The following is a 57,671-nucleotide window of genomic DNA, read 5'->3' as shown; positions in this document are numbered from 1 at the left end:
TCTCCAGTTTTAAGAGCACATTTACCAAAACCAGAGATGTTGGGGATGATTATTTTTAGTATAATATTTTTTATTGAAATTGTTATATTATCAAAATTATTTGGAAAGAAATTCAATATTGAAATGGAACTTTTAAAAAATACTACAGAAAAAATAGAACAACAGGATTTAGATTTTGTTGTAGAATCTAGTAAAATTTATGAAATTAATAATGTTCTTTTTTCTATGGATAAAATGAAGTTGGCATTAAAAGATTCTTTAGAAAAACAGTGGATGTTGGAAGAAAATAGAAAGGAACAGATATCTGCATTGGCACATGATATAAAAACACCATTAACAATTATACATGGAAATACTGACCTATTAATTGAAATAAATGAAAATCCTGAGTTATTAGAGTACATGGAATATATCTCAAAGGGTGTCACCCAAATAGAAAAATATATTAATACTCTAATAGACATATCAAAAACAGAGAGTGGCTATATATTAAATAAAGAAGTAATTAATGTCAGTGAGTTTATAAAAGATGTTTTAGTTCAAATAGAAGCATTAGCTAGTACCAAAAACTTAGATGTGGAGTTTTCTAAACAAGATAATTTGCCTAAAAACATAACTATAGATAGAGAATTATTATTCAGAGCTATTATGAATATAATTTCAAATGCTATAGATTATTCACCAAGTCAGAGTAAACTATACATAAGTATATCAGCAAGTAATAAATACTTAAAATTTGTAATTACAGATTGTGGGGGTGGTTTTTCTAAAGTAGATTTGTCAAAAGCTACAGAACAGTTTTACACAGGAGATTTGAGTAGAAATTCTAAATCTCATTATGGAATGGGTCTTTATATTGTAAATAATATTGTACAAAAACATAATGGGACTTTATATATTGAAAATTCTGTAAAAACTGGTGGTGCTATGGTAACAATTGAAGTACCAATGGTTTAATAAATAATATCCATTTTGTAAATACCTAAATTTTATGATTCATAGGTATTTATAAAATGGATAATTTTTTTTGATTTTATATATTAGTTAAATCTGATAAAAAGTTTTCAAACATAACTCCATCATTTCTATCAGTATCAAATTGAGATGTGTAATTTATAGTTTTATATATAAAATCTGTTGCAGTATTAACAGCTACTCCCAAATCATGTTTGTTTACTAACATACCACAAAGTATAGATGTGAATATATCTCCAGTTCCACTATAAGAACAATTATTGTATTTAACCGATGTAAAGAATACATGGTCATTTTCTCTATCATAAGCTAAATTTAGTATATTATCATCTTCTAATATACCAGTAATAACGACCTTGCTAGGTCCTAAATCAGATACAGATTTTGCAATATATATAAGCTCATCTCTATTGTAATCGCTTTTAGTATAATCATTTCCAGTTAAGAAACAAGCTTCTGTTAAATTAGGTGTAGTTAAATCTGAATGTTTAACTAATTCTTTAATTTCTTGTCTCATTTCTTCTGTGAATATTGGATACATGACTCCATTATCACCCATAACAGGGTCAACTACGATAAAAGCATTGGGATAATAATTTATAAAATTAGCCACTATTTCGATTTGGTGTTTTGAACCTAAAAAACCACTATATATACTATCAAAGTTGACTTTTAAATTTTTCCAAACATTTGAATATTTTACCATTTCATCAGTAAAGTCTAAAAAAGTAAATTCAGGATAACCAGTTTGACTTGAAAGTATAGCTGTTGGAAATGGACAACATTGAACCTTTAATGCTGAAAGTATAGGTATAGCAACCGATAATGAACATTTTCCTATTCCAGATAAGTCATTAATTGCTGCGACTTTTTTTTGCATAAAAAACCCTCCATTAGTATGTATTAATTATAATGATACCAAAATATTTATATACATATATATTACTATAAAAAAAAGAAAAAAGTAGATTATAAAATAAAAAATTGTAAAAAAAACAGTGTATCAATACAATTAATTTTTAATATTGGACATAATAAAATAGAGGAATATTAAAAATAAAAATTATTATATGTGACAGAATATTCTTTGTAATTTCATTTGTAAGGTGTACTGTTTGGGAGGTGTAGCTTTGAAAATACTGAAAAATAAAAATAAGTACATCAAAGGTATAATGGCGTTTGTATTTTTATCTTTAGCTACTACAGCAGGTGTATTTTTAATTAATGATTTAAGCATGAAAAATATGGAAGAAAAAGTCATGGAGTCTGCAAATGTTGAAGGTGATGATGTAAAAGACCAATATAAGCTATTGCTTGAAAACTTATTTGACTACAGAAATAAGGCAATATTAGAGAAAAATGAAAATATTTTAAAAGGTCTTTATGAGACGGATAAAAAATTTGGTCTTTGGGCTTATGAAAATGAAGTAAGAAAGATGAAGTATTTAGAAAACTGGTCTAGTAAACAAGGTGTAAAATTTAAGGACATAAAGACAAGAGTTAAGATTAAAAAAATAAAGGAAAAAGAAAAAGATCTTTATGGTATAATCTGTTCAGTATCGACTGAGTATAAGTATTCATATGAAAATCAAAAAGACAAAGAAAATGCCTTTAGAATAGGTACATATCATTATCTAAATGTAAAAATTATAGATAATCAATATGTCATAACTAAAGAGTGGTATACAGACCCTTTTGCAGACTCTTTAAATTTAGAAAACATAAAGTCTGATGATATAAGAAACTATATTGGTCAACAAAATGGTGTAGAATTACAGCTTACAGATGAACAAAAGAAGGCTATAGATTATGCACATAAATACTGTGGAGCAGCAACTGATGAAGAACATGGTATGAAATTTAATCCAAACTATAGGGATTATAACCCAGAAGGTGGAGATTGTGCAAACTTTGCATCACAGATAATGTTTGAAAGTGGAAGATTCAAAAAGAACTCAATCTGGAATTATAGTGAAAGAGCAGGTACAAAAGCATGGGTAAATGCACAAGCTTTCAAAAATTATGCACTGTATAGTGGAAGAGGTTCATTAATTGCTAAAGGTTCTTATGAGGAAGTATACAAACAAGCTTATAATCTACGTCCAGGAGATTTTGTTGGTTATGAGAAAAAGGGTAGAATAACACATGTTTCGACAGTAACAGGATTAGACTCAAGAGGCTATCCTTTGGTAACTTGCCATAATACTGACAGAATGCTGGTTCCTTGGGATTTAGGCTGGAGTGATAAATCCATAAGATTTCATATAATAAAAATAAATTATTGAAAAAATATAAAGAAAAATAAAGTATAAAAGAGAATAGTGATTTAAAATTATAAAGTAAAAAAATTGATTATTAATGTATAAAAATAATAATAATTGACAAACATAGCTATATATGATAGAGTAGTACTAAAGTTACAGAAAAGAGTAGCTAAATAATTGTGTTTTTTTAGGAGGATTTATTAATGAAAACTGGTGTAGTTAAATGGTTTAACAATGAAAAAGGATTTGGATTCATATCTGTAGAAGGTGAAGGAGATGTTTTCGTACATTTCTCAGCTATAACTGGAGATGGATACAAAACATTAGAAGAAGGACAAAGTGTTGAATTTGAAGTAGTAGATGGAGCTAAAGGTCCTCAAGCTGCTAACGTAGTTAGATTATAATTAAAAATTCATATATATTAGTGTTCTAGTAATATGAGAGATAAACCGCTAATCGTTTAGCGGTTTTTTCATTTTTTGTAAATAAAATTAATAGCAAAATAAATTAAATTTATTAAAATAAAATCATTAATAATAAGATAAATATGTTAAAATTAATAGTGTAGAGTAAAATTATTATGGCTAAGTTTAAGTCAATTAATTTTTAGTTGATTTTTCTAAAAAGAGAATAAGTGATACTGATAGACCATATAAGAATCTTAATAAAGCATAATGATATTAAAATGACCAAAAGAAAAGCGCTTGTTACAGCGTATAGTATTTGAGAATACTTAGAAAATAAGAAAGGAGAAAGTTACTGCAAAAAAGTAACATTATAAGTATTGAATAATATTTATAAGTTTTCAGTAACGGTGGGTAGTGTAATGAACATATTATTCTTTCTAACACCAAAAAGTGAAGTAGCATATATATATGAAGACTACACTATAAGGCAATCACTAGAAAAAATGGAATATCACAAATACTCTGCAATTCCAATAATAAGTAAGGATGGTAAATATATTGGAACTATAACAGAAGGTGATTTTTTATGGACATTAAAAAACGACTTAAATCTGGACTTAAAAGGATTGGAAGATGTTCCAGTGACAGATATCAATAGAAAAATGGATAATTCTCCTGTTTCCATCAATGCAGATATTGAAGATTTAGTTATAAAATCTTTAAATCAAAATTTTATTCCTGTTATAGATGACCAAGATACATTTATTGGGATAATAAAAAGAAGAGATGTAATAGGTTACTGCTATGAGATAATACGTGGATATAAAAATTTAGCTAACGATAATTAAAAATTTTCTTTAAACTTTTCAAATTTTTAACCAGAGTTCTTTGTAATAAAAGAATAATAATATGAAATTAAATATTTAAACTTTAATATAAGAAGCTGTCTTTTCCAAGAAATATTATGAAAAGACAGCTTTTTTTATACATTACTTTATGATTAATCGTTATATTTTACAAGGTTTCCGTATTTAGCATTAAGAGCGTTTATTTTCTTGCCATAAACTTCATTTTGTTTTTGATATAATAAACTTTTTTCAACTTCAGCTTTAACTTCATCAAATGTAGATTCTGTGCTTTCTTGAAGGTCTTCTAATTTTATTATATGGTATCCAAATTGAGTTTTAACTGGTTCACTTATTTCACCTTTAGCCATAGAGAATACAGCTTCTTCAAATTCAGGAACCATTTGTCCTCTACCAAATGTTCCTAAATCACCACCCATGTCTTTAGATGGACAAGAAGAATGTTTAAGAGCTGCGTCTTCAAAAGATATTTCTTCTGATTTTATTTGAGCAAGTATTTCTTTAGCTTTTTCATCACTATCCACTAATATATGCTTAGCAGTTGCACTTTCTGGTTTAGAGAAAGAGCTTTTGTTAGCTTCAAAGAATTTTACTTTTTCATCTTCTGTCACATCAACACTAGATAAAACTTTATTTATAGCAAATTGCTTTAATACATTTTCTTCTATCTTTTTCATTTCTAACTTAAATATTTTTTCTTCATCTAATTTTTCTTCTTTAGCATCTAAGAAGAATAATTCTTGATTCACCAAATCATTTAATAAGTGTTTTTTTCCTTCTTCAGTTTTGAATTGCATAGCTTGATAAGGGTCTAATGATTTTAATGCATTTTCAATATCAATATTAGTTATCTCTTTTTCTCCAACTGTTACTAAAACTTTTTTTTCCATAATAGTTAACTCCTTCATAGTGTATTTCATTATTAATATAAAAACTACCATCTTAAATAATATCAGAAAACAATGTAGATGTCTAACATTTAAGGTCATATTAAGTCAAATAGAATTAAATTTAGTAGAACAAAGTTATTATAATCAATAAAAGTGAGCTCATAATACCCACTACACCTTCGTCATGCTTAAATTTAAGGGTTTTTACTATTGAATAATAAAAGCATACTCCAGTAAAAATAATCTTTAAATACAAGAAAAATAAACTCTTTGGATATATTAAAAAGCTAAAAAGTGTAAATATAAAAGCAAGTAGAGTACTTATCCTGTAAAAGAAATCTATTTGTGTAATGTCTTTATATTTTATCATAGATGCTGAATATAAAATGATGAAAACAATTGCAATAATTGCATATGTGGTAAATAACATATTTTCAAGAGTACCATTTGAAATTACTATCCACTTATACCACATTATTGGCCAAAAAAATAGTGCTAAGAACTTAAAATAATTATCAAACAACTTTTCTTTATACATTCATCAAACAACCTTTCTTAACAAAAGCATGTATTTGTTTTTAGAATTTTAAATAGTATGATATCATTATTATATATTAATATTGAATTTATAGAAACCAAAATTTGTTAAAATAAATATATAGATTTTATTGTTAAATCAATTAAAACTACTACCATTTTTATTATGAAATTGGATCAAATATGTAGAAATATGGCAAATTGGTTAATATTAGATGTTTATTATTTCCAAGTGATAAAGAGTGTTTTTTTAATGATAAGAATTCCAATCTTTTTTGAAAGAAATTAATATCTACATTAAGTATATCTGCCATTTCATAAACGCAAGTGACGCCAGAATTAATTATGCTTATTATATCCTCTTCAGTAATTAAGAATTCACAAGCCCATTTTAAGGCCTTATTTTCGCACTTATCTATAATGATTTTTGTATAATAATCATTATAAGAGGATACGTAGTATCCAAGACTAGTAAAATGATGCCCAAGTTCTTCAGCCAAGATGGATGTAAGTTTTCTGGTATTTTGTTTTAAATTACTGAGTAATGATATGATTTTCATACCGTGTTTATTTATATATAGTCCTTCTAAATCACCTGCAATATAAGTGGTATAATGAATTATTATCTCTTCTTGAGAAGCTAATTCAAAAAGCTTATCCAAATTATTCATAAAAATCCCCCTAAAATAGAATGTATGTTTGCTTTAAAATTATATTAAAAGAGCAGGAAAATAGACTGCTCATTATATGGTTTATTTTTTTTTATATTTATTTAGTAAAAATTCTATATAATCATTAAGTTGTTCTTGTGCTTCTTCAGGTAATTCTTCATGTGGATTTTTTCTATGTGCAGCTACTGTATCAATATTTTCCTTAACTAAGGTTCTTCCAAGAAGGTAATCAACTGATACATTAAATACATCAGCTAACTTATTTAAAATGTGTTCATCAGGAAATCTGTTTTCTGTTTCATAGTACCCTAAGACTCTTTGGGAAACTCCTACTTTTTCACCGAGTTCTCTTTGAGTAAATCCAAATTCCTTTCTAAGTTCTCTTAATCTTTTGGCAAACATTATAACACCACCTTATGTATAGATTATAACAAATTGTTCTAAAAATTAAAACTAATAAAGCACAAAAAGAATGTTTTTTTCTAAAATGTATTGATAAAGAACAAATAATTCTATATAATGTAAATATGTAAGAACAAAATATTCTTAATGATGCTGGACGTATAAAAAATCCTGGTCTTCTTATGGCTAAGAAGTTTTTTTATATAGTTATAGAATAAAATGTTCTTAAAATTATAAGATTAGTAAAAAACTTTGTGCTAAAGAGATTATTGTAAATTTGAAGCTAATAATAAGTATATAAAAAAGGAGAAGTACTATGGAAAACAAAAAAGATATATTATTTAAAGAAACAGATGAAAGATTACATAATTATAAGTATTTTGATATAAAGATAAAGAATATTAGCTTGGACATAAAAAGATGTGAGAATGAGTACTCTGGATGTGGAGCAATGGTATATACAGAAAAGACTAGTAACACATATAATATAAGTTCTTCTGTGGAAAATGAGGTGTTAAAAAGGGAGGAAAGGTTAAGAAAATTAAAAATGGAAAAAGAAGATATAGAAATAGAAAAAGAAAAAATAGAAAATGCTCTAACATGTTTAAATGATATGGAAATGGAGTTTTTTAATCTTTTTTATAATAGTAAAACAAAAAACAATATGACGTATATATCTATGAAACTGCACTTAGATAGAACATCATGCTACAATTTAAAGAAAAAGATGATATTTAAATTGAGTGAGATATTATAAAAAATAGGACAATTTTACAACACTTTATATAAACCATTGCAACAATAGACTATAAAATATGTGAGATAATGTTATTGTGAAAGAAATCCATATTGAAGGAGGTGATAAATTGAAAAGAATGATATTACCTAGAAATATAGAAGATACTTGACATGAATAAATGAGATGTCTATTTAAAAATGACTTATATCATTTATAGTAAGATTATCAGATTAAGCAAGAATATTTAGCGATAGAGTGGTGATTATTTGCTTAAATACAAAGAAATATTAGAAACAATTATTGAGATTCTCAAAAAAAATTTTACTGAAAACTTTTTTATTGATGATGAAAGTTTGCAAGGCTCTGAAGGGTCTTGTTTTTTTGTAAGTATACTGTCAGTTGTTTGTACACCCATAATGTTAAATACGAATAACAAAGATATTGTTATCTCTATAAAATACTTACCAAAACCACAATCAAACAGTATTAGAATGTATGAAATCTCAGACGAATTAAATAAGCTATTCAACAGAAATATAAAGGTAAAAGACAGAAAATTAAGTATAGCAAAATTAGAACAAAGTATAAAAAAAGATGAGTCAATTTATGTATTGAACTTTTCAATTACATTAAACTATCTTGATGGTGTATATGAAGAAGAAGTCGTATATGAAAATATGGAAGAAATTAATTTAAATTTAGGAGAGTGATAGTATGGCTATAGGATTACCAAGTATCAACATATCATTTAAGGAGCTAGCTACTACTGTTAAAGAACGTTCAGCTAGAGGAATAATTGCAATGGTGCTTAAAGATACTAAGGCACTAGGTCTTAATGAAGTACATGAAAAAGAGGATATACCAGCTGATTTATCTGCTGAAAATAAAGAATATATAAATTTAGCTTTGATGGGAAATGTTAATACTCCAAATAAGTTGTTAGCTTATGTAATAAAAGGAGAGGCAGATATCCAAACTGCACTGTACTTTTTAGAGACTAAGGAATTTAATTATCTATTACAGAAACAAATATAAATATGGAGGTCATAATTGAGGGTTTTAGCTATGAAGAAAGAGATGGGACTCGAGATGTGTATTTTACATTAGACTTAAAAGAATATAAAAGAATAAAAATACCAAAGTAACTCCAAAACAATAATTAGAAAATTGTAAATATATTTATTCAATCTATAAATTACACCTACAATTTAAAATACAAAAGATTAAAATGATAATATTGAAAATATAACATTGCATGATGTAAGAATATAACAAAAATTAAAGCTATAAGTATAAAAATTTAGATAATAGGAGGCTATAATGGATAAATTAATAACCGAATTGAGTAGTCTAGGGGCAATAGGTATACTATGTGCTCTATTATTTAAAAATACTATGCAGGAGAAAAAAGAAGATAGAGACATGTATAAAAAAACTGTGGAAAATTTTATAGAATTATCTACACAACAACAAGAAATAAATAAGAATATACTTGTTCAAATGGGAATAATGAAAACAGATGTAGAGGAAATTAAGGAAGATGTTACTGATATAAAAGGTATGTTACAAAAAGAAGGTGTATAACATGAAAGTAGCAGTAGCACCAGATTATATATTGTTAGGAAAAGATACAGTAGTATAGGATATAATGACCTATTTCATTGAGATGTATTTTATAGTTTAAGACACTAATAAAAAAGTAATAAAAAATAACATATAAAAATTCAAAAAAGGAGTTGAGCTTAAAACTTGATTAGAAAAAATCAATTTTAAGACAACTCCTTTTTTATTAAATTATTGTCTATTAACCAAAATAGCTATTTTAGCATCTGGATTATAACTTATCTGAACCATTTGATTTTTCTTAATATGTTCAAGGTCTTCACCACCATAAGTTATTTGTAACTTAACTGGTAACTTACCTTGTTTTATAATAGCAACATACTCTTTTTTACCTTTTTTCTCTAGACTAATCAAATTGCCAACATAAGGTTTAAAGTTCTGATACTTTTTACTAGAATTTCTTATGTAGAAGAAAGCACCAACAGCAATAACTAAATTTATGCCAAGTGTAACCCAAGAATTGATTTTAAGCATAGCTCCAGCGATTATTATCACGAACATTAAAACGATAGGTAATATAGCTTTCTTAAGAAGCAATTTACCCATTATTTCATTAGCCTTTTTCTCAGGGCCACTCATAGTTTTTGACCTAGCAAATGATTGCGCGAATTTGTCTCTTAAGCCCATTTTATCCTCCTAATTTTAATAAATATTTAGTTATAATAACGAGATAGTACTTGAAACTAAAAATTTACTACATTTATATTATGTTTGACTTTTGTATAAATAATTACATTCAAGTAAAGCAAAATATACTAATTATTTTATCATAAAACTATAAAAAAGAAAATAAATGAAATAAAAATATTAGAACAAAGAAATGATGTAAAATCGTATCAAAAGCAACATAAAAATTATTTATCTATTTTCTCATCTATATTTTTGTTATACTCAGTTTTTCTTAAATCCTTCTCTTTTTTATATTCATGAAGTTTTAATTCAATCATACCTTCTATTTTGGCTTTATCATAATCACTTAGCTTTCTAAAATTATTTAAAAGGTTTATTTCATTAGAGTTTATGCTATTAAGTGGATAGTTTGAGGAGGAATCGCAAATTAAATCTGATTTATGTGATAGATTATCTCCATTTAATAGCCAGTCCACTGAAACATTAAATATCTCAGCTATAGATTTTAATATTTCATAATTTGGTTTTCTAATGTTTCTCTCAAATTTACTCAAGTTGTCACAGCCCAACATTTCTTCTAGTTCATATTGTTTAAGGTTTTTTGCTTTTCTTAAATAAACAATTCTTTCTCCTAAAGTATCCATAAACACTCTCCATTCAATTAATGTCAAAAAGACTTCTTAAGATGTAAATAGTTGCAAATTAAAGGTCAAAATGACATAAAAATCATTGACTTAAGGTCAAAATGACTTTATAATTAACTTGATGATACGAATTTACATCCTAATTTTAGCACAAAGTAATCAAAAAATCTTATTTAGTATTAAATAAATTTATATACTTAATATGTGTACATATTAAAAATATATACTAAATAGAGGGAGGTGCGTAGACCAAAATATAAAAGTAGATATAAATTACTTAGAAAGGAAGTTGATAAATGGATGCTCGAAAAAAATGGATACCTTTTTTGGGAGTGCAAGTCAAGCAAAGACTTATTGAATTAAATATGACTCAAAGGGAATTAGCGAAGAAAATAGGTGTTAATGAAAACTATTTGTCAGCTATTTTAAATGGAAGAAGAACAGGTAAAAAATATAAATCATCAATTTATCAATTACTTAATATAGAATATTCAGAAGATGATTAATAAATAGTATATAAAGTAGGTGAATATTCTTGTGTGTAAATTAGATTCAGATGGAGTTATAGAGTGCTGTAGAGCAATTGATGATTTTATTACAGCTCTCAATGGTATAAAAAGTTTAAATATGGAAAGATTGGATATTTTAACTAAGTACTCTAGTACATGTTCAAGCCTTCTTAAAGAGGGGAATTACAAAGGGTGTACAATTGTATATAGAAAGATGCTAGAGGAATTAAAAACATGAATAATGCATTTCTTAGGAACATAAATGATACATAGAAATGTACTATATTTTTAAAAATATGCAAACTAAAATATGGATAAGATAATCTAAATATTATAAATGTGCCTGAAATTAGACTATACTTGTTTTTAAATAACCTAATATCCATATTTTAGTAATATACTACAAAAAAAGAAGGTTAATAGATGATGTAAAATCGTATCAAATTATGTATATTTAAACCATTTTATCTTCATTATTATTGGAGGAATGCTTTTTTAAGTCTTTATATTCAGATATCTTAAGTTCAAGTATTCCTTCTATTTTTATTTTATCACGTTCATTTAATTGTCTGTATAGATTCAATATCGTCATTTCATTATCAGTAATATGTAGGTAGTCTTCCTTATCTTCCTTTACACTATTATTGGAGTTTACTTCTTCTTTACCATATAGAAGCCAGTCAGTCGTAACATTAAAATAATCAGCTATTGACATTAGTATATCGCAATTAGGTTTTCTATCTCCAGTTTCATACTTACCTAAGTTTTCAAATTTTAAAATATCCATAAGTTTGCGTTGGGTAAGTTTTTTTGAGTTTCTTAAATAAGCAATTCTTTTTCCTAAAGTATCCACAAAATACACTCCTTTCTTTTATAAATAATGTCTAAATGACATTTGGAATTAAAAATATAGAAATTTATAATATAAAACTAGTAAATTAAAGTCTAAATGACATTTTGCTTAAATTAATATGCTCATAATATGATTTTAACATATTATAGTTGAAAATATATGGTTTATTTTGATTTGTATATATATTGATAGGTTTAATTGCTATAAAAATGTAAAAGAGTATATGAATAGATTGCATAGATTTGTTTTGATAAGTTAAGATTGCCTTTTGATTGATTGTAGGAGTAAAAAAGATTAAGAGAGAAATAGTATTATATTGTAGTTTATATTAATCAATTATAAAAATTTTTATGCATTTACTACTTAAGATAAAATATTTAAGCATAAGATAAATTTACAATATAATACTATAACACTCTTTTATCTAGTCTTATTTTCTTTATAGAACAATAATATTACTAATGCTAGTAGATTTACTCCAAAGATATTTTGTATAATAGTTCTTGTATATTAAATTTGTACTTAAGTATAATTATTTACTGAAATATGTAATATTAGATTTTTATTTTTAATAAATTAAATATTATTATATGATAAGGAGAATATAGCAATGGAAAAGAAGTATGTAATGGCACTAGACCAAGGAACAACCAGTTCAAGAGCTATACTATTTAATAAAAAAGGCGAAATAGTTAAAATTGCACAAAAGGAATTCAATCAAATTTATCCAAAAGCTGGATGGGTAGAACATGACCCTATGGAAATTTGGGGTTCACAAAGTGGGGTAATGAGAGAAGTTATAGAAACAGCAGGTATAAGACCAGAAGAAATTGCTTCAATAGGAATAACCAATCAAAGAGAGACTACGATTGTTTGGAGTAGATATACTGGGAAACCAATTTATAATGCAATAGTATGGCAATGTAGAAGAACATCGGAAATATGTGATGAACTTAAACATAAAGGATTGGAAGAATCAATAAAAGAAAAAACGGGTCTTTTAATAGATGCATACTTTTCAGCAACAAAAGTAAAATGGATATTAGATAATGTAGAAGGAGCTAGAGAAAAAGCAGAGCAAGGGGAACTATTATTTGGAACTATAGACACATGGTTAATATGGAATTTAACACGTGGAAAAGTACATGTAACAGATTACTCAAATGCATCTAGAACAATGATGTACAATATAAATAATTTAGAATGGGATAAAGATATACTAAGAGAATTAGATATACCAATAAGTATGTTACCATTAGTAAAACCTTCTAGCTATGTCTATGGTCATACAGATGAGCGTATGCTATCAGGAGCTAAAATACCTATTGCTGGATGTGCTGGAGACCAACAAGCAGCATTGTTTGGTCAAAATTGTGTTGAAGAAGGCACTGCAAAAAATACTTATGGAACAGGTTGTTTCTTACTTATGAATACAGGCAGTAACATAGTTAAATCTAAGCATGGATTACTTACAACAATTGCTTGGGGTGTTAATGGAAAAGTAACATATGCATTAGAAGGAAGTATATTTATTGGAGGAGCATCTATTCAATGGCTTAGAGATGAATTAAAGATAATTGAATCTGCAAAAGATAGTGAAATATATGCAAATAGAGTAGAGGATACTAATGGTGTATATGTAGTGCCAGCATTCACAGGTCTTGGAGCTCCATATTGGGATATGTATGCTAGAGGGTCAATCTTAGGTCTTACAAGAGGAGCAAAAAAAGAACATATAGTAAGAGCTACATTAGAATCAATTGCATATCAAACAAAAGATGTATTGGAAGCAATGCAAAATGATTCAAAATTAAAACTAAAGTCATTAAAAGTTGATGGTGGAGCAAGTAATAATGATTTTTTAATGCAATTTCAGTCAGATATATTAAATGTAGATATAGATAGACCAAAGATAGTAGAAACTACAGCTTTAGGAGCTGCTTATTTAGCAGGACTATCTGTTGGATTCTATATTGGAAAAAATGAAATTACATCAAAATGGTCAGTAGAAAAAGAGTTTAATCCAAATATGAGTGAAGGGATGAGATGTAAATTATATAAAGGTTGGAAAAAAGCTGTATCAAGAGCTTTAAGCTGGGAAAAAGAAGATGAATTGGATATTTAAAAATTAATCAAAGTCAAATTTATTTGAATTTAAAAAGAGCTTTATGTAAAATATGAAGCTCTTTTTTTGTTATTCATTCTAAATTTTTATACAATCATACTAAATAGTATAATTTATTTTTCATTTTCATATAAAAACATTGGTATAGAGTTGTAAATATGTTTGTCTCCAACAACTAAGAGAATATCTCCCTCTAAAAATTCAATATATGGTCCAGGAGATATTATAAGTTCTTCACCTCTTTTAATTGCAACTATTGTAGCACCTGTATTTTGCCAAAATTTAGTTTGTGCAGCTGTTTGACCAACATATTTACAATTAGAATTTATTGTGAACTGAACGGGCACTAAAGGATTGATTATTTCAAGTCTGTTAGAATAGTCTAAAATTTTATTTATAGTATCTAATATTTCATTTTCTAAATTAGATTTAGTATCTATTAAATTATAAAGTGTTGATTTATATGATGATATATTTGTAATATCTCTATATTTTTTTATAAAAGAAGAAGCTTTGTCTGGAGATAGTACAATAACACCTTTACCCTTTATGCTTTTAACAACGCCAATGTCCTCTAAAATTTTTACAGCTCTTCTTATCGTTTCTGGAGATACATTGTATTTACCAGCCAAAACAGAGCGTCCAAATAATACTGAATCTTCTTGTATTTCGCCCGTGTATATTTTATTTGCAATATCCAATGCTATTTTTTGGTATATTGGCATCGTATAGTTTTTATCCATTGTTTTTCCCCCAATACAAAATTTATGTTAAAAAATATATAATCTTAACAATACTATTTTATAATTTATAGGTTTAGATGTCTACAATATGTACAAATATTGTGCATGTTTCAAAATAATATTTTAACTTGCATTTAGTATACACGATTTTATCATACTTAAAACTATATAAAGAATTGCTTATAAAAATATAAAGATATTTTACATACAAATAATGATAATTATATAGATGAAACAAACAAATGAATGAAGAAAAATGATTCTGTCTTGCATATAAAGTGATTAAAAATGAAAAATACTTTAAAAATGAAGGCTAAAGCCCTTGTTTTAAGCTGAAATAATTAATTATTAACTAAAAAATGGTAAAAGCATTTTTTGAAAAAGAAATACAAATGAATGCTTGATTAAAATAATTGCAAAAATATCCCTTAAATGGTAAAATTATATTAATTAAATGCAATATAATAGTTGTAAAAATAAAATTGAATACAAGTAATAAAATATTTCATGCAATATATAAAATAAACAAAATTTAAGAATTAAAACTACTTATTCTATCAAAATGTTAGCAAGGGAGGTCATAAATTGTATAAAGTAGATTTAAATAGTGATTTAGGAGAAAGTTTTGGAACATATAAAATTGGTTTAGATGAAGAGGTTTTAAAATATATTTCATCAGCTAACATAGCTTGTGGGTTTCATGCAGGTGACCCTAGTCATATGGAAAAAACAGTTCAACTTGCCAAAAAAAATGGAGTAAAAATAGGAGCACATCCAGGTTTTCTAGATTTAATAGGATTTGGAAGGCGTGAGATTAAAATAACTAGGCAAGAAGCTAAAGATTATACAAAATATCAATTAGGAGCTTTAATGGCATTTGCAAATTCAAATGGATGTAACATACAACATGTAAAACCACATGGAGCCTTATACAATATGGCAGCTAAAGATAAAGAGTTGGCTATGGGTATTTGTGAAGCTATATATGAAGTCAATAAGGATATTATACTGTTAGGTCTATATAATAGTGAAATGATAAATTCAGCTAAAGAGATTGGGCTTAAATTTGCAAATGAAGTATTTGCAGATAGAGCTTATGATAATAATGGGTTTTTAGTTCCAAGAAGTGTAGATGGGGCAGTTATACACGATACAAAACACGCAATAGATAGGGTTGTTAAGATGGTAAAAGAAGGAACTGTAGAAACTTTAACAGGTGAAGTTATAAATATAAAAGCAGACTCTATATGTGTACATGGTGATAATCCAAAAGCAATAGAGTTTGTTAAAGAAATAAGAAAGCGTTTTGAATTAGAAAATATAGAAGTTTGTCCATTAGAAAATATGGAAGTTTGTTCATCAGAGAACACAGTATAAAACTGATAATATGAGGGAGAGATAAAATATGAGTACAAAAAATATTACTGATAAAACAAAAAATAAAAAGGATGTTGGAGCACTTATAGGGGCAGCATTTATAATGGCAACATCAGCAATTGGTCCAGGGTTTTTAACTCAGACAGCACAATTTACTCAAGATTTTGGACCGAGTTTTTCATTTGTAATTTTAATTACAACAATTCTTTTTATAGGAGCTCAAGTAAATGTATGGAGAGTAATTGGTGTATCAGGACTTAGAGGTCAAGATATAGCAAATAAAATAATACCTGGATTAGGCTATTTAGTAGCTTTTTTAGTAGCTCTTGGAGGATTAGCTTTTAATATAGGAAATGTTGGTGGAGCTGCACTTGGTATGAATGTAATGTTTAATATGAATATGACATTAGGAACTATATTAAGTGGGTTGATAGCGATATTTGTATTTATGTCAAAAAATTCAAATTCTCTAGTAGATAAGATAACTAAGTTTTTAGCATTAGGTATGATAATTATAGTTGGATATGTAGCAATATCAAATCATCCTCCTATTGGAGATGCAGTTTTTAGAATGGTAAAACCAGAAAACCCAAAAGGATTGATATTCCCAATAATAACTCTACTTGGAGGAAGTGTTGGAGGTTATATAACTTTTGCTGGAGGACATAGATTAATAGATGGTGGAATAACAGGAGAAGAAAATATAAAAGAAATAACTAAATCTTCTTTTTTAGGGATATTAGTTGCAACAATGATGAGAGTTCTTCTATTTTTAGCAATATTAGCAGTAGTTTCAAAAGGTCTTCAACTTGACCCAGAAAACCCAGCTGCTTCAGCTTTTAAATTTAGCGCAGGAGCAATAGGATATAAATTCTTTGGGCTTGTATTATGGTCTGCTGCAATTACATCAGTTATAGGAGCTGCTTATACATCAGTTTCTTTCTTAAAGACACTAAATCCTTTTATAGAGAAATATGAAAAATATTTTATAATAGCATTTATAGCAATATCAACACTTATAATGGCATTTATAGGAAAGCCAGCGACTTTATTAATTTTAGCAGGGGCTTTAAATGGATTGATACTTCCAATCACATTAGGAATTATGCTTATAGCTTCTAAAAGAAAAGATATTGTTGGAGATTACAAACATCCTACATGGCTTTTAATATTTGGATTAATAGTAGTTTTAATATCTGCCTATACAGGAATAACTTCTCTTGGTAGTTTAGGTGCTTTATTTGCTTAATTTAAAAGAGGTGACATTTATGGAAACTAGATATTTGCTATCAGGAGATAAGGCAGTGGTTGCTGAATTTGGAAATGAGATATCAGAAGATATAAACAAAAAAGTAATTTCATTTATGAGAGCAATAGAAATATCAAATCTTAAAGGGATTGTAACAGAAATGGTGCCAACGTATAGGTCACTTATGATAAGCTATAATCCATTGAAAATAGATTTTGATAGTTTGATTGAGAGTCTGAAAAAAATAGAAGATAATTTGGAAAGTATAGTATTACCAAAACCTAAAACACATGAGATTCCAGTATGCTATGATGAGGTTTTTGGTATAGATATTAAAAATGTTGCCAGACATAATAATCTTACTGTAGATGAGGTTATAAAAATACACACAAGTAGAGAGTACTTGATATATATGTTAGGATTTACTCCTGGATTTCCATACCTAGGAGGTATGGATGAAAGAATAGCTACCCCTAGATTAGAGGTGCCAAGAACTAAAATCTATGGTGGAAGTGTTGGAATAGCGGGTTCTCAGACTGGTGTATATCCTATCGATAGTCCTGGTGGATGGCAAATAATTGGTAGGACACCTTTAAAATTATATGATGAAAATAGAGAGGAACAGATTTTACTTAGAGCTGGAGATTTTATAAAATTTGTTCCAATAACATTAGATGAATTTATAGAAATCGAAAAAAATAACTTAAATATTTAAATATCGTTATAGTACAGGGAGTGGTATATATGGGATTCAAAGTTGAATTAGGAGGTTTCCAAACATTAATACAAGACAGAGGTAGAGTTGGATATGGGCAATATGGTGTATCTGGATGTGGGGCAATGGATGAGTATGCACATAGAGTAGGAAATATATTGGTTGGAAATTCTGAAGATGAGGCTTCTTTAGAAGTTTTAATGTTAGGCCCTACAATTACATTTGATGAATATACGCAAATAGCAGTAACTGGTGGAGATTTAGGAGCTAGAATAAATGGAAAAGAGATTCAAAACTGGAGGTCATATCAAATAAATCCAGGTGATGTATTATCATTTAGAGGTGTGAAATCAGGTGCTAGAGCATATGTGTCAATAGCTGGTGGAATAGATATCCCACTTGCAATGGGAAGCAAGTCAACTTATACAAGAGCCAAAATTGGTGGGTTTGAAGGTAGAGCACTTAAAAAAGGTGATTATATAAATACTTTTATTCAGGAAAAAGATTTTACAATAAATAAAAAATTAAATTTAAAATATATTCCAACTTATAGTTCAGAAATCATACTAAGAATTGTAAAAGGACCTCAATTTGATGCTTTTTCTAAAGATGAAGTAGAAAAATTTTTATCAAATGAATACAAAGTTACAAATGAAATAGATAGAATGGGCTGTAGACTAGATGGAGAGAGTATAAAGCACCTTAATGGAGCAGATATTATATCTGACGGTATTTCTTATGGAGCTATACAAGTACCTGGGCATGGAAAACCTATTATAATGTTATCCGATAGACAGACTAGTGGTGGTTATACTAAGATAGGGAATGTTATAAGTGTAGATTTGTATAAGTTAGCACAAGCAAAGCCAAATGATGTAGTAAAATTTGAATTTGTAGATATATATGAAGCACATAGATTGTTGAGAGAACAAGAAGATAAGATTCAAGATATTTATAAGAGTATGAAGAATATAAGAATTGTCAAAGCAAAGGTATTAAGCGATATAGCAGTTTAATTTAAGATTAATAGATACAATTTTTATTAAAATTTAAAATATAACTTACAAATAGCTATTTACTATTTACCATAATTAAAATGGTTTAGATTAGTCAAATAGCTATTTTTTAGTTTGAGTAAATATATTAAATTTAAATAAATACTTCAATTTAAAATAAAAGTGATATTTAAATCTTTTTTAGTATCTATAAAAAGTAGATATGTTATATAAATCTTATTTAGATTTTATTGGCCAAATTGGAGGCGATATAACTCCATATCCACGAGCTATTGTATCTTTACTTGGATTGATGATTTTATGTGGTACATTAGATTTTATAAATGTTGAGTCACCTGGATTTAATCTTACTACCTTTTCACCCATACAAATATCAACCATACCACTCGTTACTACCATGATTTCCTCTGATGCATGATAGATATAATCTTTAGCATCTTCACTTTCTGGTCTAAGTTCAAATTCTACAAATAAAATTGAAGGTGTAAATTCAGATGTAGGCATTGGAGATACTATCTCGTAAAACATTTCACTTTTTGGAAATTTCATCATAACTCTATCTTCTTTTCTAATGACTAAATCATCAGTATTGTTATCATCCATAAACATATATAAAGGAGTGTCTAAAACTTCAGCAATTTTTCTCAATGAAGACAAGGATGGTTCAATAGCATCTCTTTCTATTTGAGAGATATAACTTATAGATAAATCTGTCAATTTGGAAACATCACTTAATGTTTTTTTCCTGCTTTTTCTTATATTTCTCATCTTTTCACCTAGCATAAGAACCTCCAAATAATAAAATTAATATAAAATATTCGCTTAAAACAAAGTAATTATAGCATAACATAGAAGTAGTGGCAATAAGAATACATAGTAGATTTTGACAATTAAAAATTAATTAAATGCAAATAAAAGCCTATGAAAATAAATTATTGCTGAATTAATACAAAGAAAATGATAGCAAAAAAGAATTTAGTGAAGGAGTATTAAGTGGAATAATATTATTACAGCATATTTTAGAAAATAATAAATTTTCAGTAAATTAGCTTGACATATATATTGAAGTAATAATATAATTTTAAGTATAAAATTTTAAAAATTGAATTATAACTTCAAAAAATAAGGAGGGTAATATGAAGATAACAGATATCAAATTTGAAAAGCTGAGAATTAAATTAAAAAAACCTGTAGTAGTTTCATTTGGAGTAATTGAATATGGAGAAAGTATAATTTTAAAAGTTGAAACAGATGAAGGGTGTTGTGGATTTGGTGAAGCAGCACCTCTTGCAGCAGTCACAGGTGAAGTTTTAGATAATGTACTTTCAGTATTACTTATGTTTAAAAAAGAGCTAATAGGGAAAGACCCACTAGATATTGAAACTATACATACAATCATGGATGGAATTATTATAGGTAATACTTCTGCAAAAGCGGCTATTGACATGGCTTTATATGATATTAAGGGTAAAATTATGAATGTACCTCTTTATAAAGTTCTTGGAGGATTTGATAATAAAGTTCAAACCGATATTACTATAAGTATAGATAAACCAGAAAAAATGGCAATAGAAGCTTTAGAAAGAGTTAAAGAAGGATTTAGGATATTGAAGCTTAAAGCAGGTATAAATCCTGAAGATGATATTGAGGCTGTAAAGCTAATTAGAGAAGCTGTTGGAGAGAGTATAAGAATTAGAATTGATGCAAATCAAGGATGGAACGTAAATAGTAGTATAAATACTATCAAAAGGCTAGAAGAATTTGGTGTTGATGCAATTGAACAAGCACTTCCACATTGGGATTTAGATGGTACTGCTTACATAAGAAATAAGAGTAATACAAAGATTATGATAGATGAATCGTTACATTCACCAGTAGATGCAATTAAAGCTATAAAAAAGAATGCAGTCGATACATTTAATATTAAGCTGATGAAATCAGGAGGAATATATCCTGCTATAAAAATCAATAACATAGCTGAAGCAAGTGGAGTAAATTGTATGTTAGGGTGTATGCTAGAAACGAGAATTGGTATAACAGCAGCAGCAAATTTAATAGCATCTAAAAAGAACATAACAGAAGCTGACCTTGATAGTTTTATGTTTTGTGAAGAATCAAAAAGTATATCTGGAGGATTTGTAATGGATGGAGATATTATGAATCTTGTCAATAAACCAGGTTTAGGAGTAGAAGTAAACTTATGATAAAATTGGAGGTTAAATATGAATACACTTTTTTCAAATCCAGGTAGTATACTTGCTGTAATGACATCAATGATTGCATTAGGTTTTTACTTACAAAGATACAAAGCCATTAAAAGCTTAGGACCAGCACTTACAATAATCATAATGGGAATAATACTTTCAAACTTAAAAGTAGTACCAGTAAGTACTGAGTTATATGGAACTATTTCTACATATGCTATTCCAGTTTCTATGACTATAATGCTGATGAGTGTTGATTTAAAAGAAATGACAAAGTTATCAAGAGAACCCTTGATTGCAATTTTTGTAGCAGTAATAACTGTAAGTATTATGGCATTTTTATTTGGACTAGTATTTGCAGAAAAAATATCAGAAGGTTGGAAAGTTGCTGGAATGTTTGTGGGTACATATACTGGAGGAAGTGCTAATCTTACAGCCATTGGAACAGGTCTTAATGTAAGTAGACAGACTCTTGCTGCTGCAAATGCAGCAGATTATGTAATTGGAGTACCAACATTGATATTTATGTTTGCTCTACCAGCTATACTAAAAAATTCAAAGAAGTTTAAAAAACTTTGGCCATATCATGTAGAAGAATCGGAATTAGAGGATTGTCAGAATGAAGAATTTATGGAGTCAAAAGAATGGAGTATTAAAGATATTGCTTGGATGTTGGCTATAGGTTTTGTTGTTACAGAGGTTGCAACAATACTTGCTGGATATTTTAATTCAAGTTTTAGTAGTGCAGCAAGAATTCTTTTAGTCACAACAATTTCAATTATAATTGCTCAATTAAAGCCAGTAAAGAAATTAAAGGGAAATTTAGATTTAGGATTATTTGTTGCATTATTCTTTTTATGTACTATAGGTTTTTCAGTAGATATAAAAGAGTTTTTAGGCTCAACTTTTACCATAACACTTTACTGTTTTAGTATAATTTTTGCTTCATTTGTTTTCCATTTATGTATAACTAGACTTTTAAAGATAAAGTATCAATATGTAATACTTTCTATAGTAGGAGCAATTGCTGATGGTCCTACTTCAGCTTTAGTAGCTGCTTCTGCAAAATGGAATTCACTTGTAAGTGTAGCAGTCGTCATGGGAGTAATTGGTGGAGTATTAGGAAATTATGCAGGTATCTCAGTGGCATATGCAATAAAGATGGCTATAGGATTATAGGAGGTGCTTTAATTGGCAAAATTTAAGTTATATATATCTGGATTATATAGTGGAAATGTAATCTTTGATGATAATTTGTTACTTGAAAAATTGAATCCTTTTACAAATAAAATAGAAAGCTTAAAACAAATAGATACGGAAGAAAATACATACTATTTAAATCTTACAAAAATAGATTTAAAATTTTTATTTGATAACTTTGATGTATATACTGAAAGTTTAGTGAACACAGATAAAGACAGAGTTATAAATAAATTGGGAGAAACATACTCTAAGCTTAATGAATACATATGGGTTCAAAGAAATAAAAAGTTTCCACTAGATATAATTATTGTGGATAATAAAATAGTCGGTTTTATCTGTTTGTCTAGAGAAACTTGTACTATATTAATTATGGATGGATATGAGGATTATACTATATTAAAAGAATGGAAGAAAACTCATAAAAACGAGGAGATATATTCTATAAAATTTGGTGGAAATTATATGATTGATATGAAAGATGGAATAAGACTTTCTACAGATGTATATCTTCCTAATTTTGTAGATTCTACTAAAAAAGCACCAACAATACTTATGAGGACCCCCTATGGAAAAGAAAATGATAAAGAAATATATTATAAATACGTACAAAGAGGATATGTTGTTGTAATACAGGATGTTAGGGGAAGAAATGAATCAGAAGGTAAGTGGGAACCTATGATTCATGAGAAAGAAGATGGAGATAGTACTATAAATTGGATAGTATCACAAGATTGGTCAAATGGAATAGTTGGAATGCTTGGAGCATCATATCTTGGTTATGTTCAATGGGCAGCTGCATCTTCAAGTAACAAGCATCTTAAGGCTTTGGTTAGTATAGTAACATCAGGAAGCCCTTTTATTGACATACCAAGAAAAGGAGGAGCTTTTGTCTCTGGTATGCTTGCATGGGCATTTATGGTATCAAGAAATAAAGTTGATAGAAGTAAAATGGTAAGAAATGACTGGGATGATGTTTTAAATATAAGACCAATAGAGAATATACCTGTTGAAGCTCTTGGATATAGAATTGAATTTCTGGAAGAATGGCTAAAGAGAGTAGAAAAAGATGAATACTGGGATATGATGGATTGGCATCTACAAAAAGAAAAAATAAATGTACCTGCGTTGGTTATATCTGGGTGGTATGATGATAATGGTATGGGAACGACAGAGGCCTTAGATGTTATAAAGGATTATGAAAAAGGAAAGAGAAAGGCTATTCTAGGTCCATGGATGCACAATTCAAATACTTTAAGAGATATAAATGGTATTTCTTTGGGAAATAATTCATTAAGATATGATTTGGATTATAATTATCTATTATGGTTCGATAAATATTTAAAAGGTATAGAAAATAATATAGATAAGACTGCTTCGATAGAGTATTACTCTGTAGGTTCTAATGAGTGGAAGACAGAAGAAAATTGGCCAATAACAAAAAAAATTGATAAAAGTATGTATCTAATGAGTGATGGAGATGCTAATACATCTTTGGGAAATGGAAAATTAGTATTTGATAGGGCTTTAGAAGAAAAGTGTGATAGTTATATATATAATCCAAAAGACCCATCAATACAACTAATTGATATGTCAGAAAATGAAGTTGGTGTCCCAAACAACTACAAAGATTTGGAAAAAAGAAGTGACATGTTGTGTTATACATCAGATGTTTTTAGCGAAGAATTTACTATAACAGGTGATATAAAGTTAGAGTTCTTTGCATCAAGTTCTGCCAGAGATACTGACTGGGTTATAAAAATTATGGATGTAGATTTAGATGGAAATTCAATTAAATTAGCTGACGGTATACTTAGTGCTAGATTTAGAAATGGTTTTTATAAGTCAGAGTTTATGGAAGAAGGAGAGATTTATAAGTTTACGATTATAACCTCAAAAATATCAAATACATTTAAAGTTGGTCATAAAATTAGACTAGATATAACATCTAGTGCTAAAAACTTTATTTTCCAAAATAGTAACACAACAGATGGTTACAATAGTACTGAGTATATAGAATCAAAGAATACAATTTATCATGGAGGTAAATATCCATCTAGATTAATATTGCCAATAGAAAATAAATAAGTTTATATGTATTAATAAGAGGCTTATCTCTATATTTGAGACAGCCTCTTATTCTTTAGCCTCATTATTTTGTAGCTGCGACAACGCTCATTTCAACTAATAAATGCTCTCTAGCAAGTCTAGCTTCAACACAAGCTCTAGCAGGCTCAAATCCTTTTTCGACCCAAGCATCCCAAGCAGAGTTCATAGCTTCAAAATCTTTCATATCTCTTAAATAAATAGTAACAGATAGTAAGTGTTGTTTATCTGAACCGTATTTGTTCAATAAATCTTCTACTTTAGCTAAAACTTCAGTAGTTTGTTCAATTATTCCGCCTTCAGCATGAGTTTGTCCACATAAATAAACTGTATTGTTATGAACTACAGCTCTACTCATTCTTCCAGTTCCTTCATATCTTTTTATTTCCATATTTTAAATACCTCCATAATTAAAAAGTCTATTAAAAATCTAAATAATAAATTAAAAAAAGTCTATACTATATAAAATTATATTATATATTCTGATAATAATCCATAAAAACATATAACTTTTTAACTATAATTATTATTGTTATTAATTGAAAAGATTTATTAGTTACTTGACATAATTTACACTTTTAATTATAGTATAAATTGGAATATTTAGATAATTATTATTTAATGTATAAAGTCTAAGTCTTTAATTAATAAATACAGCTTTATATATTTATATAGAAAAGAGGTAAATATGAGTAGTACAATCAAATCAAATAGAATAAAGGGTATAATGTTTATAATAGCATCAGCTCTTGGCTTTGCAATGATGTCTGCATTTGTAAAACTAGCTGGAGATTTACCAAGTTTTCAAAAAGTGTTCTTTAGAAATCTAGTATCAGCTGTAATAGCTTTTTGGCTTATCATAAAACACAAAGGTAGTCTAACTGGTAAAAAAGAAAATTTAAAAGTACTTTTATATAGGTCAATATTTGGAACTCTAGGAGTAATATTTAACTATTATGCAATTGACAGGTTGATGCTTTCAGATGCAAACATGCTAAATAAAATGAGTCCATTCCTTGTAGTTATATTTTGTGCAATTGCTCTAAAAGAAAAAATAAATGTAAAGCAGATAGGAGCTATTATAATTGCATTTATAGGAGCTTTATTCATAATAAAACCAACATTTAGTGTAGAAGTAATTCCATATCTTGGAGGAATTGCAGGAGCTGTATTTGCAGCAATGGCATATACTTGTTTAAGAGTTCTTGGAGATAGAGAAGATTACTACACAATCGTATTTTTCTTTTCAGTTTTTTCATTAATTACTGTAGGGCCAATTGCTTTTGCAGTATACGAACCAATGACTCTTATGCAACTTATATATCTATTACTAGGTGGAGTATTTGCAAGTCTAGGTCAATTTGGAATAACTTTAGCATATAAGTATGCACCTGCTAAGGAAATTTCTATATTTGACTATAGTAATATAATCTTTTCAGCAATTTTAAGTATATTCTTATTCAATGTTTATCCAGATATGTTAAGTGTTGTTGGATATTTAATAGTATTTTCAGCAGCTTTTTATATGTTTTTATACAATAAGAAATTAGATAAATTAGATAAAGAAAAGAAGAAGTAAGCTAGATAAAAGTGTTCTTATAATTTATATTGAATATTTAAGTCTTTGTATTAAAGAAAATTGAGTTAAAATGTTTGATATATTGACTTATAACAGCAGTTAAAATTGAAAAATTATAACTGCTGTTTCTTTTATTAAAAATATCCAAATGTCTATAAAAATAGACTATAATAGAGTAGTATAAATAATATAAAGGGGATAAATTAAAGTATGGAAAAAGTGAAAGTTGCTGTGATTGGAGCAGGTAATAGAGGAACATATGCATATGCTCCATATATTTATGAAAATTCTGATGTATGTGAAATAGTTGCTGTAGCAGAACCTAAAAAAGGAAGACGAGAACTATTTACACAAAAATATAACCTAGATAGTAAAAATGTATTTGAAACTTTAGAAGACTTTTTTAAACAGGACAAGATGGCAGATGCAGTAATAATAGCTACGAATGATGATAGACATTATGATGTAGCAAAACTAGCTCTTGAAAAAGGTTATCACATATTATTAGAAAAGCCAATGTCTAACAGTTTGGATGGTTTGGTACATATAAATGATTTGTGTGATAAGTATAAAGATAAGATTTTTATGATTTGTCATGTACTTAGATATTCTCCATTTTATAATAAGTTAAAAGAGATTATAGAAAGTAAAAAGTTAGGAGAACTTGTTAGTATACAGTACAATGAAAATATAGGATATTGGCATTTTGCACATAGCTTTACTAGAGGGAATTGGAGAAATAGCAATGAAACAAGCCCTTTAATTTTAGCTAAGAGCTGTCATGATATGGATATTTTATTATATTTAGTAGGAAGTAGATGTAAAAAAATATCTGCATTTGGAAGTTTAAAGCATCTTAATAACCAAAATGCTAGTGGAGAGATGGCACAAAATTGTCTTCAGTGTTTAGTCGAAAAAGAATGCCCATATTCAGCAAAGAGAATTTATCTAGAAAAAGATAGAAGTATAAATAGAGCTGTTCATATAAATCCAACTAAAGAGAATCTATTAAATATACTTAAGACAAGCTCATATGGAAGATGTGTTTATAGATGTGATAATAATGTTGTAGATAATATGGTAAATATATTACAGTTTGAAAATGGAGTGACAGCCACTTTTAATTTATGTGCATTTACTAAGGAAAATGGAAGAACTATAAAGTTGATGTTTAGTCATGGTGAAGTTGGTGGAGACTTAAATAAAAATGAAATAAGGATTAAAGAATTTGGAAAAAATGAAGAGATAGTTATAAATCCATCAAATCAACAGAATAGGGTAGAAGAATACGATAGAAATCTTATAGCTGAATTTATTAAATTAGTTTCTAGTAAAGAACTAGAGAAAGGTAAAGTAGCAGCAAAAGAAGCGATACAAAGTCATGTAATGGCATTTGCAGCTGAATATGCAAGAGTTAGTGATGAGGTAGTATATATAGAAGAATTTTTTGATAATGCCAAACAAATGACTAGAGAGATAGAAGAAACTATATTTTAATTAAGAAAAACTTGTTAAATAAAATAAAGATAGATTAGGTAATAGAAATACAAAAGATGTGTTCTATTAAAAAATCTATCTTTTTTTAAGGTTTTTTCTTATCCCTATCAAAAAAATCCATACATTCGGATAAAAGATAAGAAAGTAAAGCAAATAAGATTTCTGTACTTAGAGGAATCATTACTGAATCCATAAATGTATCAATTATGTTCATAGCTAGAAAAGTTAGTATAAAATCAATTATAAATTCGCAAATTTTATATATTGAGTATGGTAATTTGTTTACATATCTGAATATATCTAAAATAGTAGTGCATAGAAAATCAATTGGAGTAGTTATACAAAAGTATATTAAAAAGAAAATTAGTACAGCTCCAAGAGATTTATATTCAAATCCTAAGAATGATAAGAAGCCAATTCCTATAACCGTGAAAATACAAAAAGTTATACCAAAAAAAACAGCAAAAAATAAAAATACAGAAATAAATTCGCCTAAAGGAATTCTTCTTTTATTACTTATCTTAATCAACTCCTTAATTTATATAAATAATAACATTCTTAAAAACTCATAATAGTCTTCTGTTTCAAATAGTATTGTTTGAGAATCTATTTTCTTCATATTTGGGTAAAAAGATGCTTTAAAAGCTTTGTAATGTTCTCTAAATTTTATTTCTATTTTAAATTTATATGGTAATTTTATTAAATGTCTAGATAAATCTCCAGATAAAGACTTTTTAACACCCTTCTCTATTTTTTTTAGTGCAAGATTTGGGTGTATTGAAATTGAACCATTTCCAATTCCTTTTGACACAGGCACAGTGACTATATTTGGATTTAATTTTTTTGCACTCTCACAAAGCATTTCATCTCCACTTAAAAATGCTACAGGGATATTATAGTAAATTCAGATGCTATTTCATCATTTATTTTAAAATAGTCATAATCAATATCCATGGTATGAGAAAGTGGATTACCATTACAAGTAGCTCCAGAATGATAACCAGTGAATATACATGCATCAAAGCTTTCATCAATTCCAGCCATCATAACTAGTGGGTCTTTAGTCCATCCTCTAAGTATTTTAACATTTTCAGGTAGAATATTTGGATTAATATTTCTACCACTATCATGTGCATCTTTGACGAGTATCTCATGCATACCAGATTGAGTAGCTCCATCACATGCAGCTGCTATCTCTTTACTCATCTGTGTTCTGTAGTGCTGTGAAAATTCACATTCAAGTTTTGTTTCATCCCAATTTACAATGCCACAAGTTCCTTCTATCTCAGCACTTAAATACAATTTCATAATATATACCCCCTTACGTTTATTATTAATGATAATAACAGATAACAGGAAATAATACATAATCAATAGAGGGCATAAAAATATTATGTCTTACTATTAATTATTATTAAATCTGTAACTGAAAAATAACTAAACTGGTATTAAAAAATATAACACTAGGTGTCATATATTTATCTAATTTTTTATATATAATATTTATATAAAATTGTAACATATAAGTGGTTACATTTACTAGTTTAACATAGTTAGGTATTATTTTTAAGTTAAATTAATTATTATAAAATAGTAGAGTAGAAGAAAAATTTAATTTATTAAGGATATATTATAATAATTTGTTGATACCAATATCACTCAGAACATATAAAATTACTATAAATACTTGAAATGAATGAAAAAAGAAGGTGTTTCTTATGGTTAAGTTTTGATTAAATTAGATTGTTTACAGAATCTATTGCACTTATTTGTATAAATCAATAAAAAGAAGAAAATAGAGAGTTATTTAGCAACTATACTTAGTATGCCAAAGCACACTCTATAGTTGCTGAATAACTCTCAAAACTTAAATATATTATTTTAGAAATATATTATTTTAGTTATACTTTTTATTTTTAAAACAAGCCTATGAAAGCAAAGAAAAATAGTTTAAAACTCAAATTCATTTTCCCAATCAAATTCTCCTGATTTTTCTACACTTTTAGGCCAGTGACTACACCATTTAGGAACTGATGGATTTTCAACCCTATCAACGCTTGGAGTATATGGTTTTAAGTCAATAACAGGACTATTATCATTAGCATCAATATATGGTATTTTTATTATACCATTTTCATGGTCTATATTGATAATTTGTACGGTAGTCAATGCTATTGGGTTGGGTCTAATAGGTGACCTTGTTGCAAATATTCCTATAACATTTGGACCATTTTTATAAGGTTTTGGAGTTTCTAAAATACTTCTTAGTTCAGGATTATCGAACCCATCAGCCCACCAAAATACATTTAAATGGCTAAAGTTATCGAGTTCATTTAATGCAGGTATGTATTTTTTGTTTAATTTAATAAATACTTCTTCACCTTGAATACATATTTTACCTATAGGATTTACTAATATTTCTTTCATAATATTACCTCCAATTATTTGGTTTGTCTTTTGTAATTTTATAGTACAGCGTGACACCATGTGAGGGTCAATATAAAAAATAATAGATAAAAATATTAATAATTAAAACGATAATACATTTTTTACATGAAGCATGACACCAGTAATAAGACAATCTTCATCAATATCAAAAGTAGAGGTGTGCAGAGGAGAAACAATATTTTTTTCTCGATTTGCACAACCAAGATGGTAAAAAGCTCCTTCACAGTACCTTAGAAAATATGAAAAGTCTTCAGCACCAAGAGTAGGTACATCTTTAATAAGAATATTTTCCTCTCCAAGCAATTCTACAGCATTTTGCTTAACATAATCTACTAGACTGTTTGAATTAATAAGGGCTGGATAACCCTCCTCAATTTCAACCGAAACACTTCCTCCAAATGTCTTACAAGTAAAATCACAAACTTCTCTAATTCGTTTTTTTGAAAACTCTCTAGTTTCTTGAGTTAAAGTTCTCAAGGTGCCTTTTATAATAACCTTATCACAAACTATATTTTCTTTGATTCCACCTTCAATTTTTCCTAGAGAAATAACCACAGAATCAGTAGGGTTTGTGTTGCGACTAACGATTGTTTGTAGAGCTGTTATGATATGAGCAGATATAACTATAGCATCAATACCTTGATGTGGATAAGCTCCATGACATTTTGAACCATGTACAGTTAATCGAAGTGTGTCAGTGGAAGCATTTAAAGTGTTGTATTTTAATTCAATTAGATTTTTATCAATGTTAGGATTTACATGAAGACCAAATATATATTTTACATCTGGATTTTCAAGACATCCATCTTCTATCATAAGTTGAGCGCCACCAATAGTTTCTTCAGCAGGTTGGAAAAAGAATTTTACGTTTACATTTAGATAATTCCTTAATTTAAATAGTATATTACAAGCACCAAGTAAAATAGCAGTATGTGCATCATGACCACATGCATGCATTTTACCAAGATTAATGGATTTATAATAAGAATTAAGTTCTTCTGTTATAGGTAAGGCATCTATATCAGCTCTTATCGCAACTGTTTCTAAATTTGGATTTACATTTATATATGCAGTTATTCCTGTATGATTTTTATATTCAATGTAACTTATACCTATTTCACTTAAATATTTGATAATTTTTTTCTTAGTTTGAAATTCTTCTAACCCAAGTTCTGGAGTCTTATGTAAATCCCTCCTTATATTTATAACCCAATCATTTATCTCATAACAAAGAGTTTTTATATTAATCATAAACACATCCTAACTATATTAAACTATATTAAAAATTTATTTTTCTTCATTAATTATATTATTCTATATAAATCATTATTCTGTATCAAGTGCAAATAAAATATCTTATAATTATAGTAGAGATACTTAGCATGGATAAGAATATATCATTTTAGAATAAGAGGTGTTTAAATGTTAGGAATAATTGCGCCATCTGGGCCATTAAGAAATACGAGTTTGGAGGAAATAAAGTTTAATTTAGAGAATTATGGTTATGAAGTTAAATTTTCTGAAAGTTGCAGTTTAAATTATAAAGGTTATTTAGCTGGTAATGATGATATTAGAGCAAAAGATATAGAAGATATGTTTTTAGATAAAGACGTAGACATGATTATGTGTTTAAGAGGAGGTTATGGCACAACAAGGATATTGGACAAAATAAATTATGAGATAATAAAGCAAAATCCAAAACCATTTATAGGTTTTTCTGATATAACAGGACTAAACCTAGCTTTCTATAAAAATTGTGGTCTTTTAACATATCATGGAATAATGGCAGCAAATGTAGTCAAATGGGATGAGTTTACCTATAAATCTCTAATAGATGCTTTGGAATTTAAAGATGAACTCTATTTAAAAAACCCAAAAGAAGAAAAAATTTATACTGTATGTGAAGGTAAAGCAGAGGGAATAATAATGGGAGGAAATTTATCCTTAATAATTGCTACAATGGGAACTAAATATGAAATAGATGCAAAAGATAAAATTTTATTTATCGAGGAAATTGGAGAATCTCAATATAAACTAGATAGAATGTTAACCCAACTATATTCTTCAGGAAAACTTGATGAATGTAGTGGTATAATTTTTGGAGATTTTAAGGATTGTATTGAAGAAAAAGATTTAATAGAACTACTAATGGAGTTTGCCAAAAAGGTCAATAAGCCTGCTATATATAATCTTCAATCTGGACATTGTATTCCAATGGTGACTATTCCTTTGGGTATAATGTGTGAATTAAATGCTACAGAAAAAATGGTTAAATTAAAAAAATAGTGTGTATATAAATATAACAGAAATATGGTATAATCTTATACAAGTAAAAATTTAGCTAGGAGGATGAAGAATGTCTGATGATAGAATAATAGACTTTAACGAACTAAAGAACAAAGTTAAAGATTCTGATGTAGATAAATTTGAGCAATATATATATAACTTATATTTTTCTGTTATGGATGGGAAGATGTCTATGGCTGAGTTTTCAAGAAAAATATTTGATTATATGAGGGATAACAATATATCTCAAGAAAAATTTATGAAAATACAAAAGCAATTTATGGAGAGATATGGCATGGATACCGAAGAAGTAGAAAAACAACTTAGAAGTTTTGGAATCGACCCTTCTGCAGCAGGTTTTATGAGTAATAGTGCTTCCAGCAAAGTATCTACAGAAGATTTAGAATCATTCAAAAAGAGTGCAGGATTTTATGAGAAATATGGTGAAAAAATTCAACCAAAGAGTTGCATAACAACATTTATAAAAAATGATTTGAATGATATTAATGTGATAATTGACCAAGAAAAGATAATGCTTTGTAGTGATAAAAAAATAAATCTTATGGACTCAGAACTAAATGAGTTTTTATTAGAATATAAGAATATGTTTAACAAAAAAATAAAGGTAGTAATGTGTGAAACTACAAATAAATATGACTATTAAAAGATGGATTTAACTACTGAAGCAGTATTGATTAGTAGTATAACTTAAAAATAAAAATCGCAATTTATTATTCCTTACAAAACCGTATAAGGAATATATAAATTGCGATTTTTATATTATAAAGATTAGTTGTAATAAATAACATTTGTAAATTTTAATATCCTCATTAAAACTATTTGTTACTGTCTTTTTCTATTTTAGTTATATTAAAAATAGGTTATTTGATAATTATATTATATAGAATATAAAATATTGGAGTATTAATGGATTTCTTTTAATACCTTAACGCCATTTTGAATCATACTATTAAAGAATACTAAGTTTAAAATCTCAGCAGGATGAACATTAGAAATATCATAAGTATCTACTAAATTCATAGGTACAACTATATTTTTTTCAACATTATGTTGATTAAAATAGGATTTTAGGGTTATTGCAAATTGATATATACAGATGTCTGTACAATCCCCAACTATAATTATATTGTCTATATCATCAAAATCCAAATTTTCTAATGCAAAAAATCCATTAGTAGAATTTTTAGGAAGAATTTTTAGGCTTTCTATTGATTTAAGCTCATCAACCAATTCACTTTCTACATCATTTTCCAAACAGTGAACAGGATAACTCAAAAGTTCTATAGACTTAGGAGTGTGAGAATCAGTAAATGCTATTAATCTATTTAATTTATTTGATATTTTTTTTGCAAACATTTCGATTGGTTTTATTAAAGACTCTATTCTGGGAGAGTATAATGCACCTTTTTTTGCAAAACCATTGTTAACATCAATTATAAATAAAGCAGTCTTAGCCAAATCATAATTTTCTATTTTTTCTATTGGTAGATTATCTAAATTATTTTTTAAAGCTTCAAGTTCATTTAATAAGTTATCCATAGTTATACCTCCAAGCTAAATTTAATAAAATTGTACATATTAATTATATAAAAGTCAAGGAGTACAAATTATTGTGTAGTTAGCTATATTGTTTTGATTGTAAAAGATTTGAAGCTATATCTGGATAGTTAGTAAAAATACCATCTACATTGAGTTTTAGACAGTGTAGTATATCGTCCTCTTCATTTACAGTATATACATTGACGCCAAGTAGATTTTTGTGACAAAGTTCAATTAGAGATTCATTTACTAAAACTAGAGGTGGATGAAGGTAACTATTACCTAGAAATTTAGCAAAATTTACTACATTGTTTATAGGGAAATAACATAATAATCCTGTTTTTACACTAGGGTCTAATTTATGAAAGTTTTTTAAACTATTACTATTGAAACTAGATATAATAACTCTATTTTTCATATTGTACCTTAAAATAAGCTCTAAAACATCTTTTTCTATATTAGGATAGTTTACCTTGTCAGTTTTTAGTTCTATATTTAAAATAAGGTCTGTAGGCGAAATTAAAATTAATACTTCTTCTAAAGTTGGAATTTTACATTCTTTATTATTTTGATACCCTTCAAAAGATGAATTTAGAGTCTTTAGTTTTCTTAAAGTCAAGTCCTTTATAAAGCCATGTCCATTAAAAGTTCTATCAACTTTTTCATCATGAATAACTACAATTTTTCCGTCCTTAGTCCTGTGAACATCAAGTTCTATTCCATATATATCCATATCTAAACATTTTTTAAAAGCTAGAATAGTGTTTTCTGGATATTTTCCACTAAACCCTCTATGAGCATAAATATTCATTTATATGTCTCCTTTCTGTAAATATAACTTATCTTATAAAATTTTAATTAATATAATATATCATATTCCAAAAGGTATTGTTATATATTAATTAAATAACTATTTGTAATTTATATATTATATAAATGTAGAAAAATAAAATCATATATGTGTTATAATATATTTTAAACATTGTAAATATTACGAATTTAGTAGTCATAATAATAGATATAATTTTATGCAAGCTCATATTTTTAGAGCTTGCATATGTATTATTAATATATTTATATATTGCGAAAAATAAAATTCCAAAAGAATTTTTTCTATAGACTTAGTAGTAAGGGGGAATTTTGATATGTATGAAGTTAATTTAGAACGAGCTATGAATTATTGGATGGATTTGTTAGATGATTATACGAATATAGCAAAAATTCCAAATGATTTTTTTTATAAAGATTGTTCTGATGAAGTAGTAGATGAGGTTTTTAAGATGAATATTGAGAAACATGAAAGATTAATTCAGTATTCTAAAATGAATAATATTGGCATAAACTCTATCATAGAAACTATATATGGTCTTATACTTCAAAAGTACATATATGCAGATGATGTAGTTTTTGGTAAAACAATGAATATAATTCCAATAAGAGTTAAGGTTAGACAAAGTGAAAAATTTGTAGATGTTGTAAGGAAGCTAAAAAGACAATGGAGTAGGTCTTTAGAATATGGATATTATTTATTATCAGATATAGAGAATAAAAATCATCTGAATACTAAACTTATAAATACAATATTTATAGCTAAAAGTTTTGATTTATCATATGATTATGACATAGAAAAAAAAGGATATGATTTATCTGTAATAGTATATACTAAGAGAGCACTTAAAATAAAAATAAAGTATAAACCATCTATATATAAAAGAGAGACTATTAGAAGAATTCTAAATCAGTTTGACTATATAGTAGAACAAATAATAGAAGATAACGATATTTTAATAGAAGATTTAGAATTTGTATGTAAGAAAGAAGAAAAAGTATTATTAGAAGATTTTAATGATAATCAATATGAAGTTCCATATGATAAAAGCTATATTGATTTATTTAGGGAACAAGCTAAAGTAACACCTAGTAATGTAGCTGCTAGAGATGAAAATAGGAATTTAACATATAAAGAATTGGATGAATTAACTGATAAACTTGCAGGTTATTTAAATCATATAGGAGTACAAAGCGAAGATATAGTAGCTGTAATGTTACCAAGAGATATTAATATAATTATTACAGCTTTAGGGATTATGAAATCAGGGGGAGCTTTTTTTCCAATAGACACGAGCAATCCAGAGGAAAGATTGAATTACCTTCTTGAAGATAGTAACGCAAAAGTAGTAATAACTACAGATGAACTCAGAAGTAAAGTTATAAATGAAAACACAATAGTACTTGATATAAATGATGAGTATATGTTTAAGATTGGACATGAATTAACTGAAAAAATAACACCATCAAATTGTGCATATACTATATCTACATCAGGTTCAACTGGTAGACCAAAGACTATAGCTATAGAGCATAAGAGCTTAGTAAATATGTGTTATTACAGTGTAAAATATATAAGTGCTACAGAAGATGATATATGTGGTATATACTTAAGTTTCAGTTTTGACGCTGTAATGAAACAACTATTCCCTTATTTGCTTATAGGAGCATCAATAAATATTATGCCTGAAGAAGCTAAATTTGATGAATATACAGTAAATGAATATTGTGAGGAAAATGATATAACTATACTAGCATTACCAACAGCATTCGCAAGACTGTTTATACAAAATTGCAACAATAGTTCACTTAGAGTTGTACAGACTGGAGGAGAAAGATTAAAAGGATACAGAAGGCGTAATTATGAGCTATATAATGAGTATGGACCAACAGAATTTACTGTTGTATCGACTTCTTTTTATGTGGACAGAGAATATGGAAAAATACCAATAGGAAAACCTATATTTAATACTTATGCATATGTATTAGATAAAAAGAATAAACTATGTCCAATTGGAGTTCCAGGAGAGCTATGCCTATCAGGAATTCAAATATCAAGAGGGTATTTAAATAAAAAAGGGTTAACAGAGCAAGTATTTGTAGCGAATCCTTACAAAACTTGTGAACATAATAAATTAATGTATAGAACTGGTGATTTAGTAAGGTGGCTAGATGATGGAAATTTAGATTATATTGGAAGGATGGACAATCAAGTAAAAATTGATGAGTTTAGAATAGAGCTATATGAGATTGAAAATATAATAAACAATATTGCAGAAATTAAAAGTGTTGTTTGTATATCAAGGACAAATGATGAGGGTGATATGTATATATGTGCATATTATGTGATTGATGATGAGGATAGCGATAAGATAAATGAAAGAACTATTAGAGAATATTTAAATGAGCATCTACCTCCATATATGATTCCAACAATAATAATGAGGATAGATAAAATACCAGTTACACCAATCGGAAAAGTAAATAAAAGAGCATTACCAGAATAATTTTTTATTATGATAGGTGTCATAAAGTGATTTCAGACATTTCTTTATGACACATATTTTTATAAAAGAATCAATTTACATAAAAACAAGAATTTTCTGTATATTTTTACTGTGGTGAAAATTTATTTACAAGAATGATTATTGTATTTTTTATACTTTTCCGTGTTTTAAAGTGCTTTTTTAACAAAATTAATTTTACATTAAAAAATTTTTTTATTTTACATATTAATAATTTTTAGTAGAATTGAAAAATAAAAAGAAAATTAGCATAAAAATATCTAAAAGTAGAAATTAATAATATAGGGTTAAATTTTAGTAGTTTTGACTCGCTATTTGTAAAATAATAAAAAGTTAAGCTTTATATGTATATATGTTATAATATATACAAATTGAAAAGGGGTGAAAATTTTATGAACAAAAAATTACCTAAGGGTGCTTATGGTGAAGTTAGTGGAAAAGATTACGTTCCATACATCACAGATAAGTCCAGAACCGGTGGAAATGTAGCTGTACTGATTATCGGTATTATTTTAGCTGCCATTTTTGCCGCATCTACAACTTACTCTGGAATGAAAGCTGGTCTTACAGTTGCCGCAGGTATTCCAGGAGCTATAATAGGTTCTGCTTTTGTTGGAGCATTTGCTCGTCAAAAGGGTATTCTTGGTAAGAATTTAATCCAAGGTATGTCAAGTGGTGGAGAATCTGTTGCAAGTGGATTTATTTTCGTATTACCAGCAGTTATATTAATTGGAAGCCAAATTACATTTTTAGAAGGCTTAGCTGTTGGAGTTGGTGGAGTTTTATTTGGTATAGGAGTTGCTGCTATAGTTCATAACTATCTAATAGTTGAAGAACATGGTAAACTTATGTACCCAGAATCAATGGCTATATCTGAGACACTTGTTGCTTCAGAGGCTGGTGGAGATTCAATTAAGTACATGGGAATTGGATTTGTAATAAGTGGATTTATTACTGTATTAACTGGTTCATTCTTAAATGTAGCAAACAATGTAATGAGTCTTGTAGGAAGCAAATTCTACAAATGGAAATTTGATATTGAAGTAAATCCTCTACTTTTAGGAATTGGATTTATAGTAGGGCTTGAAGTTTCTTTAACAATGTTTGCAGGAAGTATTTTATCAAACTTTGGTATCGCGCCTTTAATAGGATATTTTACAGATATGGCTAAAGATGGAGCTATGGTATGGAATAATCCAGCAATGCCTCTTAACCAAATGGATGTTGGAGCTATATCTAGTAGTTATGTAAAATATATAGGTGCTGGTATGATGCTTTGTGGAGGTATTATTGGTGCAATAAAACTTATACCAACTATAATCGCTTCTATAAAAGAAACTCTTAAAGCTAAATCAAGTTCTGGAGAAGGAGAAGAAGGTTCATCTATACAAATGATACTTTTATTAGGTGGAGTAGTTGTTGGATTTTTAGCAGCATTCTTAATTTCTGGTAATATTGTTATGGCAATTATTGGAGCTATCATATCTCTTTTATTATCTTTATTATTTGTCATAGTAGCTGGTCGTTTAACAGGAACAATAGGAACATCAAATCTTCCAGTTTCTGGTATGACTATAGCTTCTCTAGTTATTGTAACATTAGTATTTGTTATAATGGGCTGGACTGATTTAGAAGCCAATAAATCATTACTTTTATTTGGTTCATTTATAGTTGTTGCTATTGCGATAGCTGGAGGTTATACTCAATCTCAAAAAGTAACTTATATTATTGGTGGTAGCAAAAACGAAATGCAACGTTACTTTACAATTGCAAGTATAGTTGGTGTGATAGTTGTTGTGGGAGTAATTTTATTACTTTCTGACCAACTTAGAGCAACTGGTGATAATGTACAATTTGCATTACCACAAGCAAATTTAATGTCAACATTAACTTCTGGTATTATGTCAGGTAGTTTACCTTGGGTTATGATTATTGTTGGAGTATTTATGGCAATTGTTTTATATGCACTAAAATTACCAATAATGACTATAGCTATAGGATTCTATTTACCAATCGCAACTACTTCTATAATATTAGTTGGAGCATTAATTCGTTTATTTGTTGAATTAGTATCTAAAACTGAAAAAGAAAAAGAAGTTAAAGTTTCTAATGGTATAAGTTTATCTTCTGGTCTTGTTGCTGGTGGTTCTATCATTGGTTTAATAGGTATAATATTACAAGTAACTGGAGTTATAACTCCAAAAGTACCAAGTGGATTTGCTGCAACAAACTCAATGGCAATTGCTTTATTAGTAGTTTTAGTTGTACTTACAGCTTTACCTATTATTTTATCTAAAGTAAAAAATAATGAGCAAGAGTAATGATGTTTTAGATATCGTATTTAAAATTGCTAATGAGCTTGAATATAAAGTAGATGAGAATAGTATTGTAACTATTCTTGAAAAACAGGACCATAGGATTCAAAGGTTTTTTAGAAAATTAAAAGCTAGAATACCTAAATATAAAAAAATAGAGCTAGATGAATATTCTAGTTTTGTGTTTTTACAAATCGATGGTCAAAAGACTGTTAGAGAAATAGGAGAGAACTTAGAAGCTAAATACGGAGAAGAATCTCATCCACTTTATGAAAGACTGTTAGTTTTTTTAAATCATATTGAAGTTAATTGTCACTATATTGAAAGACTGGATATATAGATATAATAAAAACTATTATAGGTATATCAGATTATATAAATTAGAAGATAATTATAAAAATCATAAAAGAGGCTGTCTCAAAATAGATAGATAAGCCTCTTTTTCATTGTTGAAATGATAAAAATATATTTGATTTCATATAAAAAAGAGTGTCTCACAAACTAAAAAGTTCATTTTGAGACACTCCCTTATAAAATATTTATAAAGTATAGATTTAAAGTAAAACTTATTAAACTTAAGATTACTTTAATATCATTTATTATTAGCTATTTCATCAGCCAGATTATTTAAATATTCCCATCTTTCATATTTATACTCAAGTTCTTTTTCTAGTCTAGATTTCTCATTTAAAATTTCTTGAAGTTTAGTAAAGTCAGTTGAAAATTTTGAAGTACTTTCGTCAAGCATTGCAATTTTAGACTCGAGTTTTTCTATGTCTGAGTCAATATTTTCAAACTCTCTCTGCTCATTATATGAGAATTTAAGCTTTTTATCATTTTTAGGTTTTTCTTTTTTTGAAGTAGTAGAATCATTTTTTTTAACTGATTCCTTTTTAGACTCTTCAAACTCAATTCCTTGAACCTCTCTATAAATAAGATAATCACTGTAATTACCTGTATAGATATGAATTTTTCCATTTCCTTCATATGCAAATATTTTATTACAAATTCTGTCTAAGAAGTATCTATCATGTGATACTGTAATTACTACACCTCTAAATTCATCGAGATATTCTTCTAATATTTTAAGTGTTTCAATATCTAAGTCATTTGTAGGCTCATCTAAAAGAAGTACATTAGGAGCTGTCATAAGGATTCTAAGAAGGTGCAGTCTTCTTCTTTCACCACCAGATAATTTACCTATTAAAGTATACTGCATAGTGCCATTAAAAAGGAATCTTTCACACATTTGAGAAGCTGTAATCCGAGTACCATCTGAAGTTTCTATATAGTCACTAGCTTCTTTTACATAGTCTATGGCTCTCATGTCGATATTCATATGAGAGTCGTCTTGAGAAAAACAACCTATTTTAACCGTTTCTCCAATTGAAATATATCCACTATCAGGTTCTATTTCTCCATTGAGTATGTTTATAAGGGTTGATTTACCCAGACCATTTTTGCCTATTATACCAATTCTGTCAGTGCGAGCTAAAGTATATTCTAAATTATCTATAACAGTATTTCCGTCAAATGATTTGGATACATTGTGTATTTCTATTATTTTATTTCCAAGTCTACTTGATGCAACAGATATATCGAGATTTTCATCAGGTTTGAAAGAGTCTCTATTTATGAGTTCATCAAATCTTTGTAAACGAGCTTTTTGTTTGGTGCTACGAGCTTGAGCTCCTCGTCTAACCCAAGCAAGCTCTGTTCTAATTAAATTTTGCTTCTTATCTTCAATACTTGCCTCTAATGTAAGTCTTTCCATTTTTTTTTCTAAAAATATTGAATAATTACCATCATAACTAAATAATCTACCCTTATCCAGTTCAATAATTCTATTTGTAACACGGTCTAAAAAATATCTATCATGAGTTATCATAAGCAATGAACCTTTTCTTGAATTAAGGTATTCTTCAAGCCAATCTATAGTATCATTATCTAGATGGTTCGTAGGCTCATCTAGTATCAAAAACTCACAAGGTGTAATAAGAGCTGATGCCAAAGAGACTCTCTTTCTTTGACCACCAGAAAGTTCTACTATTTTTTGATTAAAGTCATTTATACCAAGTTTTGTAAGTACTGATTTAGCTTCACTTTCTAAATCCCAAAGATTTAAGGCATCTATTTTTTCTTGTATTAATAATAGTTTTTTATTTAATTCCTCTGTAAAGTTTGAATTAAGTTTTTCTAGAAGTTCTTGATATTCACCAAGTAGCTTTAATTCTTCTGAAGTTCCATTAAACACTTGTTCAAGTACAGTAGAATTTTCATTGTAAGTTGGGTTTTGAGGTAGATATTCTATTCTAACACCATTAGTTTTTGTTATATTACCAGTTTCACTTTCTTCAACTCCTGCAATAATTTTAAGTAAAGTAGATTTACCAGTACCATTTACACCGATAAGTCCTATTTTTTCACCTTCATTTATTCCAAGAGAGATATTTTCAAGTAATTTTTTTTCAGAATAACTTTTACTTATGTTTTCCAATGTTATTAAATTCATATAATTCACCTTTATTTCTAATCTATTATTTTTCAAAATGTTGGTAGTCTGGGTTTTTCCAATATCCACCCCAACTCCAACCTCTGCTTACAAAAGCATTATAACAATCATCACCTTTTTTTATCATTCCAAATTTTACAGTAGACCTATCAGCATAGACTGTACTTACTTTAGGAGTAACATCATCTCCAGAAACTTGAGGATTCTGTAATGGATTTATGTCTATAGCACGTCCTTTACCATGGTTTGAAACGACATTTGTACCAGCTATAGTTCTATAACAAAATGATGAGGTATTATTATCAGACATAGATTTTTCATCTACAGCATCATAATCATCTATTAGTTTGATTTTTTCAATTGGATATTTTTTTTCATACAATTCTTTAAAAATATCCACAACTTCTGGAGCCAGTTCACTGTTTACTATCATTTCTCCTTGATGAGTTTTTTTATCAAATCCATAGTATGTAAGTTTTAAGTAAGATAGGCTATCAAAGCTTATCGGTTCATCAGAAGGCATAGATTTACCAATCATTTTATTTTTTATATTATCTGGTATTGAAGAATATGAAAAAGTAGGCTTAATATTCTTATCTTCCTTCTTTTTATTAGAGTTTTGATTATTTTTAGAATCCTCTGTTGTATTATTTTTATTTTGCATAGTTTCTTGACTTTTTATATTATCTTTTTTGTTGGTATTAGAGAAAAGTATCTCATATATAGATAATAAGGCAAGAAATAATATAGTTATTACAATTGTTAGTTTTAATTTATTAATCTTTTTTCGTTTTGACTTTTTACTCATATTATCCCCCAGTGTTAGATTCATATAAACTATATATATTATACCTCATAAAAATAAACTAGGCTAACAATATTTAGTTAACCTAGGACATTTCATCTATAGTTTCTCCAATTATTTTTATACCAATTTCAATGTCTTTAAAAGACAATCTAGAAAATCCAAGTCTTAAAGTGTCAGAACCAGAGTTATCTGTAAAAAATAAATCTCCAGGCATAAATATAACATTTTTTTCATAACATTTTTCTAATAGAGTTCTAGTATCTATATTTTTTAGTTTTATAAATATATGCAAACCACCATCACCCAAGATGTATTCCGTTTTTATATATTTTTTTATACATTCATATGCAAAGTTAAATTTATCTCCATAGAACTTACGTATTTTTTTGACGTACTTTTCAAAACCTCCATTACTTAAGTAATCAAATAGAATTCCTTGGTCCAAAAAAGATACATGTATGTTTCTACATCTTTTTACACTTTCCAATTTATCTATTACTTTTTTATCTGCAAATATCCATCCAATTCTCATTCCAGGAAATAAAATTTTTGAAAAGCTACCAATGTATACAACAGCGTTATTCATATTATCAAGTGAACAAATAGGAAATATATGAGAACTATTGTAGAGCAATTCTTCATTAAATCCATCTTCTATAATTGCTATGTTATATTTTTTCATAAGATTATAGAATTTGTATCTATTTTCGGGAGTCATTACAATTCCTGTAGGATTGTGATAAGAGGGTGTAATATATGCAAACTTTATTTTGTTTTTGTACTTAATTAGACGCTCCTCTAGAATATTGAAGTCTAAACCATCTTCATGTATATCTACACCTAAAATATTAAGATTGTGCGATTTCATAATTTTTATAGCAGTATTATGAGTAGGATTTTCACATATTATATAATCTTTTTCTTGGGTAAAAGACGACATGATAATATCAAAGCCTTCTGTGAAGCCATTTGTGATTAGTATATCTTTATTACTTATATCAACACCCTTGTTTGTCATATATTCTAGTAAATAGTTAATAAGGGGTTTATAACCTTGTGCGTATCCATAATTGAGTAATTTGTGACCCTCTAGTGATATTCTGTTTAAAAAGGATTTTTTGAATTCTTCTATATCGAATAAATCTCCAGCTGGAGAAATACTTTTAAAAGAAATTAGGTCAGAACTCCAAGGAATCTCACTTTTTATAATATCCAATTCATTAGCTTTTTTAGAGTATATATTCTCTAAACAGTCCCAGTTTAATGACCATGTAGTATTTGAAGATTTATTATTTGATTTAACAAATGTACCCTTTCCTGAAATAGAGTAGATTAAGCCTTCTGATTTTAATTCTTCATAAGTTGAAACTACAGAATTTCGGCTAACTTGCAAAAGCTGACTAAGCTCCCTTGTAGAAGGGAGCTTACTATTGTCTGGAATTAATCCTTTTGATATCATATCACTTATATAATTTTTAATTTGTATATAAATTGGTTCATTATCATTTAATTTTAGATTTGAAAATATCAAATTACCACCTCAAATTATTTCATCTAATTTAAAGAGTATTCTATAAGTTTATCTAATAGATCACTGTATTTAATACCTCTAGCAGCAGCACTTCTAGGAATTAAACTAGTTTGAGTCATGCCAGGAAGGGTATTTAGTTCAAGAACATATGGAATACCTTCACTTATAATCATATCAACTCTTACATATGCTTTGCAATTAAAAATTTTCCAACAAGTCTCAGAAATTTCATTTACTCTTTTTTGAAGTTCTTCATCTAAATAAACAACTTCTTCTTTTGCTCCTTTTTCAACTGAGTATTTAGCTTCATAATCAAAGAAGCCTGAATCAGATTTTATGGATATTGTAGGGAATACTTCTCCATTTAGTATGAATGAAGTATATTCTCCACCTGGTATATATTTTTCAATCATTACAAATTCATCAACTTCCAGACCTTTGCGAACTGCTTCTTCAACTTCATCTTTAGAATGAATAAAGAATGTGGCTACACTAGAACCTCCTGAATTTGGTTTTATAAATACTGGATAGCCTATGTTATCTATTTCATCATAGTCTATTTCATCAACTGATTTTACCAAAGCCCATGGAGCAGTAGGTAGATTTGAATCTCTAAGCATTTTTTTAGTTATATTTTTATCCATACACATTCCACTGCAAAGAGGTCCACATCCAGAATATGGTATATCCATAGTCTCAAGTATTGATTGGATACATCCATCTTCACCAAACTTTCCATGTAGAGCAAGTATTGCAAAATCTATATCTTCTGGTATCTTTGTAAATATATCTTTTTTATCATCTATTATTACTTTTACAACGTCGTATTTATTTTTATCAAGATTGTTATATATCTCTTTTCCTGAATTTAAAGAAACTTCTCTTTCTGATGATATTCCACCCATTATAACTGCTATTTTCATATTATACACTCCTATTTTGATTTTTATTATTTTAAAGTAAATTTTTTGTTTACATACTTAATTATATGAATTAACAGTTGATGATGAAAGTACCACTATATATGAAGTTTATATTATGTGTGGTTTTAGAGCAATAATTTAGTTTAAAGAAATATTTAAATGTTTTTTTAACTTTATTTATGCTATTATTTTTGCTAAAATTATTGTTATGAACTTAAGACTAGTCTTAATGACTATAAATCAAGGAGTGATAAATTTTGAAAGCTGAAATAATAAGTGTAGGAACAGAAATATTATTAGGAGATATAGTAAATACAAATTCTCAATTTTTAGCTAAAGAACTTGCAGCATTGGGAATAGAAGTATACCATCAAAGTACAGTTGGAGATAACAAACAAAGGCTTTTAGAATGTTTTGATGAAAGTTTAAAGAGAAGTGATTTAGTAATTACTACAGGTGGTCTTGGACCAACTGGTGATGATATGACAAAAGAAACTGCTGCAGAATACTTTGGCCAGAAGCTAGAATTACATAAGCCATCATTAGAAGTTTTAGAATCTTTCTTTATTAAAACAGGAAAAAAAATGGCCGAAAACAATATGAAACAAGTATACTTTCCAAAAGATGCTGTAGTACTAAAAAATAATAATGGTACAGCTCCAGGAGCAATTTTAAAGAAAGATGATAAATTTATAATAGTATTACCTGGACCTCCAAGAGAAATGAAAGCTATGTTCAATGAGAGTGTCAAACCTTACTTACAACAATTCACAAATGAAATGCTAGTATCTAAAACTTTAAGATTATATGGAATAGGAGAGTCAAATCTAGAATTAGAAATTATCGATATAATTAATGAACAAACCAATCCAACAGTTGCTTTGTATGCAAAGGAATTAGAAGTTACAATAAGAATAACTGTAAAAGCTGAAAATGAAAAAGAAGCTTTTAAATTAATAAAACCAGTAGAAGAAAAAATAAAAAATAGAGTTGGCAAATATGTATATACTGAAGGAGATATTTCAGTATCTGAAGGCGAGACTGTATTAGAAGATGCTGTTTCTAAACTTCTAGTAGAAAAAAATCTAACAATAGCAGTAGCTGAATCTTGTACTGGAGGCTTGGTTTCTTCATCCCTTATAAACTATCCAGGAATATCTTCTGTATTTCTTGAAGGTTGTGTAACATATTCTAATGAAGCTAAAATGAAAAGATTAGGAGTAAAAAGAGAAACCTTGGAAGAGTTTGGGGCAGTAAGTGAACAAACAGCAATAGAAATGGCTGAGGGCGTTGCTAAAGGACTTAAAGCTAATATAGGCATATCTACAACTGGAGTAGCTGGACCTGGCGGAGGAACTCAGGAAAAGCCTGTGGGATTAGTTTATACTGCAATATATATAAATGGAAAAACAATAGTAAAGAAAAATATATTTAATGGAGATAGAAGAAAGATAAGATTAAGAGCTACTAGAGATTTACTTAATGAATTAAGAATACAATTAGAAAAGCTTTAAGTTATTATGATATTGGATATATTTAAAGCATTAGTATAAATATAAAATCATTTTTGGAGGGCTTTTAATTTATGATAAAACATATATTTTGTGATTTAGATGGAACTTTATATGAAAATGGAACTATAACAAAAGAGGATATATCAGCAATTGAAGAAGTAGAAAAAAAGGGAGTGCAGTTTAATGTTGCTACAGGTAGAATATTTAAACAAGCTCGTAATATTATCAAAGATAATTTAGATATGAATGGATATTATATATGTGAAAATGGTTCATTCATACATGATAAAAACTATAATGTAATTTTTAAAAGAACCATAGATGATAGCTTAGTGAAAAAAGTTATTGATAGATTTGAGTCAAGTGATGCACAATTATACTTTAAATATAAGGGTGATGTAATTGTGGGTAGTGATACAACTGCTTTTAGACACTATTCTAGTGATTTCATAGTGGACCCTGATTTTGAGAAAAGAAGTAGTTTTGATAATCTTATAGGAAATATAGGGGTATGTTCTGAAAATTTGGAGGAGTTATCTAGAATAGAGTTGTATTTAAAAAGTGAGTTTAGTGAAGTGCTAGAAATATATTTTTCTGGGACATATACCTTAAATATAGTTCCTAAAAGTGTATCAAAAAGAGGAAGTATAGAACATGTAATAAAAACTTTAAATGTAAGTCCAGATGAAGTTGCTACTATTGGGGATTCTCCAAATGATATTTGTATGTTAGAAGGATTTAAATACAGTTTTGCAATGTCTAAGGCAAGAGAGGATGTAAAACAAAGTGCAAATTATATAGTAGACAGTGTAAAAAGTGCCATAGATGTTATAATGAAGATAAATAGTTAAATATAAAAAATGACTGTTCCAAAGAAATATAAAATTATATTTTATATTTCTTTGGAGCAGTCATTCTGATTATACTCAATTATAAGTTTAAAAATTCTTAAGTTAGCCGCAATTTGCTATATGATATGATTTTATTGTATTAGATAAAATAGAGTCAAGTATATAATTTATGACACTATTGCAAGTATAAGCTGAAAATTTTAAATCATTCATATAATCAGTTTTCTTTTTGTAGTCACTATAAAGTTTAGTAAAAAACTTTTCAAAGCTATTATTTATAGTACCACCTTTAATTTTAGATAAATCAACATCCTTTGCAAATGCTCCAAGTTCTCTTTCATAAGTGACATGTTTATTTAGACTATGTTTAAATTCCCAGCGTTCACTGTGAGCTACGCAGAAAAAATCACATAAAAAATGGCATATGACTCCTAGTTCTTGACTAAGTCTACTTACTGAAAAGTATTTAGAAAGACTATCTATATTAAGACTGCACAGATAGTTTATCTTAGAAACAATCATATTAAATGACTCATCTAAATAATGTTTTTTTAATTTATATTTAGAAAAAGCATCTGGCTTTATATTACCATATATAAAATTTTTTTCGCTTATAAAGAATGTTTTATTTTCATCTATATTATCAAGTATTGATTTTGCCATAATAAAATGGGTATTCATTAACATATTTACACCTCGTATAGTTTGTTAGACTTATTAAATATATTATTATGATATGATATTTATGATAAAAGTTTAATGGTAAATATATGAAACTAAGTCAATCACATTTATTTAAATAATTTCAACCATATTCATAATACCAGTAAATGGCCGAATTTACAATATGTAAATAGTGTTAAGTTTTTATTTATCAAATTTTAAATTAAGTATTAGTATACTTTCTAATTAACCTACTAGCTTTAGATTGAGAAATTTCAAGGTGTTTGGCTACTTTATAAGAACTACCAAATTTTTCATAAGCATCCAAAATTATATTTTTTTCGTACTCCATAATTAAGGTATCAAAATTTTTATTTTTGCAATCAATAGATTTTGAGTCAGATATAGTAACTTTATTAAGTTGGGTTATATGTACTTTATTTTCATCATTGGTAATATGTATATTTTTTGTAAGAATGTTTGGTAAATCATCTATTGTTATATGATTATCTGTGCAAGTAAGTAAGATTTTTTGAATTATATTCTGTAATTCTCTTATATTACCTGGGAATCTATAATTTGCAATAATATCTATAGCTTCTTTGGAAATAGTTTTATTTAGATTGAAGTCACTTGAGTACCTATTAAAATAATATTTTATAATTTTTACTAGATTATCCCTTCTTTCTCTAAGAGGAGGCAATTTTATTTCTATAACATTTAATCTATAATATAAATCTTCTCTAAACTTTTTTTCTTTTACTTTTGAAACTAAATCAGCATTTGTCGCAGATATAATCCTTATGTCGACTTTTTTGTTTTTTAAACTTCCAACTGGAGTAAAAGTTCTATCTTGTATTAATTGCAAAAATTTTGCCTGTAGATTTTGTGGTATATCTCCTATTTCATCCAGAAAAAGAGTTCCCCCATCAGCTAATTCTACAAGACCAACTTTACCTTTAGTACTTGCACCTGTAAAAGCACCTGAAGTATATCCAAAAAGTTCGGATTCAAGAAGTTGTGGAGATATAGTTGCACAATTTATGGTTATAAATGGACCATTAGCTCTATTACTATTGTGGTGTATATATCTAGCAAGCGAACTTTTTCCTGTTCCAGACTCTCCTAACAAAAGTACACTTACATCCGTTTTAGAAACATGGTTTACTGTATTTATGATGGGTCTCATCACTATTCCATCCATAATTACAGTGTCTTCAATTCTAAGAGCAGTTCTATAGAGTGTTTCTACTTCAGATTTATATTTTTTTACTTGTTTTTTTGTGTCTTCAAGTTTATTTTTTATATTATTAAGTTCAGTTATATCTCTACAGTTCTCAACAGTGTATTCTAAGTTTCCATTTTCATCAAATACAGGAGTAGCAGTTATGATGAGTTTTTTTCCTGTTTGGGTATCTTGTTCTAGTGAAAATTTAGACTCTGTTTTTAATACAACTGGTATGGGGCTTTTTGTTGAATATCCAGATTCCTCTAAGAAAGAAACATTTTTTCCCAAAATATCTTCTTTTTTTAGACCATAATTTTCTTCAAATGCTTTATTACAATATATTATTATTCCTTTATTATCAGATGCACATATTTCGTCATGGGAAGCTTCTAATATTTTTTTGTAAAATTCCAAATCTAATTCTAAATTTAAATCCATTTTTATGCTTTCCTCCTAAATTTTTAGTGATATATTAAAATAAGTTCAATTAATTGAATGTACTTAAAATTTTAAATTTATATAATATATAAATTTTTGTCTATTTTAACTTTAAATAAGTTATATATAACTTATTTTACAATTTAAACAAGTCTAAATCAACTTAAAGTAAGTTAAAAATAAATATGAAAAAATTGAAATTTTATTAGTATTGTTGAAAAGACTAGGGTTTTAATGTCGATATATATTGGATTAAAATGGCATAATTTTTGCTTAATAAAATAGTGCAAATTGACTAAATAAAATTAGAGGGGAATTTAAAATGGGAGAAAAAAGTAAAGGGTATGTATTTATAGCAACAGCAGGGTTACTGTGGGCTACACTTGGATTATTTGGAAAGTTTTTAATGGGAAATGGATTGACATCAGAACAAGTAGCATTTACAAGGTTATTTTTTGGATTTATAGTTTTGGGAGTGTATTCATTTATAAGAACACCACAAATCTTAAAAATAAGTAAAAAGGGAATCATATATTCGATAATAATAGGTATTATATGTCAAGCTATGTTTAATTTATGTTATTTTAAAGCGATTGATACTGTGGGTGTATCAGTAGCAGCAGTTTTACTATACACTTCACCATTATTTTTAGCAGTATTTTCAAAAGTCTGTTATAAAGAGAGTATTACCAGAAGTAAAATACTTTCACTTATCTTTTGTTTTATTGGTGCTATTATGGCAGTGACTGGTGGAAGTTTGGATTTTCAAATTTTAAGTGCTTTTGGACTTTTACTTGGGATATTATCAGCAATAGCCTATGCACTTATGCCAACTATTAGTAAAAATGCCTTAAAAGAATTTTCAAGTTCAACAATACTAGTATACAGTTTCTTATTTGGAGCTATATTTATGATTCCTTCTGCTAGACCTTGGGAGATATTGAATTATGCTAAAGATTTAAATATTTTATTTTGTATGTTAATGTTAGGTATTGTACCAGCTGCACTTGCATATATTTTTTATGCAGCAGGGATATCTAAAGGGGTAGAGTTATCTGTGGCAGGCGTTGTAGCATCGGTAGAGTTGGTCGGTTCTGTAATAATTGGTTGTACCATATTAGGAGAAAGTTTTTCCCTATGGAAGTTATTTGGAGTGATGTTGATGTTAATATCAGCAGTAGTAGCACTTAATCTTTCTTATGATGGAATAAGAATGTTTTATAAATCCAACAAGATAAAGCAGATTGAGAAAACAGAAAGTATTTAGAATTAGGTGCTTAAAAAGTATTTATTGGTAAATATTTTAGAGTCTGACAAAAAGCATACCAAACCATCTTTATATTAGAAAATAGCTTTCTATAAAGTTTACAGAATAGAATAGATAATGCAAACAAAATATAAGTATATATAATTTAGATTATCTATTTTTTATTATATATTGTATAAATTAATATTTTGTTTTACAAATACTAAATAGCTATAGAAAGAATTATATTTATATAACTCTTTCTATAGCTATTATTTTATAGATATTGTTTTATCTGTAATAATTATTTAGTATTAAACAAACTTACAACCTTGATAAGAATTTCGAGCTTTCAAAGTATCATCAATTTGATTTAAAATCTCCCATTTTTTTAGGCTCCATATAGGACCAACTAGTTCATCTCTTTTACCATCACCAGTAAGTCTATGGATTATCATAGTTTCAGGAAGTATTTCTAATTGGTCACAGACAAGATTGATATATTCATCTTGTTCCATAAGAGTTAACATACCATTTTGTAACATCTTTTCCATAGGAGTATCTTTTATAACATGCAATAGATGGATTTTTATACCATCTACACCCATTTTACCAACTTCTTTTGCTGTTTCCATCATCATATTATAATCTTCACCAGGAAGACCATTTATAATGTGTACAACAACCTTTATATTTTTAGACTTTAATTTTTCAACACCTTCAACAAATGTTTTATAATCATGACCTCTATTTATAATTTTAGATGTGGAATCATGAATTGTTTGAAGTCCAAGTTCAACCCATAAGTTAGTTCTTTTATTTAGTTCAGATAAGTATTCTACAACATCATCTGGCAAACAGTCAGGTCTTGTAGATATTGAAAGACCTATGACATCCTTAAGCTCTAATATAGTCTCATATTTTTCTTTTAAAACTTCAAGGGGAGCATACGTATTTGTATAGGCTTGAAAGTAGCCAATATATTTTGCATAGGGCCATTTTTTTAACATCATTTCTCTTATATTATAAAATTGACTAATAAGATTGTCTTTAGGATTTCCAGCAAAGTCACCTGAGCCTTCTTTACTACAATAGGTGCATCCGCCATAACCAAGACTTCCATCAATGTTTGGGCAAGTAAATCCTGCATTTATAGATACCTTAAAAACTTTTTCTCCAAAAGTATTTCTAAGATAGTAATTCCAAGTATGATATCTTTTATTATCAAAAGCATATTTAAATTTATCCAAAGTAATCACCTATTTCTAATAAAATTGTACACTGAACTTGTACAAAAAACATATTACCATAAATAGATAACTTAAACAAATTCTATTTTAAGTAATATAAAAATAATGCAAGAAAATATTTAATATTTTCTTGCATTATTTCCAGAGAAGAATAGAACTAGTCCAAATAATATTATAAAAAAGGACATTATCGATACTATAAATCTAGATAGAAAAAGAGGAGATAATATAAGGCATATACCAAATAAAGTCTTAATTATATTCCAAGTTGTAAATTTAGAGTAAGGATTATTCTTACTATTTACAAGTGCCACTAGTTGATTAAAGATTAAATAAAATCCTAAAAATAATGAAAATATGCTTTGTATTTTTTGAGGAAATACAAAAAGTAATATACATACAATTATTAGGATCCATTGGACATTAGTGGAGGGTTTGATTTCTTCTTTAGTTGCATATCTTTTTAGTTCGTTGATATTCTTAAGGTTTAAGTATGCAAAGAATAAAAGTGCAATACCAAAAGTCCAAGAAATCAATCTTATACCTAATGTCTTAAATGTAAGGCACAATAATCCTAATATAACAAGCAATACTCCCATTAGCATAAATTTAGTAGCATTTTCTTTTTTATTAAAGTTATTAAAATCGATATTAAAATTTGTGTACATAAAATCACCTCCAAAATCAATAGAACAATTATAACAGAAATTCATATCCAAATAAAGTCACAGTGTATAAAAATTAAACTATACTTAGTAATTAATTAATAGGTTGTATCATAAACTTCTATTAATAGAATTATATAGGAGGAGGTTTGTCCATGACAAAATTATGGGCAATAATATTTGCATTATTAGCAGGTGGGTCTACTGCTCTTGAAGCTTTTATAAATGGAGAGCTAGGGAAAAGTACAACAGCACTAGTAGCCACTTTTATAAGTTTAGCTGTAGGAGCAATATTTTTTTTGGTAAGTATAACAGTTACAGGGGACTTAAAGTATTTAGTGTCTATAAATGGTTTTAATTATAAGCTATTGCTAGGAGGTGTATTTGGTGGGCTAATAATATATTTTACAGTAAAAGCAATTCCAAATTTAGGAGTATCAAATACACTTATACTAACACTTGTATCTCAAGTTCTAGTTGGTTTTTTTATTGATAGCGTGATTTTGGGACAAGAAACAATGCATTTATACAAATACATAGGGGTTATACTTTTAATATTAGGGACATTCTTTATAGTAAATTAACCATTTAAAGCAGTATAATTTGCTATATAACTCAGAAGTTTGGTATAATTATAGTAATAAAACAAAGTTAGGTGAAAGAGGTGTTAGAATTGGCTGATGAAAAATTTGTAATGTCATTTAGTGGTGGTAAGGATAGTATATTAGCATTAAATCGAATGTTGAAAAAAGGATATAGGCCTGTGGCACTCTTGACAACTATAAGTGAAGAACATGGAAAATCATGGACACATAATTTAGAATATAATATGCTTAAACAAGTAAGTAGCAATATAGGATTACCTTTATTAGTTGCTGAATGTGGAGTAGAAGGATATGAAGAGAGTTTTGAGAGAGCTTTAATAAAAGCTAAAAACATGGGAGCAACAATATGTGCATATGGAGATATAGACATAGAAAGTCATAGAAAATGGGATACTGATAGATGTGATGCAGTTGGTATGAAGGTAAATTTACCATTATGGCAAGAGAGTAGAGAGAACTTAGTATATGAATTTATAGACAGTGGATTTTGTAGTGTTGTAACAAAAGTAAACTTAAAGCATCTAGGAGAGGAATTCTTAGGGGAAAAGTTGACTAGAGAACTTGTGAAAAAGATAAAAGATGCAGGTGCAGACCCATGTGGAGAGCATGGAGAATATCATACATTTGTGGTGGATGGTCCAATATTTAAAAAACCTGTAGAATATGAAGTAAAAGGAACTTTAATAAAAAATGGCTATGGATATTTAGAAATAAAATAATTACATAAATAAAATACCTATTATATAATCCTAGTTTTTGCAAAGGTCTACTATTTGCAAGATTGTATAATAGGTATTTTTTATTTATATATTTTACGTACTATTACTTCTACTATCTAAGCAACCTTATTTAGATTAGAGTCTAATGTAGAAAAATTCTTTTTTAGAAAAACTATTGACAAAATAAGACATATAAATTCGGAAACAATAGTAGTCATCCATATTCCTTGACCACCAAATATTAGTATCATTGAAATTAGACTTAAGACAACTATTACGAGTCCTCTGCCAAGAGATATAACAGTAGAAATTGATGGTTTTTCTACTGAAACAAAGAATCCAGAAATTATTACATTAATTCCCACTAGTAAGAAAGATATAGAGAATATTTTAAATACACGAATTCCTTCATTGAATAGTATTGTTTCTTCTGGATGTATAAATAACGAAACTATTGGTTCTGAAAAAGCCATACAAATTGCAAATACAGCAATTGATGCTATTATTGTGGCTTTTATACCCATCTTTAATAATTTTTTTACATTATCTATGTTTCCTGCACCATAATAAAAACTAGTAAGTGGTTGCATACCTTGAGTTATACCCATCATAGTCATAAGTACTAGTGTATTTATATAATTTATGACACTATAATAAATAAGAGCATTTTCTCCAATATATTTAGTAAGACTCAAATTAAAAAGTAAGACAACTATACCACAACTTAACTCAGTCGTTGAATCAGGAAAACCTATAAATACAATTTTTCTAAGTGTCTTGAAATCAACTCTAAATTTTGAAAAATTTAAAGTAGAGTTTTTTCTTAAAAAGTGTATTAAGAAGAAAATAGTAGAAAAGACTTGAGATAAACCAGTTGCAATACCAGCACCTTTTACACCCCATCCAAATTTAATTACAAATAAGTAATCAAGTAGGATGTTTGTAAGAGCAGATATTATTACACCAACAGTAGCTAATATTGGGAAGCCATCAGTTTTTATTATAACTTCTAAAGAGTAAGATACTATAAAAAAGCCATTAAAAAATATTATTATTCCTAAATAATCTTTAACCATGCCAATTGTAGATTCTGTAGCTCCTAAAAATAGTGCTAATTTATCTAAATTAAAAAAAGTTATAGCTAATATAATTATTGATAATATAATTATTGACACTAAGTTAAATGAAAAGACTTCATTTGCAGACTTAATATCTTTCTTACCTAGATAAATTGCAATTATAGTGGATGCACCAGTTGAAAATAACAGAGAAACTGCAAATATAAAATTAATAAAAGGCATTGATATATTGACAGCAGCTAAAGCTAATTCTCCAACTCCTTTACTTACAAATATTCCATCAACCATTGTGTATAGTGAGAAAACCCACATTGCAACTACAGATGGTGCTAGGTATTTAAAAAACCTTTTACCTAGACTCATGTTTTCATTCATAGATATTTTTGTATCCATTTATTACCACTCCTTGTAAATCTATTATAAAATTATGAAACTATTAATTAATAATTTTATTTATAATATAAATGATAAACTATGGTATAATACCAATGTCAACAGCAAATAGTAAATAATTATAAATTTTATTAAATAATAGTGATTTCAAGTATTTTATAAGTACATCCTATTATGTTTTATATCTCTAAGATTATTATCTCTTAATAGTTTTTTAAAAGGAGCAACAAAAGTTGGTTGAACCCACGGGTTGAATCTTTTATTTAAGCATATCAAATCGAATTCATTTTTCAATATACTCTGTAATTTTAACTTATTTTGTTGCCTACATAAACTAATGTTTGATTTACATGTATGATTTTTTTATCAAGGTCTACATCTGACCATCTAAGTGATACAGCTTCACCAAAACGCAATCTAAGAGTTAGCATCAAAAAAATTGGTATACCTATAGGAGTATTTTTCGACTTTTCTAATAATAATTGAGCTTCCTGTTTGTATAAAACTTAGAAGTTGAATTATTTTTTTGTTTCTTTTTGCCAGTTGTTTCTTTTATATACTCCACATATACATAAAATTTCCCCTTTTTTTCTTATAACAGCTGATTTGATATTCATATGTACACTCCCTTTATAAGCATTCTTAGTGTTTAAAACATATTAAATAATCATGATTTTATTATATCAAATCTAAATTATAAATATTATTTGATGATAGTAGATGTATACAGAAATATCTATATGTATGTGCAAAAAAGTAATATAATAGGTAAAATATGTAAATATATATGCTATAATATTTTTAGCAAGGAAAATAAAATTGAAAAGCTAAGGGTGATTTTCTCATATAAACGCCAAATATGACAAAATAAAAAATCACCCAAACGCCAATAAGGGTGATTTAAAGAAATAACTTTTAAATTCTAATCAATTAGAGAGATTCACCTTTTACAAAGTAAATTTTATCTCCTTGCTTTTATTATACCACAAATTGGTATAAATATTCAAAAATAATATATTTATGATATAATAAAATTATAGAAGTTTTGCAGTGAGCGATATTTGTGATAAAATATGGCTTAACAGTTGAAATGTAAGGCATTGAGAGTGTGTGATAAGTGTTATCAATTGCACTATTGCCCGCTCACTGCAATTTTAAGAACGTTGTATATGTGTAATCATTGGAAATGCTAAATTTATTTTGGGGTTTTATATTAACTATGTGGTATGTAAATTGACTCTGCTTATCGCCTTATTAGATTGCTCTCTACTGTTTTATATTAACTATGTGGTATGTAAATTACGTAAAAAAAGGAAGAACAATATCTCGAAAAAGTGTTTTATATTAACTATGTGGTATGTAAATCTGCTAATTCCGGTATAGTTGCTGGTGCTACTGCTGGTTTTATATTAACTATGTGGTATGTAAATCGCTACGATTTGACAGCTAAAAATGTGCTTTTC

Annotated in this window: 55 protein-coding genes and 1 pseudogene (1 of these 56 running past the window's edge); 30 read left to right on the top strand and 26 right to left on the bottom strand. The window is 27.6% G+C overall.

Annotation, left to right across the window (positions count from 1 at the left end; all coding sequences use genetic code 11):
• A protein-coding gene (locus tag KGF39_RS06560) for a two-component system sensor histidine kinase (protein ID WP_227821654.1) crosses the window boundary here: on the top strand, nt 1–957 show its 3' portion. It extends 432 nt beyond the left edge of the window; the window shows 957 of its 1,389 coding nt (coding positions 433–1,389); its start codon lies off the left edge, out of view; it ends in the stop codon at nt 955–957.
• A 76-nt stretch (nt 958–1,033) separates the two neighbouring features.
• Here KGF39_RS06560 and KGF39_RS06555 read toward each other — a convergent pair whose 3' ends face one another.
• Complete coding sequence (locus tag KGF39_RS06555; RefSeq protein ID WP_227821653.1) at nt 1,034–1,855, bottom strand: pyridoxamine kinase; 822 nt, start codon at nt 1,853–1,855, stop codon at nt 1,034–1,036.
• Nucleotides 1,856–2,105: 250 nt separating this feature from the next.
• Here KGF39_RS06555 and KGF39_RS06550 point away from each other — a divergent pair, with 250 nt between their 5' ends.
• The 3 genes from KGF39_RS06550 (at nt 2,106) to KGF39_RS06540 (ending at nt 4,494) form a co-directional block, all read left to right on the top strand.
• Nucleotides 2,106–3,260, top strand: a complete 1,155-nt coding sequence (locus tag KGF39_RS06550; protein ID WP_227821652.1) for an amidase domain-containing protein — start codon at nt 2,106–2,108, stop codon at nt 3,258–3,260.
• 182 nt (nt 3,261–3,442) lie between these two features.
• A complete protein-coding gene (locus tag KGF39_RS06545; RefSeq protein ID WP_003419624.1) occupies nt 3,443–3,643 on the top strand; it encodes a cold-shock protein in 201 nt (66 codons plus the stop codon).
• 422 nt (nt 3,644–4,065) lie between these two features.
• Complete coding sequence (locus KGF39_RS06540) at nt 4,066–4,494, top strand: CBS domain-containing protein (protein ID WP_227821651.1); 429 nt, start codon at nt 4,066–4,068, stop codon at nt 4,492–4,494.
• 152 nt (nt 4,495–4,646) lie between these two features.
• On the opposite strand, the gene KGF39_RS06535 is transcribed toward KGF39_RS06540, so the two are convergent.
• From KGF39_RS06535 to KGF39_RS06525, 3 genes are all read right to left on the bottom strand, one after another.
• Nucleotides 4,647–5,402, bottom strand: a complete 756-nt coding sequence (locus KGF39_RS06535) for a peptidylprolyl isomerase (protein ID WP_227821650.1) — start codon at nt 5,400–5,402, stop codon at nt 4,647–4,649.
• A 701-nt stretch (nt 5,403–6,103) separates the two neighbouring features.
• Entirely contained in the window at nt 6,104–6,610 is a 507-nt protein-coding gene (locus KGF39_RS06530) for a hypothetical protein (protein WP_227821649.1), read from the bottom strand.
• Nucleotides 6,611–6,691: 81 nt separating this feature from the next.
• On the bottom strand, nt 6,692–7,012 hold the full coding sequence (locus KGF39_RS06525) for an XRE family transcriptional regulator (RefSeq protein WP_054273342.1): 321 nt from the start codon (nt 7,010–7,012) through the stop codon (nt 6,692–6,694).
• Between the two features lie 316 nt (nt 7,013–7,328).
• Here KGF39_RS06525 and KGF39_RS06520 point away from each other — a divergent pair, with 316 nt between their 5' ends.
• The 4 genes from KGF39_RS06520 (at nt 7,329) to KGF39_RS06505 (ending at nt 9,335) form a co-directional block, all read left to right on the top strand.
• Nucleotides 7,329–7,769, top strand: a complete 441-nt coding sequence (locus tag KGF39_RS06520) for a hypothetical protein (RefSeq protein WP_227821648.1) — start codon at nt 7,329–7,331, stop codon at nt 7,767–7,769.
• 248 nt (nt 7,770–8,017) lie between these two features.
• On the top strand, nt 8,018–8,461 hold the full coding sequence (locus KGF39_RS06515; protein WP_227821647.1) for a DUF6838 family protein: 444 nt from the start codon (nt 8,018–8,020) through the stop codon (nt 8,459–8,461).
• Nucleotides 8,462–8,465: 4 nt separating this feature from the next.
• Nucleotides 8,466–8,786 (top strand): hypothetical protein, encoded by a 321-nt coding sequence (locus tag KGF39_RS06510; RefSeq protein WP_227821646.1) that lies wholly within the window; start codon nt 8,466–8,468, stop codon nt 8,784–8,786.
• A gap of 285 nt (nt 8,787–9,071) precedes the next feature.
• Nucleotides 9,072–9,335, top strand: a complete 264-nt coding sequence (locus tag KGF39_RS06505) for a hypothetical protein (RefSeq protein WP_054273354.1) — start codon at nt 9,072–9,074, stop codon at nt 9,333–9,335.
• Nucleotides 9,336–9,545: 210 nt separating this feature from the next.
• Here KGF39_RS06505 and KGF39_RS06500 read toward each other — a convergent pair whose 3' ends face one another.
• Both KGF39_RS06500 and KGF39_RS06495 read right to left on the bottom strand, forming a co-directional pair.
• The gene (locus KGF39_RS06500) at nt 9,546–10,001 is read right to left on the bottom strand and encodes a hypothetical protein (protein WP_054273355.1); all 456 of its coding nucleotides are present in this window, start codon (nt 9,999–10,001) and stop codon (nt 9,546–9,548) included.
• A gap of 227 nt (nt 10,002–10,228) precedes the next feature.
• A complete protein-coding gene (locus tag KGF39_RS06495) occupies nt 10,229–10,648 on the bottom strand; it encodes a helix-turn-helix domain-containing protein (protein WP_227821645.1) in 420 nt (139 codons plus the stop codon).
• Between the two features lie 296 nt (nt 10,649–10,944).
• Between KGF39_RS06495 and KGF39_RS06490 the strand changes: the two genes are divergently transcribed.
• Entirely contained in the window at nt 10,945–11,154 is a 210-nt protein-coding gene (locus KGF39_RS06490) for a helix-turn-helix transcriptional regulator (protein ID WP_003428146.1), read from the top strand.
• Between the two features lie 31 nt (nt 11,155–11,185).
• Entirely contained in the window at nt 11,186–11,395 is a 210-nt protein-coding gene (locus KGF39_RS06485; RefSeq protein WP_227821644.1) for a hypothetical protein, read from the top strand.
• A gap of 216 nt (nt 11,396–11,611) precedes the next feature.
• Here KGF39_RS06485 and KGF39_RS06480 read toward each other — a convergent pair whose 3' ends face one another.
• Entirely contained in the window at nt 11,612–12,010 is a 399-nt protein-coding gene (locus KGF39_RS06480) for a helix-turn-helix domain-containing protein (protein WP_227821643.1), read from the bottom strand.
• A 610-nt stretch (nt 12,011–12,620) separates the two neighbouring features.
• Here KGF39_RS06480 and glpK point away from each other — a divergent pair.
• Complete coding sequence (gene glpK, locus KGF39_RS06475; RefSeq protein ID WP_227821642.1) at nt 12,621–14,135, top strand: glycerol kinase GlpK; 1,515 nt, start codon at nt 12,621–12,623, stop codon at nt 14,133–14,135.
• Nucleotides 14,136–14,248: 113 nt separating this feature from the next.
• Here glpK and KGF39_RS06470 read toward each other — a convergent pair whose 3' ends face one another.
• Nucleotides 14,249–14,878, bottom strand: coding sequence for a TrkA C-terminal domain-containing protein (locus KGF39_RS06470; RefSeq protein WP_054273367.1), 630 nt, complete (start codon nt 14,876–14,878; stop codon nt 14,249–14,251).
• A gap of 585 nt (nt 14,879–15,463) precedes the next feature.
• Between KGF39_RS06470 and KGF39_RS06465 the strand changes: the two genes are divergently transcribed.
• Genes KGF39_RS06465 through KGF39_RS06450 form a run of 4 tightly spaced genes read left to right on the top strand, consistent with a single transcriptional unit; the run spans nt 15,464 to nt 19,235 of the window.
• Nucleotides 15,464–16,255 (top strand): LamB/YcsF family protein, encoded by a 792-nt coding sequence (locus KGF39_RS06465; RefSeq protein ID WP_054273368.1) that lies wholly within the window; start codon nt 15,464–15,466, stop codon nt 16,253–16,255.
• A gap of 28 nt (nt 16,256–16,283) precedes the next feature.
• Complete coding sequence (locus tag KGF39_RS06460) at nt 16,284–17,504, top strand: NRAMP family divalent metal transporter (protein ID WP_107595349.1); 1,221 nt, start codon at nt 16,284–16,286, stop codon at nt 17,502–17,504.
• A 19-nt stretch (nt 17,505–17,523) separates the two neighbouring features.
• Nucleotides 17,524–18,219: a 5-oxoprolinase subunit PxpB gene (gene pxpB, locus KGF39_RS06455; RefSeq protein WP_107595348.1), complete on the top strand. Its 696-nt coding sequence runs from the start codon at nt 17,524–17,526 to the stop codon at nt 18,217–18,219.
• A gap of 29 nt (nt 18,220–18,248) precedes the next feature.
• The gene (locus tag KGF39_RS06450; RefSeq protein ID WP_227821641.1) at nt 18,249–19,235 is read left to right on the top strand and encodes a biotin-dependent carboxyltransferase family protein; all 987 of its coding nucleotides are present in this window, start codon (nt 18,249–18,251) and stop codon (nt 19,233–19,235) included.
• Between the two features lie 216 nt (nt 19,236–19,451).
• Here the strand turns inward: KGF39_RS06450 and KGF39_RS06445 are convergent, their stop codons facing one another.
• Nucleotides 19,452–20,018 (bottom strand): XRE family transcriptional regulator, encoded by a 567-nt coding sequence (locus KGF39_RS06445; RefSeq protein WP_227821640.1) that lies wholly within the window; start codon nt 20,016–20,018, stop codon nt 19,452–19,454.
• A gap of 353 nt (nt 20,019–20,371) precedes the next feature.
• On the opposite strand from KGF39_RS06445, the gene KGF39_RS06440 reads away from it, so the two are divergent.
• The 3 genes from KGF39_RS06440 to KGF39_RS06430 are packed head-to-tail and all read left to right on the top strand — an operon-like array spanning nt 20,372 to nt 24,727.
• Complete coding sequence (locus tag KGF39_RS06440; protein ID WP_227821639.1) at nt 20,372–21,439, top strand: dipeptide epimerase; 1,068 nt, start codon at nt 20,372–20,374, stop codon at nt 21,437–21,439.
• A gap of 18 nt (nt 21,440–21,457) precedes the next feature.
• Nucleotides 21,458–22,618, top strand: a complete 1,161-nt coding sequence (locus KGF39_RS06435; RefSeq protein WP_227821638.1) for a DUF819 family protein — start codon at nt 21,458–21,460, stop codon at nt 22,616–22,618.
• A 12-nt stretch (nt 22,619–22,630) separates the two neighbouring features.
• Nucleotides 22,631–24,727, top strand: coding sequence for a CocE/NonD family hydrolase (locus KGF39_RS06430; protein WP_227821637.1), 2,097 nt, complete (start codon nt 22,631–22,633; stop codon nt 24,725–24,727).
• Between the two features lie 64 nt (nt 24,728–24,791).
• Here the strand turns inward: KGF39_RS06430 and KGF39_RS06425 are convergent, their stop codons facing one another.
• Entirely contained in the window at nt 24,792–25,136 is a 345-nt protein-coding gene (locus KGF39_RS06425) for a RidA family protein (protein WP_227821636.1), read from the bottom strand.
• A gap of 297 nt (nt 25,137–25,433) precedes the next feature.
• Here KGF39_RS06425 and KGF39_RS06420 point away from each other — a divergent pair, with 297 nt between their 5' ends.
• A complete protein-coding gene (locus tag KGF39_RS06420; RefSeq protein ID WP_107595344.1) occupies nt 25,434–26,324 on the top strand; it encodes a DMT family transporter in 891 nt (296 codons plus the stop codon).
• Between the two features lie 210 nt (nt 26,325–26,534).
• Entirely contained in the window at nt 26,535–27,821 is a 1,287-nt protein-coding gene (locus KGF39_RS06415) for a Gfo/Idh/MocA family protein (protein WP_227821635.1), read from the top strand.
• A gap of 85 nt (nt 27,822–27,906) precedes the next feature.
• On the opposite strand, the gene KGF39_RS06410 is transcribed toward KGF39_RS06415, so the two are convergent.
• The 4 genes and pseudogenes from KGF39_RS06410 to KGF39_RS06395 all read right to left on the bottom strand — a co-directional run bounded on the left by KGF39_RS06410 (nt 27,907) and on the right by KGF39_RS06395 (nt 31,520).
• The gene (locus tag KGF39_RS06410; protein WP_079740004.1) at nt 27,907–28,350 is read right to left on the bottom strand and encodes a regulatory YrvL family protein; all 444 of its coding nucleotides are present in this window, start codon (nt 28,348–28,350) and stop codon (nt 27,907–27,909) included.
• 9 nt (nt 28,351–28,359) lie between these two features.
• Nucleotides 28,360–29,129, bottom strand: a pseudogene (locus tag KGF39_RS06405) (M55 family metallopeptidase).
• A gap of 642 nt (nt 29,130–29,771) precedes the next feature.
• Nucleotides 29,772–30,248 carry an SAM-dependent methyltransferase gene (locus KGF39_RS06400; RefSeq protein WP_054273381.1) on the bottom strand — a complete coding sequence of 159 codons (477 nt, stop codon included), beginning with the start codon at nt 30,246–30,248 and terminating at the stop codon, nt 29,772–29,774.
• A gap of 102 nt (nt 30,249–30,350) precedes the next feature.
• Nucleotides 30,351–31,520: a M20 family metallopeptidase gene (locus KGF39_RS06395; RefSeq protein ID WP_227821634.1), complete on the bottom strand. Its 1,170-nt coding sequence runs from the start codon at nt 31,518–31,520 to the stop codon at nt 30,351–30,353.
• Between the two features lie 171 nt (nt 31,521–31,691).
• Between KGF39_RS06395 and KGF39_RS06390 the strand changes: the two genes are divergently transcribed.
• Together KGF39_RS06390 and KGF39_RS06385 are read left to right on the top strand one after the other, a co-directional pair.
• Nucleotides 31,692–32,555 (top strand): LD-carboxypeptidase, encoded by an 864-nt coding sequence (locus KGF39_RS06390; protein WP_227821633.1) that lies wholly within the window; start codon nt 31,692–31,694, stop codon nt 32,553–32,555.
• A 70-nt stretch (nt 32,556–32,625) separates the two neighbouring features.
• The gene (locus KGF39_RS06385) at nt 32,626–33,219 is read left to right on the top strand and encodes a DUF3867 domain-containing protein (protein WP_054273384.1); all 594 of its coding nucleotides are present in this window, start codon (nt 32,626–32,628) and stop codon (nt 33,217–33,219) included.
• Nucleotides 33,220–33,479: 260 nt separating this feature from the next.
• Here the strand turns inward: KGF39_RS06385 and KGF39_RS06380 are convergent, their stop codons facing one another.
• A complete protein-coding gene (locus tag KGF39_RS06380) occupies nt 33,480–34,115 on the bottom strand; it encodes an isochorismatase family protein (RefSeq protein WP_054273385.1) in 636 nt (211 codons plus the stop codon).
• Between the two features lie 79 nt (nt 34,116–34,194).
• Nucleotides 34,195–34,926 carry a glycerophosphodiester phosphodiesterase gene (locus tag KGF39_RS06375; RefSeq protein ID WP_054273386.1) on the bottom strand — a complete coding sequence of 244 codons (732 nt, stop codon included), beginning with the start codon at nt 34,924–34,926 and terminating at the stop codon, nt 34,195–34,197.
• Between the two features lie 334 nt (nt 34,927–35,260).
• Here KGF39_RS06375 and KGF39_RS06370 point away from each other — a divergent pair, with 334 nt between their 5' ends.
• From KGF39_RS06370 to KGF39_RS06360, 3 genes are all read left to right on the top strand, one after another.
• On the top strand, nt 35,261–37,450 hold the full coding sequence (locus KGF39_RS06370) for an amino acid adenylation domain-containing protein (RefSeq protein WP_227821632.1): 2,190 nt from the start codon (nt 35,261–35,263) through the stop codon (nt 37,448–37,450).
• 410 nt (nt 37,451–37,860) lie between these two features.
• Nucleotides 37,861–39,789: an OPT family oligopeptide transporter gene (locus KGF39_RS06365; protein WP_107595337.1), complete on the top strand. Its 1,929-nt coding sequence runs from the start codon at nt 37,861–37,863 to the stop codon at nt 39,787–39,789.
• Nucleotides 39,776–40,123 (top strand): PqqD family protein, encoded by a 348-nt coding sequence (locus KGF39_RS06360; protein ID WP_227821631.1) that lies wholly within the window; start codon nt 39,776–39,778, stop codon nt 40,121–40,123. The genes KGF39_RS06365 and KGF39_RS06360 overlap by 14 nt, the downstream gene beginning before the upstream one ends.
• Nucleotides 40,124–40,375: 252 nt before the next feature.
• Here KGF39_RS06360 and KGF39_RS06355 read toward each other — a convergent pair whose 3' ends face one another.
• From KGF39_RS06355 to KGF39_RS06340, 4 genes are all read right to left on the bottom strand, one after another.
• Nucleotides 40,376–42,295 carry an ABC-F family ATP-binding cassette domain-containing protein gene (locus tag KGF39_RS06355; protein ID WP_227821661.1) on the bottom strand — a complete coding sequence of 640 codons (1,920 nt, stop codon included), beginning with the start codon at nt 42,293–42,295 and terminating at the stop codon, nt 40,376–40,378.
• A 25-nt stretch (nt 42,296–42,320) separates the two neighbouring features.
• Nucleotides 42,321–43,103 carry a M15 family metallopeptidase gene (locus KGF39_RS06350; RefSeq protein WP_227821630.1) on the bottom strand — a complete coding sequence of 261 codons (783 nt, stop codon included), beginning with the start codon at nt 43,101–43,103 and terminating at the stop codon, nt 42,321–42,323.
• 82 nt (nt 43,104–43,185) lie between these two features.
• The gene (ddlR, locus tag KGF39_RS06345; protein WP_227821629.1) at nt 43,186–44,634 is read right to left on the bottom strand and encodes a transcriptional regulator DdlR; all 1,449 of its coding nucleotides are present in this window, start codon (nt 44,632–44,634) and stop codon (nt 43,186–43,188) included.
• 23 nt (nt 44,635–44,657) lie between these two features.
• Nucleotides 44,658–45,557: a D-alanine--D-alanine ligase gene (locus tag KGF39_RS06340; protein WP_227821628.1), complete on the bottom strand. Its 900-nt coding sequence runs from the start codon at nt 45,555–45,557 to the stop codon at nt 44,658–44,660.
• A 257-nt stretch (nt 45,558–45,814) separates the two neighbouring features.
• On the opposite strand from KGF39_RS06340, the gene KGF39_RS06335 reads away from it, so the two are divergent.
• Both KGF39_RS06335 and KGF39_RS06330 read left to right on the top strand, forming a co-directional pair.
• Nucleotides 45,815–47,071 (top strand): competence/damage-inducible protein A, encoded by a 1,257-nt coding sequence (locus KGF39_RS06335; RefSeq protein ID WP_227821627.1) that lies wholly within the window; start codon nt 45,815–45,817, stop codon nt 47,069–47,071.
• A 71-nt stretch (nt 47,072–47,142) separates the two neighbouring features.
• Nucleotides 47,143–47,922 (top strand): HAD family hydrolase, encoded by a 780-nt coding sequence (locus KGF39_RS06330; protein WP_107595332.1) that lies wholly within the window; start codon nt 47,143–47,145, stop codon nt 47,920–47,922.
• Nucleotides 47,923–48,024: 102 nt separating this feature from the next.
• Here the strand turns inward: KGF39_RS06330 and KGF39_RS06325 are convergent, their stop codons facing one another.
• Nucleotides 48,025–48,609: a zinc dependent phospholipase C family protein gene (locus KGF39_RS06325; RefSeq protein ID WP_054273395.1), complete on the bottom strand. Its 585-nt coding sequence runs from the start codon at nt 48,607–48,609 to the stop codon at nt 48,025–48,027.
• A gap of 199 nt (nt 48,610–48,808) precedes the next feature.
• Nucleotides 48,809–50,251 carry a sigma 54-interacting transcriptional regulator gene (locus KGF39_RS06320; protein ID WP_227821626.1) on the bottom strand — a complete coding sequence of 481 codons (1,443 nt, stop codon included), beginning with the start codon at nt 50,249–50,251 and terminating at the stop codon, nt 48,809–48,811.
• 322 nt (nt 50,252–50,573) lie between these two features.
• On the opposite strand from KGF39_RS06320, the gene KGF39_RS06315 reads away from it, so the two are divergent.
• Nucleotides 50,574–51,518, top strand: coding sequence for a DMT family transporter (locus KGF39_RS06315; RefSeq protein WP_227821625.1), 945 nt, complete (start codon nt 50,574–50,576; stop codon nt 51,516–51,518).
• Between the two features lie 293 nt (nt 51,519–51,811).
• Here the strand turns inward: KGF39_RS06315 and KGF39_RS06310 are convergent, their stop codons facing one another.
• Nucleotides 51,812–52,747 carry a TIGR01212 family radical SAM protein gene (locus KGF39_RS06310; protein ID WP_227821624.1) on the bottom strand — a complete coding sequence of 312 codons (936 nt, stop codon included), beginning with the start codon at nt 52,745–52,747 and terminating at the stop codon, nt 51,812–51,814.
• A 119-nt stretch (nt 52,748–52,866) separates the two neighbouring features.
• The gene (locus KGF39_RS06305) at nt 52,867–53,415 is read right to left on the bottom strand and encodes a DUF308 domain-containing protein (RefSeq protein ID WP_079740007.1); all 549 of its coding nucleotides are present in this window, start codon (nt 53,413–53,415) and stop codon (nt 52,867–52,869) included.
• A gap of 152 nt (nt 53,416–53,567) precedes the next feature.
• On the opposite strand from KGF39_RS06305, the gene KGF39_RS06300 reads away from it, so the two are divergent.
• Together KGF39_RS06300 and KGF39_RS06295 are read left to right on the top strand one after the other, a co-directional pair.
• Nucleotides 53,568–53,996, top strand: coding sequence for a DMT family transporter (locus KGF39_RS06300; RefSeq protein WP_054273399.1), 429 nt, complete (start codon nt 53,568–53,570; stop codon nt 53,994–53,996).
• Between the two features lie 71 nt (nt 53,997–54,067).
• Nucleotides 54,068–54,736, top strand: coding sequence for a diphthine--ammonia ligase (locus KGF39_RS06295; RefSeq protein ID WP_413927071.1), 669 nt, complete (start codon nt 54,068–54,070; stop codon nt 54,734–54,736).
• A 116-nt stretch (nt 54,737–54,852) separates the two neighbouring features.
• Here KGF39_RS06295 and KGF39_RS06290 read toward each other — a convergent pair whose 3' ends face one another.
• Together KGF39_RS06290 and KGF39_RS19855 are read right to left on the bottom strand one after the other, a co-directional pair.
• Nucleotides 54,853–56,208: an MATE family efflux transporter gene (locus KGF39_RS06290; protein ID WP_227821623.1), complete on the bottom strand. Its 1,356-nt coding sequence runs from the start codon at nt 56,206–56,208 to the stop codon at nt 54,853–54,855.
• Between the two features lie 308 nt (nt 56,209–56,516).
• Nucleotides 56,517–56,654, bottom strand: a complete 138-nt coding sequence (locus KGF39_RS19855; RefSeq protein ID WP_413927072.1) for a hypothetical protein — start codon at nt 56,652–56,654, stop codon at nt 56,517–56,519.
• Nucleotides 56,655–57,671: the final 1,017 nt, after the last annotated feature.

The organism is Clostridioides sp. ZZV14-6345 (genome assembly GCF_020657775.1).
Lineage (GTDB): Bacteria > Bacillota > Clostridia > Peptostreptococcales > Peptostreptococcaceae > Clostridioides > Clostridioides difficile_D.
The sequence above is the reverse complement of the archived record's forward strand: the minus strand, read 5'-3'. Positions and strand labels throughout refer to the sequence as shown.

Coding starts and splice junctions, on each gene's coding strand:
- KGF39_RS06320 (WP_227821626.1), bottom strand. CDS start 50,251: ATGGATTTAAATTTAGAATTAGATTTGGAATTTTACAAAAAAATATTA.
- KGF39_RS06435 (WP_227821638.1), top strand. CDS start 21,458: ATGAATACACTTTTTTCAAATCCAGGTAGTATACTTGCTGTAATGACA.
- KGF39_RS06490 (WP_003428146.1), top strand. CDS start 10,945: ATGGATGCTCGAAAAAAATGGATACCTTTTTTGGGAGTGCAAGTCAAG.
- KGF39_RS06370 (WP_227821632.1), top strand. CDS start 35,261: ATGTATGAAGTTAATTTAGAACGAGCTATGAATTATTGGATGGATTTG.
- KGF39_RS06395 (WP_227821634.1), bottom strand. CDS start 31,520: ATGATTAATATAAAAACTCTTTGTTATGAGATAAATGATTGGGTTATA.
- KGF39_RS06500 (WP_054273355.1), bottom strand. CDS start 10,001: ATGGGCTTAAGAGACAAATTCGCGCAATCATTTGCTAGGTCAAAAACT.
- KGF39_RS06535 (WP_227821650.1), bottom strand. CDS start 5,402: ATGGAAAAAAAAGTTTTAGTAACAGTTGGAGAAAAAGAGATAACTAAT.
- KGF39_RS06525 (WP_054273342.1), bottom strand. CDS start 7,012: ATGTTTGCCAAAAGATTAAGAGAACTTAGAAAGGAATTTGGATTTACT.
- pxpB (WP_107595348.1), top strand. CDS start 17,524: ATGGAAACTAGATATTTGCTATCAGGAGATAAGGCAGTGGTTGCTGAA.
- KGF39_RS06375 (WP_054273386.1), bottom strand. CDS start 34,926: ATGAATATTTATGCTCATAGAGGGTTTAGTGGAAAATATCCAGAAAAC.
- KGF39_RS06540 (WP_227821651.1), top strand. CDS start 4,066: ATGAACATATTATTCTTTCTAACACCAAAAAGTGAAGTAGCATATATA.
- KGF39_RS06380 (WP_054273385.1), bottom strand. CDS start 34,115: ATGGATAACTTATTAAATGAACTTGAAGCTTTAAAAAATAATTTAGAT.
- KGF39_RS06520 (WP_227821648.1), top strand. CDS start 7,329: ATGGAAAACAAAAAAGATATATTATTTAAAGAAACAGATGAAAGATTA.
- KGF39_RS06330 (WP_107595332.1), top strand. CDS start 47,143: ATGATAAAACATATATTTTGTGATTTAGATGGAACTTTATATGAAAAT.
- KGF39_RS06505 (WP_054273354.1), top strand. CDS start 9,072: ATGGATAAATTAATAACCGAATTGAGTAGTCTAGGGGCAATAGGTATA.
- KGF39_RS06350 (WP_227821630.1), bottom strand. CDS start 43,103: ATGAGTAAAAAGTCAAAACGAAAAAAGATTAATAAATTAAAACTAACA.
- KGF39_RS06545 (WP_003419624.1), top strand. CDS start 3,443: ATGAAAACTGGTGTAGTTAAATGGTTTAACAATGAAAAAGGATTTGGA.
- KGF39_RS06365 (WP_107595337.1), top strand. CDS start 37,861: ATGAACAAAAAATTACCTAAGGGTGCTTATGGTGAAGTTAGTGGAAAA.
- KGF39_RS06530 (WP_227821649.1), bottom strand. CDS start 6,610: ATGAATAATTTGGATAAGCTTTTTGAATTAGCTTCTCAAGAAGAGATA.
- KGF39_RS06315 (WP_227821625.1), top strand. CDS start 50,574: ATGGGAGAAAAAAGTAAAGGGTATGTATTTATAGCAACAGCAGGGTTA.
- KGF39_RS06390 (WP_227821633.1), top strand. CDS start 31,692: ATGTTAGGAATAATTGCGCCATCTGGGCCATTAAGAAATACGAGTTTG.
- KGF39_RS06325 (WP_054273395.1), bottom strand. CDS start 48,609: ATGTTAATGAATACCCATTTTATTATGGCAAAATCAATACTTGATAAT.
- KGF39_RS06555 (WP_227821653.1), bottom strand. CDS start 1,855: ATGCAAAAAAAAGTCGCAGCAATTAATGACTTATCTGGAATAGGAAAA.
- KGF39_RS06510 (WP_227821646.1), top strand. CDS start 8,466: ATGGCTATAGGATTACCAAGTATCAACATATCATTTAAGGAGCTAGCT.
- KGF39_RS06495 (WP_227821645.1), bottom strand. CDS start 10,648: ATGGATACTTTAGGAGAAAGAATTGTTTATTTAAGAAAAGCAAAAAAC.
- KGF39_RS06300 (WP_054273399.1), top strand. CDS start 53,568: ATGACAAAATTATGGGCAATAATATTTGCATTATTAGCAGGTGGGTCT.
- KGF39_RS06440 (WP_227821639.1), top strand. CDS start 20,372: ATGAAGATAACAGATATCAAATTTGAAAAGCTGAGAATTAAATTAAAA.
- KGF39_RS06470 (WP_054273367.1), bottom strand. CDS start 14,878: ATGGATAAAAACTATACGATGCCAATATACCAAAAAATAGCATTGGAT.
- KGF39_RS06305 (WP_079740007.1), bottom strand. CDS start 53,415: ATGTACACAAATTTTAATATCGATTTTAATAACTTTAATAAAAAAGAA.
- KGF39_RS06385 (WP_054273384.1), top strand. CDS start 32,626: ATGTCTGATGATAGAATAATAGACTTTAACGAACTAAAGAACAAAGTT.
- KGF39_RS06360 (WP_227821631.1), top strand. CDS start 39,776: ATGAGCAAGAGTAATGATGTTTTAGATATCGTATTTAAAATTGCTAAT.
- KGF39_RS06450 (WP_227821641.1), top strand. CDS start 18,249: ATGGGATTCAAAGTTGAATTAGGAGGTTTCCAAACATTAATACAAGAC.
- KGF39_RS06420 (WP_107595344.1), top strand. CDS start 25,434: ATGAGTAGTACAATCAAATCAAATAGAATAAAGGGTATAATGTTTATA.
- KGF39_RS06340 (WP_227821628.1), bottom strand. CDS start 45,557: ATGAAAATAGCAGTTATAATGGGTGGAATATCATCAGAAAGAGAAGTT.
- KGF39_RS06355 (WP_227821661.1), bottom strand. CDS start 42,295: ATGAATTTAATAACATTGGAAAACATAAGTAAAAGTTATTCTGAAAAA.
- KGF39_RS06415 (WP_227821635.1), top strand. CDS start 26,535: ATGGAAAAAGTGAAAGTTGCTGTGATTGGAGCAGGTAATAGAGGAACA.
- KGF39_RS06445 (WP_227821640.1), bottom strand. CDS start 20,018: ATGCTAGGTGAAAAGATGAGAAATATAAGAAAAAGCAGGAAAAAAACA.
- KGF39_RS06425 (WP_227821636.1), bottom strand. CDS start 25,136: ATGGAAATAAAAAGATATGAAGGAACTGGAAGAATGAGTAGAGCTGTA.
- KGF39_RS06290 (WP_227821623.1), bottom strand. CDS start 56,208: ATGGATACAAAAATATCTATGAATGAAAACATGAGTCTAGGTAAAAGG.
- glpK (WP_227821642.1), top strand. CDS start 12,621: ATGGAAAAGAAGTATGTAATGGCACTAGACCAAGGAACAACCAGTTCA.
- KGF39_RS06400 (WP_054273381.1), bottom strand. CDS start 30,248: ATGAAAGAAATATTAGTAAATCCTATAGGTAAAATATGTATTCAAGGT.
- KGF39_RS06460 (WP_107595349.1), top strand. CDS start 16,284: ATGAGTACAAAAAATATTACTGATAAAACAAAAAATAAAAAGGATGTT.